This is a genomic window from Paenibacillus sp. EZ-K15, from assembly GCF_002573715.1.
Lineage (GTDB): Bacteria > Bacillota > Bacilli > Paenibacillales > Paenibacillaceae > Paenibacillus_AQ.
The window spans coordinates 635,754-692,493 of the sequence record NZ_PDHM01000012.1; the positions used below are offsets into that span (position 1 = coordinate 635,754).

At 49.4% G+C, this 56,740-nt stretch carries 66 protein-coding genes, 1 riboswitch and 1 other annotated feature (2 of these 68 only partly in view); of the genes, 60 read left to right on the plus strand and 6 right to left on the minus strand.

Annotation, left to right across the window (positions count from 1 at the left end):
• The 4 genes from CRG97_RS10970 to lipB all read left to right on the plus strand — a co-directional run.
• Window positions 1-937: the 3' portion of a thiamine pyrophosphate-dependent dehydrogenase E1 component subunit alpha gene (locus tag CRG97_RS10970; RefSeq protein WP_098742969.1), read on the plus strand. It extends 92 nt beyond the left edge of the window; the window shows 937 of its 1,029 coding nt (coding positions 93-1,029); its start codon lies off the left edge, out of view; its stop codon occupies window positions 935-937.
• A gap of 3 nt (window positions 938-940) precedes the next feature.
• Window positions 941-1,927: an alpha-ketoacid dehydrogenase subunit beta gene (locus tag CRG97_RS10975; protein ID WP_098742970.1), complete on the plus strand. Its 987-nt coding sequence runs from the start codon at window positions 941-943 to the stop codon at window positions 1,925-1,927.
• 17 nt (window positions 1,928-1,944) lie between these two features.
• The gene (locus tag CRG97_RS10980) at window positions 1,945-3,351 is read left to right on the plus strand and encodes a dihydrolipoamide acetyltransferase family protein (RefSeq protein WP_098742971.1); all 1,407 of its coding nucleotides are present in this window, start codon (window positions 1,945-1,947) and stop codon (window positions 3,349-3,351) included.
• 122 nt (window positions 3,352-3,473) lie between these two features.
• The gene (gene lipB / locus CRG97_RS10985; protein ID WP_098742972.1) at window positions 3,474-4,154 is read left to right on the plus strand and encodes a lipoyl(octanoyl) transferase LipB; all 681 of its coding nucleotides are present in this window, start codon (window positions 3,474-3,476) and stop codon (window positions 4,152-4,154) included.
• Between the two features lie 26 nt (window positions 4,155-4,180).
• On the opposite strand, the gene prli42 is transcribed toward lipB, so the two are convergent.
• Window positions 4,181-4,282, minus strand: a complete 102-nt coding sequence (prli42, locus tag CRG97_RS10990) for a stressosome-associated protein Prli42 (protein ID WP_098742973.1) — start codon at window positions 4,280-4,282, stop codon at window positions 4,181-4,183.
• A gap of 113 nt (window positions 4,283-4,395) precedes the next feature.
• On the opposite strand from prli42, the gene CRG97_RS10995 reads away from it, so the two are divergent.
• Window positions 4,396-5,526 (plus strand): tripeptidase T, encoded by a 1,131-nt coding sequence (locus tag CRG97_RS10995; protein ID WP_098742974.1) that lies wholly within the window; start codon window positions 4,396-4,398, stop codon window positions 5,524-5,526.
• A gap of 79 nt (window positions 5,527-5,605) precedes the next feature.
• Here CRG97_RS10995 and CRG97_RS11000 read toward each other — a convergent pair whose 3' ends face one another.
• Window positions 5,606-6,817, minus strand: coding sequence for a tetratricopeptide repeat protein (locus CRG97_RS11000; RefSeq protein WP_098742975.1), 1,212 nt, complete (start codon window positions 6,815-6,817; stop codon window positions 5,606-5,608).
• A 104-nt stretch (window positions 6,818-6,921) separates the two neighbouring features.
• Complete coding sequence (mciZ, locus tag CRG97_RS11005) at window positions 6,922-7,080, minus strand: Z-ring formation inhibitor MciZ (protein ID WP_098742976.1); 159 nt, start codon at window positions 7,078-7,080, stop codon at window positions 6,922-6,924.
• A gap of 93 nt (window positions 7,081-7,173) precedes the next feature.
• Here mciZ and CRG97_RS11010 point away from each other — a divergent pair, with 93 nt between their 5' ends.
• The 16 genes from CRG97_RS11010 to CRG97_RS11085 all read left to right on the plus strand — a co-directional run bounded on the left by CRG97_RS11010 (window position 7,174) and on the right by CRG97_RS11085 (window position 20,878).
• Window positions 7,174-7,755, plus strand: a complete 582-nt coding sequence (locus CRG97_RS11010; protein ID WP_098742977.1) for an NUDIX domain-containing protein — start codon at window positions 7,174-7,176, stop codon at window positions 7,753-7,755.
• Between the two features lies 1 nt (window position 7,756).
• On the plus strand, window positions 7,757-8,974 hold the full coding sequence (locus CRG97_RS11015) for an endonuclease Q family protein (protein WP_098742978.1): 1,218 nt from the start codon (window positions 7,757-7,759) through the stop codon (window positions 8,972-8,974).
• A gap of 86 nt (window positions 8,975-9,060) precedes the next feature.
• The gene (gene spoIIM / locus CRG97_RS11020; RefSeq protein WP_076320913.1) at window positions 9,061-9,684 is read left to right on the plus strand and encodes a stage II sporulation protein M; all 624 of its coding nucleotides are present in this window, start codon (window positions 9,061-9,063) and stop codon (window positions 9,682-9,684) included.
• 109 nt (window positions 9,685-9,793) lie between these two features.
• Window positions 9,794-10,258 (plus strand): ferric iron uptake transcriptional regulator, encoded by a 465-nt coding sequence (gene fur / locus CRG97_RS11025; RefSeq protein ID WP_006209405.1) that lies wholly within the window; start codon window positions 9,794-9,796, stop codon window positions 10,256-10,258.
• A gap of 338 nt (window positions 10,259-10,596) precedes the next feature.
• Complete coding sequence (locus CRG97_RS11030) at window positions 10,597-10,830, plus strand: YqzK family protein (RefSeq protein WP_098742979.1); 234 nt, start codon at window positions 10,597-10,599, stop codon at window positions 10,828-10,830.
• 42 nt (window positions 10,831-10,872) lie between these two features.
• Entirely contained in the window at window positions 10,873-11,757 is an 885-nt protein-coding gene (locus CRG97_RS11035) for a site-specific tyrosine recombinase (RefSeq protein ID WP_098742980.1), read from the plus strand.
• Window positions 11,758-11,813: 56 nt separating this feature from the next.
• Entirely contained in the window at window positions 11,814-12,638 is an 825-nt protein-coding gene (locus CRG97_RS11040; protein WP_076320916.1) for a purine-nucleoside phosphorylase, read from the plus strand.
• A 392-nt stretch (window positions 12,639-13,030) separates the two neighbouring features.
• Complete coding sequence (locus tag CRG97_RS11045) at window positions 13,031-14,221, plus strand: D-alanyl-D-alanine carboxypeptidase family protein (protein WP_098742981.1); 1,191 nt, start codon at window positions 13,031-13,033, stop codon at window positions 14,219-14,221.
• Window positions 14,222-14,309: 88 nt separating this feature from the next.
• A complete protein-coding gene (spoIIAA, locus tag CRG97_RS11050; RefSeq protein WP_076320918.1) occupies window positions 14,310-14,663 on the plus strand; it encodes an anti-sigma F factor antagonist in 354 nt (117 codons plus the stop codon).
• Window positions 14,660-15,118 (plus strand): anti-sigma F factor, encoded by a 459-nt coding sequence (gene spoIIAB, locus CRG97_RS11055; protein ID WP_098742982.1) that lies wholly within the window; start codon window positions 14,660-14,662, stop codon window positions 15,116-15,118. Before spoIIAA ends, spoIIAB begins: the two co-directional genes overlap by 4 nt.
• A gap of 11 nt (window positions 15,119-15,129) precedes the next feature.
• The gene (gene sigF / locus CRG97_RS11060; RefSeq protein ID WP_006209412.1) at window positions 15,130-15,885 is read left to right on the plus strand and encodes an RNA polymerase sporulation sigma factor SigF; all 756 of its coding nucleotides are present in this window, start codon (window positions 15,130-15,132) and stop codon (window positions 15,883-15,885) included.
• A 180-nt stretch (window positions 15,886-16,065) separates the two neighbouring features.
• On the plus strand, window positions 16,066-16,710 hold the full coding sequence (locus CRG97_RS11065) for a stage V sporulation protein AA (RefSeq protein ID WP_098742983.1): 645 nt from the start codon (window positions 16,066-16,068) through the stop codon (window positions 16,708-16,710).
• Entirely contained in the window at window positions 16,707-17,135 is a 429-nt protein-coding gene (locus CRG97_RS11070; RefSeq protein WP_098742984.1) for a stage V sporulation protein AB, read from the plus strand. The genes CRG97_RS11065 and CRG97_RS11070 overlap by 4 nt, the downstream gene beginning before the upstream one ends.
• A 23-nt stretch (window positions 17,136-17,158) precedes the next feature.
• Complete coding sequence (locus CRG97_RS11075; protein ID WP_098742985.1) at window positions 17,159-18,784, plus strand: spore germination protein; 1,626 nt, start codon at window positions 17,159-17,161, stop codon at window positions 18,782-18,784.
• Between the two features lie 118 nt (window positions 18,785-18,902).
• Window positions 18,903-20,234, plus strand: a complete 1,332-nt coding sequence (gene lysA / locus CRG97_RS11080; RefSeq protein WP_098742986.1) for a diaminopimelate decarboxylase — start codon at window positions 18,903-18,905, stop codon at window positions 20,232-20,234.
• 212 nt (window positions 20,235-20,446) lie between these two features.
• On the plus strand, window positions 20,447-20,878 hold the full coding sequence (locus CRG97_RS11085) for a peptidylprolyl isomerase (protein ID WP_053488818.1): 432 nt from the start codon (window positions 20,447-20,449) through the stop codon (window positions 20,876-20,878).
• Between the two features lie 71 nt (window positions 20,879-20,949).
• Here the strand turns inward: CRG97_RS11085 and CRG97_RS11090 are convergent, their stop codons facing one another.
• Window positions 20,950-21,351, minus strand: a complete 402-nt coding sequence (locus tag CRG97_RS11090; protein WP_098742987.1) for a YbgC/FadM family acyl-CoA thioesterase — start codon at window positions 21,349-21,351, stop codon at window positions 20,950-20,952.
• A gap of 202 nt (window positions 21,352-21,553) precedes the next feature.
• Window positions 21,554-21,734, plus strand: a riboswitch (FMN riboswitch).
• Window positions 21,735-22,001: 267 nt separating this feature from the next.
• Between CRG97_RS11090 and ribD the strand changes: the two genes are divergently transcribed.
• From ribD to CRG97_RS11180, 18 genes are all read left to right on the plus strand, one after another.
• Window positions 22,002-23,102, plus strand: a complete 1,101-nt coding sequence (gene ribD, locus CRG97_RS11095; protein ID WP_098742988.1) for a bifunctional diaminohydroxyphosphoribosylaminopyrimidine deaminase/5-amino-6-(5-phosphoribosylamino)uracil reductase RibD — start codon at window positions 22,002-22,004, stop codon at window positions 23,100-23,102.
• A gap of 23 nt (window positions 23,103-23,125) precedes the next feature.
• Entirely contained in the window at window positions 23,126-23,794 is a 669-nt protein-coding gene (ribE, locus tag CRG97_RS11100) for a riboflavin synthase (protein WP_098742989.1), read from the plus strand.
• A 47-nt stretch (window positions 23,795-23,841) separates the two neighbouring features.
• Window positions 23,842-25,080, plus strand: a complete 1,239-nt coding sequence (locus tag CRG97_RS11105) for a bifunctional 3,4-dihydroxy-2-butanone-4-phosphate synthase/GTP cyclohydrolase II (RefSeq protein WP_098742990.1) — start codon at window positions 23,842-23,844, stop codon at window positions 25,078-25,080.
• A gap of 256 nt (window positions 25,081-25,336) precedes the next feature.
• Window positions 25,337-25,804 carry a 6,7-dimethyl-8-ribityllumazine synthase gene (ribH, locus tag CRG97_RS11110; protein ID WP_098742991.1) on the plus strand — a complete coding sequence of 156 codons (468 nt, stop codon included), beginning with the start codon at window positions 25,337-25,339 and terminating at the stop codon, window positions 25,802-25,804.
• Between the two features lie 67 nt (window positions 25,805-25,871).
• On the plus strand, window positions 25,872-26,663 hold the full coding sequence (locus CRG97_RS11115; RefSeq protein WP_098742992.1) for a segregation and condensation protein A: 792 nt from the start codon (window positions 25,872-25,874) through the stop codon (window positions 26,661-26,663).
• Window positions 26,632-27,237 carry an SMC-Scp complex subunit ScpB gene (gene scpB, locus CRG97_RS11120; protein WP_098742993.1) on the plus strand — a complete coding sequence of 202 codons (606 nt, stop codon included), beginning with the start codon at window positions 26,632-26,634 and terminating at the stop codon, window positions 27,235-27,237. The genes CRG97_RS11115 and scpB overlap by 32 nt, the downstream gene beginning before the upstream one ends.
• A 189-nt stretch (window positions 27,238-27,426) precedes the next feature.
• Window positions 27,427-28,107 carry a DUF2953 domain-containing protein gene (locus CRG97_RS11125; RefSeq protein WP_098742994.1) on the plus strand — a complete coding sequence of 227 codons (681 nt, stop codon included), beginning with the start codon at window positions 27,427-27,429 and terminating at the stop codon, window positions 28,105-28,107.
• Window positions 28,080-28,532 (plus strand): GerW family sporulation protein, encoded by a 453-nt coding sequence (gene ytfJ / locus CRG97_RS11130; protein ID WP_098742995.1) that lies wholly within the window; start codon window positions 28,080-28,082, stop codon window positions 28,530-28,532. Before CRG97_RS11125 ends, ytfJ begins: the two co-directional genes overlap by 28 nt.
• A gap of 236 nt (window positions 28,533-28,768) precedes the next feature.
• Complete coding sequence (locus CRG97_RS11135) at window positions 28,769-29,950, plus strand: D-alanyl-D-alanine carboxypeptidase family protein (protein WP_098742996.1); 1,182 nt, start codon at window positions 28,769-28,771, stop codon at window positions 29,948-29,950.
• A 62-nt stretch (window positions 29,951-30,012) separates the two neighbouring features.
• Complete coding sequence (locus tag CRG97_RS11140) at window positions 30,013-30,645, plus strand: nucleoside recognition domain-containing protein (protein ID WP_098742997.1); 633 nt, start codon at window positions 30,013-30,015, stop codon at window positions 30,643-30,645.
• A gap of 6 nt (window positions 30,646-30,651) precedes the next feature.
• Window positions 30,652-31,185 (plus strand): spore maturation protein, encoded by a 534-nt coding sequence (locus tag CRG97_RS11145; RefSeq protein ID WP_076320934.1) that lies wholly within the window; start codon window positions 30,652-30,654, stop codon window positions 31,183-31,185.
• 126 nt (window positions 31,186-31,311) lie between these two features.
• Window positions 31,312-31,650 carry an N-acetylmuramoyl-L-alanine amidase gene (locus tag CRG97_RS11150; protein WP_098742998.1) on the plus strand — a complete coding sequence of 113 codons (339 nt, stop codon included), beginning with the start codon at window positions 31,312-31,314 and terminating at the stop codon, window positions 31,648-31,650.
• 21 nt (window positions 31,651-31,671) lie between these two features.
• Window positions 31,672-32,427, plus strand: coding sequence for a pseudouridine synthase (locus tag CRG97_RS11155; RefSeq protein WP_071223906.1), 756 nt, complete (start codon window positions 31,672-31,674; stop codon window positions 32,425-32,427).
• Window positions 32,428-32,552: 125 nt separating this feature from the next.
• Complete coding sequence (locus CRG97_RS11160; RefSeq protein WP_076320936.1) at window positions 32,553-33,080, plus strand: redoxin domain-containing protein; 528 nt, start codon at window positions 32,553-32,555, stop codon at window positions 33,078-33,080.
• Complete coding sequence (gene resB / locus CRG97_RS11165; RefSeq protein WP_098742999.1) at window positions 33,077-34,780, plus strand: cytochrome c biogenesis protein ResB; 1,704 nt, start codon at window positions 33,077-33,079, stop codon at window positions 34,778-34,780. The genes CRG97_RS11160 and resB overlap by 4 nt, the downstream gene beginning before the upstream one ends.
• A complete protein-coding gene (gene ccsB, locus CRG97_RS11170; RefSeq protein WP_098743000.1) occupies window positions 34,767-36,020 on the plus strand; it encodes a c-type cytochrome biogenesis protein CcsB in 1,254 nt (417 codons plus the stop codon). The genes resB and ccsB overlap by 14 nt, the downstream gene beginning before the upstream one ends.
• A gap of 100 nt (window positions 36,021-36,120) precedes the next feature.
• Window positions 36,121-36,837 (plus strand): response regulator transcription factor, encoded by a 717-nt coding sequence (locus CRG97_RS11175; protein WP_009595176.1) that lies wholly within the window; start codon window positions 36,121-36,123, stop codon window positions 36,835-36,837.
• 1 nt (window position 36,838) lies between these two features.
• Entirely contained in the window at window positions 36,839-38,272 is a 1,434-nt protein-coding gene (locus CRG97_RS11180; protein ID WP_098743001.1) for an ATP-binding protein, read from the plus strand.
• Between the two features lie 123 nt (window positions 38,273-38,395).
• Here CRG97_RS11180 and serA read toward each other — a convergent pair whose 3' ends face one another.
• Window positions 38,396-39,988 (minus strand): phosphoglycerate dehydrogenase, encoded by a 1,593-nt coding sequence (gene serA, locus CRG97_RS11185; protein ID WP_076320940.1) that lies wholly within the window; start codon window positions 39,986-39,988, stop codon window positions 38,396-38,398.
• A 191-nt stretch (window positions 39,989-40,179) separates the two neighbouring features.
• Window positions 40,180-40,410 (minus strand) — a binding site (T-box leader).
• 227 nt (window positions 40,411-40,637) lie between these two features.
• Between serA and CRG97_RS11190 the strand changes: the two genes are divergently transcribed.
• The 3 genes from CRG97_RS11190 to CRG97_RS11200 are packed head-to-tail and all read left to right on the plus strand — an operon-like array spanning window position 40,638 to window position 42,449.
• On the plus strand, window positions 40,638-41,222 hold the full coding sequence (locus CRG97_RS11190; protein WP_098743002.1) for a CPBP family intramembrane glutamic endopeptidase: 585 nt from the start codon (window positions 40,638-40,640) through the stop codon (window positions 41,220-41,222).
• Window position 41,223: 1 nt separating this feature from the next.
• On the plus strand, window positions 41,224-41,634 hold the full coding sequence (locus CRG97_RS11195; RefSeq protein WP_098743003.1) for a hypothetical protein: 411 nt from the start codon (window positions 41,224-41,226) through the stop codon (window positions 41,632-41,634).
• Window positions 41,631-42,449: a metallophosphoesterase gene (locus CRG97_RS11200; RefSeq protein WP_098743004.1), complete on the plus strand. Its 819-nt coding sequence runs from the start codon at window positions 41,631-41,633 to the stop codon at window positions 42,447-42,449. Before CRG97_RS11195 ends, CRG97_RS11200 begins: the two co-directional genes overlap by 4 nt.
• A 66-nt stretch (window positions 42,450-42,515) precedes the next feature.
• Here CRG97_RS11200 and CRG97_RS11205 read toward each other — a convergent pair whose 3' ends face one another.
• A complete protein-coding gene (locus CRG97_RS11205; protein ID WP_098743005.1) occupies window positions 42,516-43,427 on the minus strand; it encodes a polysaccharide deacetylase family protein in 912 nt (303 codons plus the stop codon).
• 93 nt (window positions 43,428-43,520) lie between these two features.
• Here CRG97_RS11205 and CRG97_RS11210 point away from each other — a divergent pair, with 93 nt between their 5' ends.
• The 18 genes from CRG97_RS11210 to CRG97_RS11290 form a co-directional block, all read left to right on the plus strand.
• Window positions 43,521-43,895, plus strand: coding sequence for a hypothetical protein (locus tag CRG97_RS11210; RefSeq protein WP_098743006.1), 375 nt, complete (start codon window positions 43,521-43,523; stop codon window positions 43,893-43,895).
• Window positions 43,896-44,096: 201 nt separating this feature from the next.
• Window positions 44,097-44,708 (plus strand): genetic competence negative regulator, encoded by a 612-nt coding sequence (locus CRG97_RS11215; protein WP_076320946.1) that lies wholly within the window; start codon window positions 44,097-44,099, stop codon window positions 44,706-44,708.
• Between the two features lie 57 nt (window positions 44,709-44,765).
• Complete coding sequence (gene prsW, locus CRG97_RS11220; protein ID WP_098743007.1) at window positions 44,766-45,461, plus strand: glutamic-type intramembrane protease PrsW; 696 nt, start codon at window positions 44,766-44,768, stop codon at window positions 45,459-45,461.
• 73 nt (window positions 45,462-45,534) lie between these two features.
• On the plus strand, window positions 45,535-45,681 hold the full coding sequence (locus tag CRG97_RS33245; protein WP_009595221.1) for a hypothetical protein: 147 nt from the start codon (window positions 45,535-45,537) through the stop codon (window positions 45,679-45,681).
• An 89-nt stretch (window positions 45,682-45,770) separates the two neighbouring features.
• Window positions 45,771-47,120, plus strand: a complete 1,350-nt coding sequence (gene ypeB / locus CRG97_RS11225; RefSeq protein ID WP_098743008.1) for a germination protein YpeB — start codon at window positions 45,771-45,773, stop codon at window positions 47,118-47,120.
• Window positions 47,121-47,318: 198 nt separating this feature from the next.
• A complete protein-coding gene (locus CRG97_RS11230; protein WP_098743009.1) occupies window positions 47,319-47,981 on the plus strand; it encodes a flagellar brake protein in 663 nt (220 codons plus the stop codon).
• Window positions 47,982-48,044: 63 nt separating this feature from the next.
• Window positions 48,045-48,332 (plus strand): DUF5359 family protein, encoded by a 288-nt coding sequence (locus CRG97_RS11235; protein ID WP_076320950.1) that lies wholly within the window; start codon window positions 48,045-48,047, stop codon window positions 48,330-48,332.
• Window positions 48,333-48,508: 176 nt separating this feature from the next.
• Window positions 48,509-49,189 (plus strand): (d)CMP kinase, encoded by a 681-nt coding sequence (gene cmk / locus CRG97_RS11240; RefSeq protein ID WP_076320951.1) that lies wholly within the window; start codon window positions 48,509-48,511, stop codon window positions 49,187-49,189.
• A gap of 21 nt (window positions 49,190-49,210) precedes the next feature.
• Window positions 49,211-49,801 (plus strand): lysophospholipid acyltransferase family protein, encoded by a 591-nt coding sequence (locus CRG97_RS11245; RefSeq protein WP_098743010.1) that lies wholly within the window; start codon window positions 49,211-49,213, stop codon window positions 49,799-49,801.
• Between the two features lie 121 nt (window positions 49,802-49,922).
• Window positions 49,923-51,140 (plus strand): 30S ribosomal protein S1, encoded by a 1,218-nt coding sequence (gene rpsA / locus CRG97_RS11250; protein ID WP_076320953.1) that lies wholly within the window; start codon window positions 49,923-49,925, stop codon window positions 51,138-51,140.
• 211 nt (window positions 51,141-51,351) lie between these two features.
• The gene (gene der, locus CRG97_RS11255; protein WP_098743011.1) at window positions 51,352-52,674 is read left to right on the plus strand and encodes a ribosome biogenesis GTPase Der; all 1,323 of its coding nucleotides are present in this window, start codon (window positions 51,352-51,354) and stop codon (window positions 52,672-52,674) included.
• A gap of 11 nt (window positions 52,675-52,685) precedes the next feature.
• Entirely contained in the window at window positions 52,686-53,312 is a 627-nt protein-coding gene (gene plsY, locus CRG97_RS11260; protein WP_076320955.1) for a glycerol-3-phosphate 1-O-acyltransferase PlsY, read from the plus strand.
• Entirely contained in the window at window positions 53,305-54,345 is a 1,041-nt protein-coding gene (locus CRG97_RS11265; protein ID WP_076320956.1) for an NAD(P)H-dependent glycerol-3-phosphate dehydrogenase, read from the plus strand. The genes plsY and CRG97_RS11265 overlap by 8 nt, the downstream gene beginning before the upstream one ends.
• A 63-nt stretch (window positions 54,346-54,408) precedes the next feature.
• Window positions 54,409-54,684 carry a stage VI sporulation protein F gene (locus CRG97_RS11270; protein WP_006209456.1) on the plus strand — a complete coding sequence of 92 codons (276 nt, stop codon included), beginning with the start codon at window positions 54,409-54,411 and terminating at the stop codon, window positions 54,682-54,684.
• A 142-nt stretch (window positions 54,685-54,826) separates the two neighbouring features.
• Window positions 54,827-55,006, plus strand: a complete 180-nt coding sequence (locus tag CRG97_RS11275; RefSeq protein ID WP_071223929.1) for a DUF2768 family protein — start codon at window positions 54,827-54,829, stop codon at window positions 55,004-55,006.
• Between the two features lie 39 nt (window positions 55,007-55,045).
• On the plus strand, window positions 55,046-55,630 hold the full coding sequence (locus CRG97_RS11280) for a hypothetical protein (protein WP_098743012.1): 585 nt from the start codon (window positions 55,046-55,048) through the stop codon (window positions 55,628-55,630).
• 69 nt (window positions 55,631-55,699) lie between these two features.
• Window positions 55,700-56,059 carry a 2Fe-2S iron-sulfur cluster-binding protein gene (locus CRG97_RS11285; protein ID WP_098743013.1) on the plus strand — a complete coding sequence of 120 codons (360 nt, stop codon included), beginning with the start codon at window positions 55,700-55,702 and terminating at the stop codon, window positions 56,057-56,059.
• A gap of 23 nt (window positions 56,060-56,082) precedes the next feature.
• On the plus strand, window positions 56,083-56,740 hold the 5' portion of the coding sequence (locus CRG97_RS11290) for a hypothetical protein (RefSeq protein ID WP_098743014.1). 95 nt of this gene lie beyond the right edge of the window; the window shows 658 of its 753 coding nt (coding positions 1-658); its start codon is at window positions 56,083-56,085; the stop codon falls past the right edge of the window.

The window sequence follows — 56,740 nt, forward strand, 5'->3', positions numbered from 1 at the left end:
GGTGCTGGCGCGAAAATTCGATGAGCGCAACCTGCTGCTGCAGCGTGCGGGCAAAATTAATTTTCACGTATCCGGTATCGGGCAGGAAGCATGTCAGGTTGCTGCTGCTTTTGCCCTTGACCGGGAGAAGGATTACTTTTTACCCTATTACCGCGACTATGGATTCGTATTGACAGTGGGCATGACGCCTCGCGAACTGATGCTGTCGGCTTTTGCCAAGGCCGAGGATCCGAACAGCGGCGGACGGCAGATGCCGGGGCACTTTGGTAGTAAACGACTGCGAATTGTGACCGGCTCCAGCCCTGTAACAACACAGCTTCCGCATGCAGTGGGTATCGCGCTGGCGGCGAAGATGCAGAAGAAGGATTTTGTATCGTTTGTTACGTTTGGCGAAGGCTCGAGCAATCAGGGGGATTTTCATGAGGGCTGCAACTTTGCAGGCGTTCACAAGCTCCCTGTCATTATCATGTGCGAGAATAACCAATATGCCATTTCGGTGCCGCTTCATAAACAGATTAGCGGGAAGGTAAGTGACCGCGCTCTGGGGTATGGATTCCCGGGCATTCGAGTAGACGGCAACGATGCGCTTGAGGTGTATGCGGCCGTGAAGGAAGCGCGTGAACGTGCGATTCGCGGAGAAGGCCCAACGCTGATCGAATCCATGATGTACCGTTTGTCTCCACACTCCACATCGGATAACGATTTGGCGTACCGGACAAAAGAAGAGGTCGAAGAGAACTGGAAGAAAGACGGCGTCGCCCGCTTTAAGAATTATTTGGTCGACTGCGGGCTCTGGGACGAAGCACGCGATCAGGATTTGATCGCACAATTAAACCTGGAGATCAAAGAAGCGACGGAATCTGCAGACTTGGCTCCATTTCCGAAGCCAGAAGACACGCTTCTTCACGTATATGCCGATGACGAAGGGGGCGTGTAAAGGATGGCAGTAATGGAATATATCGATGCAATTCGTCTGGCCATGAAGGAAGAGATGGAGCGTGACGAGTCCGTATTTGTGTTAGGCGAGGACGTAGGCGTCAAAGGCGGCGTATTTACAACCACCAAGGGTTTGATGGATCAGTTCGGCGAAATGAGGGTGCTCGATACCCCGCTCGCGGAGTCCGCGATTGCTGGTGTGGCTATCGGCGCAGCTATGTATGGCATGAAGCCGATTGCCGAGATGCAATATTCGGACTTTATGTTCCCGGCAACCAATCAGATTATTAGCGAAGCAGCGAAAATCCGCTATCGTTCCAATAACGATTGGAGCTGTCCTGTCGTCATTCGTGCACCGATTGGCGGCGGAATATTCGGGGGGTTGTACCATTCCCAGTGCCCGGAGTCGGTGTTCTTCGGAACGCCGGGACTCAAAATCGTTGCGCCGTACTCGGCCTATGATGCGAAGGGGCTGCTGAAAGCCGCGATACGCGACCCGGATCCGGTATTGTTCTTTGAGAACAAGAAATGCTACAAGCTGATTACTGGCGATGTACCGGACGATGATTACGTTGTACCGATCGGCAAGGCGAATCTGCTGCGCGAAGGATCGGATATTACGGTGATCAGCTACAGCCTGCCGCTGCACTTTGTGATGCAGGCTGCTGAAGAGCTAGATAAGGAAGAAGGCATTAGCGCGCATGTACTGGATCTGCGTACCATACAGCCGCTTGACCGGGAAGCGATTATTGAAGCGGCCCGTGCAACGGGTAAAGTGCTGATCGTTCATGAAGATAATAAGACCGGCGGCGTCGGCGGGGAAGTATCCGCGATTATTGCCGAGCACTGCCTCTATGATCTGGATGCCCCGATCATGCGCTTGTGCGGTCCGGATGTACCGGCTATGCCAATCAGTCCACCGATGGAGAAATTCTTCATGCTTAACAAGGACAAAGTCAAAGAATCCATGCGTCAATTGGCGCTTTATTAAGAACAGGGAGTGTGAGCATGTCCGAAAATCAGAAATTGACCGATGTTACGATGCCTCAGCTAGCGGAATCCCTTGTTTCGGCGACCATTGCCAAGTGGCTGAAGAAGCCGGGGGATGCCATCGAGCAGTACGAACCGATCTGTGAAGTCATTACCGACAAAGTCAATGCCGAGATTCCATCCACCTTGGACGGCGTCATGGGAGAGATTCTTGCCCAGGAGGGCCAGACCGTCAATGTTGGCGAGATCATTTGCCGGATCTCTGTGGCTTCTGGTCAAGGTGGAACTCCTTCGCCACAGCCAGCAGCAAGTGCTCCCGTGAGTCAGCATCAGGGAAGCGGCAGCGAAGAGGGTTCGATGCGTTTCCGATATTCGCCTGCTGTGCAGACGCTGGCAGCCGAGCATCAGATTGACCTTTTGCAAGTACAGGGAACAGGCATGGGCGGCAGAATCACCCGTAAGGACGTACTGGCTTATATTGAAAAGGGAGGAGCAGCCCAAGGCCAAAGCACTCCTGCCGGAGCAGCACCTGCCCAGAGCTCCCAAGCGCCGAAGGAAGCGGTACAGCCGAGTGGGAATTCGCCGTTTCAGGGGTTGCAGCATCAGACGCCTACGGAACCGTCGCCTCCTCTTGGCACAGCCATTCCGAATGTGCGTCATTCCGGGCTGCATTTGACGGAATCGCCGAAAATTCCGACCATCGAAGTGGAAGGAATGGAAGGCGGAAGATCGGAATACTTTATTGATGTTACGCCGATGCGTAATGCCATTGCCAGAAACATGCGTCAAAGCGTTACGGAAATTCCGCATGCATGGACGATGATTGAGGTCGATGTGACCAACATTGTGCTGCTGCGTAATCAGCTGAAGGATGAGTTCAAGCGCAAGGAAGGGGTTAATCTGACCTACTTGGCCTTTTTGTTGAAAGCCGTTGTGAACGCAATTAAAGATTATCCGATCATGAATTCCTTCTGGGCCGTGGATAAAATCGTCGTGAAGCGCGATATCAATCTGTCCCTGGCTGTCGGAACAGAGGATTCCGTGCTGACGCCGGTCATCCATCGTGCCGATCAGAAGAATATTGCCGGCTTGGCAAGAGAAATCGAAGAACTCGCACGCAAGACCCGTGAAGGCAAGCTGAAACTAGACGACATGCAGGGCGGTACCTTTACGGTGAACAATACGGGATCCTTCGGTTCGATTCTGTCCTATCCAATCATCAACTATCCGCAGGCTGCGATTCTGACGTTTGAATCGATTGTCAAAAAACCAGTGGTTATCAATGACATGATCGCTGTCCGTTCGATGGCGAATCTGTGTTTATCTCTGGACCATCGGATTTTGGATGGGGTAATCTGCGGAAGATTCCTGCAGCGGGTTAAAGATAACCTGGAAGGTTATACCTTAGATACGAAGCTTTATTAATTTCGTCTATGATCTGCGGATCTGATTCTTCGGAAGAAGGTTCGCAGACGTCATTCATACCGAAGTCAATCGCAGGAGCATTCATTGGTTAGTGGGAACCCTATGAAAGAAGGCGTTAGCACATGAACAAACCGTTAGATGTATCGTACACGCCGATTGTCGATTATGGCATGGCTTGGGAGCTTCAGAAAAAACATGTTTCCGCCATCGATCAGGGAGAGCAGCACGAGCGATTGATGCTCCTCCAACATCCTCCGACATATACCATGGGGTCACAGCGTCATCCGGAGCACTTGCTCCTAAGCAAAGAGGAATTGGAAAAACAGGGCATCGGCCTGTTTGAAATCGATCGTGGCGGAGACATTACATATCATGGTCCAGGGCAGCTTGTCGGGTATCCGCTGTTACTGCTGGATGGCGGCAAAAACTTGAATCTGCATGGATTTCTGCGCGATGTGGAGCAGGTCATCATCGATTACCTGGCATCATACAACATCGAAGCCGGCCGCAAACCCGAGTACACCGGGGTATGGGTAGGGGATTTGAAAATTTGCGCCATCGGCGTTAAATTCAATAAAGGCCGCCAGCATCGCGGATTTGTGACGAGCCATGGGTTTGCGTTTAATATTAAATCCGGAATCGCAGACGCGGGTTTCGCAGGCATCATTCCTTGCGGTATACAGGAATACGGTGTAACTTCATTGGAGGACTGCACGGGGCGGATTTTTGAAGTAGAGGAAGTAGCCCGGGAGATCGTGCCTTTCTTCACCCGGGTATTTCCATATGAGGCTCGTTGGTTGTAACTTTAGGCGCTCGTAAATGCAGAGTATCAGCGAAAGAACAATGGCTCAAGGATAACCAGCAGTGTTGATCCGACCATAGCAATCAGCATGAGATAGATAACAATTCGAAACCACTTTTTACGTTGCATTGTGTAACTCCTTTGAAATAGGTTTAATGATGAACATACATGCAGCAGCATCATTTAATTGAGATATAGATATAAAGACATTGTATCGTATCTGCGAAAGAGAGGGAAGTCCAGTGATCTCAGAAGAGCGTATCATCCAAGAGTTTATGGAATTGGTTCAGGTCGATAGTGAAACTAAGCATGAAGAGGAGATCTCTAACGTTCTCAAACATAAATTTTCGAGTCTTGGTTTTGATGTCATCGAAGATGATGCCAAGGAAAAGACGGGACACGGAGCAGGGAACCTGATTATTACCTGGAAAGCGGACGAGGCGGCCCAGCAAGCGCCTAAGCTGCTATTTACCTGTCATATGGATACGGTAACGCCTGGTAAAGGCATTAAGCCGACGCTAGGTGATGACGGCTGGATTCGAAGTGACGGAACGACCATCCTCGGTGCGGATGACAAAGCGGGCATCGCAGCATTGCTGGAAGGTATTCGGGTCATCCAGGAAAATAACATCCCTCATGGACAAGTCCAATTTGTCATTACGGTAGGTGAGGAGTCGGGTCTGGTGGGAGCTCGGGCGCTTGACCCTGATGTTTTGGATGCGGATCTCGGTTTTGCCCTGGATTCCAATGGTGAATTAGGATCTATCGCAGTCGCCGCACCGACCCAAGCGAAAATCAAAATGATCATCAAAGGCAAATCAGCTCATGCCGGAGTGAATCCGGAGGATGGCATCAGTGCCATCCAGGTCGCTTCTAAAGCGATAGCCAAAATGAAGCTGGGACGCATCGACAAAGAAACCACGGCAAATATCGGCAAGTTCCAAGGCGGGGGCGCAACCAACATCGTTTGTGACCATGTTCAGATTGATGCTGAAGCACGCAGTATCGTTCAAGAGAAAGTGGATAAGCAAGTGAACGATATGCGTGAGGCGCTCGAAACCACCGTTCGTGAGTACAACGCCAATTGTGAGTTCATTAGCGAAATCGTATACCCTGCCTTCAGTTTTAACGAACATGATGAGGTTGTTCAGCTTGCGCAGCGGGCCATCGGCGGCTTGGGCTTGCCAACCCGCACGTTCCGGTCCGGAGGCGGTAGTGACGCCAACATTTTTAACGGCCTTGGAATTCCAACCGTCAATTTGGCAATTGGATATCAAGACATTCATACCACGCAAGAGCGTATTCAAGCTTCTGATTTGATCAAGGCTGCGCAGATCGTGGTGGGGATCATCCAGGAAACGGCTAAGGCTTAGTCGATCATTAGATCATATGAAAATGCATAAAGCCCGCAGCGGACGTTTTACATCCGCTGCGGGCTTTTAGATTTGTTTATTAATTCAAGGTTGACAAGGGAGAGTGGTTCTCCCGTCTTTTTTGGGCAGGCGACCAAGTGGTATGCCAGTTCGTGTTCTCGACCACATGCAATGCGGAATTGATGTTGTCCAGGTATTGTTCGATCTCTTTCCTCGCCGTTGCTGAGGCATATTGCTCCTCAAGGCGGGCAGAGAGGGAGATCAAGGCTGACTGTAAATAACAAGCGGCTTCGCCGAATCGTATCTCTGTACGCCCGGGGTAAGCCAGTCTAAGCTGCTCAAGCAGAGATGCAGCCTCATCATATCTCCCTTGATCATATAAATTCTCCGCGGCTATAAAGCATACTTTCAGACTGTGGCTGTCTTGATCTTGAAGCGGCAGCGCTTCCAATTGGTTTAATTTTGAAATCGCAAGTCCTCTGTAGCCTTCATCATAAAGAAAACAGATCAGAGCATAATAAGCATGGTCGCCGCTATTGGTTAGCAGATGTTCGGCTATGGAAATCATATTTAGTGATACAGCAGCGCGTGCTAATTCTAAAGTTTCCGACATGACGATAAATCGGTCAGGAATTGAATTCTTTATGTTCCACTCGCAGAGCTGCCTGATTCTGGCCAACTGAGCCCCTTCAAATGTTCTTGGTCGAGGCAGTTCGCGCAGGTGGTGTGTCAAATCGCGAAGGTAGCTGTCGATGAACGGCAAGGCTTCCGATACTTGACCCGTCATGATCAGGCAAGTCACATATTGAATGCAGGTATCTGGATATAAACTCCCCTGTTTTGCAAAACAATGCGCAGCATATGTATAAGCTCCGATGTAGAATAGTGACTTGCCAACCATGATGTTGGAAGATGGAAAGTTTCGCGTTTCCTCTAGGAGGCGTTCACCAATCGTTTGATCCGAAATCCCCTGCATGTGCAGGAGTGCGGCCCATTGATTCAGCGCCTCTTGGACGTAGGTACCGGAATGCTGTACGACGGTTCTGAAAGCTTCCTCCGATTTGCCGAAGGAGCGCATCCGCATGCTCAATAACCCGTATTCGAGCCAGCTTAGATCAACTTCCTTCCATCCCGAGCTCGTCTTATCGGTTGGAGTGGATTGTGCAGCTTCCTTGAAGCTCCTTAGCGCCTTCTCAAGATACCCGCGTCTTTTGTACCACTTTCCGCGCTCATATTCAGTTGAAGGTGGATTAGTAATTGGTTCGGTTTCAATAATAGGTATATGTCGCATGTCGAAGCCTCCCAATGATATAACACCTATATAGGTGTAAAGGTCATGGTCCATATTCGAAAAAAAATAGAAAAAAGTCGAAAAACAAGTCTAAAGACCTAATTTCACGTCCTGTTTTCGTAAATATTTTTAGAAGATTTAGAAATAATATCCATAATTTTCGTTTCCGAGCCCCATTGCTGTTGCCACTGCTTCAGCATGATCCGTATCTGCCAGGCCTGTCCTACCATATGTATTGAATGATCCCCTTTGTAGCTTTTCATGGGCAGTTCCTTCTTTCTTGGAAATTTTGATATAATACACCTTATGCAATAGCATGGTCAGTCATGCCGTTTTTAAACAAAGGAGGTCATTTTGTGAGCGATATCGGCAGTAAGGACCGAGAAGCCTCGGATAAATTGCTGGAAGAAACCACACTATCTACCCAATCGATTTTTGAAGGGAAGATTATTTCACTGCAGGTCGATACGGTGAAGCTGCCAAATGGGCAGACCGCGAAACGTGAAGTTGTCAGACATCCTGGCGCAGTAGCAGTGCTCGCGTTAAAAGGAGACAAAATGTTGGCCGTAAATCAATTTCGACAGCCGCTTGGGCGCTGTGAGGTTGAAATCCCTGCAGGCAAGCTGGAGCGGGGAGAAGATCCGCTGGAAGCCGCGAAGCGCGAACTACAGGAAGAAACAGGTTATACGTGCGGTTCCATTCGTAAGCTGCACTCCTTTTATACATCCCCGGGGTTTGCGGATGAGATCATTCACTTATATTTGGCAGAGGATCTGGTCAGCGGCGACATGAACCCGGACGAGGATGAATTTATAGAGATGATGGAAATCTCGCTGGAAGAGGCGTATTCACTCATACAAGAAGAGAGAATCAGCGATGCGAAGACCATTCTTGCCGTTTATGCTTGGAATATGTATAGCCTGACAGGAAAGATCTGATATGCTGCAGCCTGAAAAGAACATGTCAACCGGGCAGAAGCTTCAGTCCTATTACTGCGACATGCATATTCACATAGGGCGCACAAGCAGCGGACAAGCTGTGAAAATTAGCGCAAGTAACAATTTGACCTTTGAAAATATAGCCGTGGAGGCCTCGGAGCGGAAAGGCATTCAAATGATTGGCATCATCGATTGCCATTCTCCTTCGGTACAGCACGATATTCTCCAATGTTTGGACAGCGGCGTCATGCAGGAGATCGATGGAGGCGGAATCGCGTATCAGGATACGGTGATCTTGCTTGGAAGCGAGATTGAAATTCGCGAAAGCGGCCGTGGCGCAGCCCATGTGCTGGCCTATTTCCCTGACCTGAACACCATTCAGGAGTTCACTTCCTGGATGGCAAAATATATGAAGAACGTGCAGCTTAGTTCGCAGCGTATCTATGTCAGCCCCCGTGAGCTGCAGCAGGAGATACTAGACCGCGGCGGGCTGTTGATACCCGCCCATGTCTTTACGCCTCATAAAGGACTGTACGGCAACATGGCGGATCGAATGAGCGAGGTGCTGGACCTGAACGGTATTGCGGGCATAGAGCTTGGGCTCAGTGCCGACTCCTCGATGGCAGGGCGGATAAGCGAACTGGACGCCTACTCCTTTCTGACCAATTCGGATGCGCATTCGCTTGGGAAAATCGGCAGGGAATACAACCGAATCGATATGGCAAAGCCTTCATTTGCAGAATTTCGCCAGGCGCTTGGAACAAGTAACGGTAGAAGAATCAGCGCGAACTACGGGCTGAATCCCAGACTTGGAAAATATCATCGTACTTACTGCAGCGGCTGCGACAGCATTCTGGATGAAGGCAGCGATATTCATGAATTGGTGCGATGTCCATTCTGCGGGAGTACCAAGCTGGTACAGGGTGTGTTTGATCGGATTCTGAACATCGCGGACCGCAAAGAGCCCGTTGTACCGCAAAGCCGACCGGCATATCACTATCAGGTTCCGCTAGAGTTCATTCCGGGCCTGGGCAAATCGGCGATGGCGAAGCTGCTGGGGGCTTTCGGAACCGAAATGAAAATCCTTCACCAGGCTACGGAAGCGGAGCTTGCCGCTGTCGCCGGAGAGGGGCTTGCTGCAAGCATTGTGATGGCCCGAAGCGGGACATTGTCCTTATCGGATGGCGGCGGAGGCTCTTACGGAAAGGTTCTCCGGTAAATCAATCAACTCTTTCAATTGCAGGTCATACAAGGAGGGTGATGGTCATAGAGTAGAGTAGAGACACAGAAAGGAGACTCTATTCTATGCAATCATTCCGCCAAGCCTTTAAAGATCAGACCATGCTCTATGTATTCGTAGGCGTCTTGTTTTTAGTTGGGGTGCTGTTTGGAGCGTTAATGGTCAATGCACTTTCATTGGAGCAGCAGCAAGAAATGGCCCGATATTTAAACCACTTTTTTGTAAACGTGCAGGATGGTGGAGAAACCATGAGTCAGTCTTCTTACTGGAGCATCGCAGCCCTTCATCTGAAATGGATTGGTTTGATATGGATTCTGGGATTGTCCGTCATCGGGCTTCCGGGAATATTGATATTGGACTTCTTAAAAGGAGTGCTTATTGGGTTTACGGTCGGTTACTTGGTCGGACAGTATTCTTGGAAAGGCCTGCTGTTCGCCCTGGTGTCGATTGCGCCGCAAAATTTGCTCATCATCCCCGTGCTCATGATGTGCAGCGTAGCGGCGATAACCTTCTCTCTATACATCATCAGGGACCGATTTATTATGAATCGGGGCGGGAGCATGGTAAAGCCCTTTGCTTCGTATGCGATGCTGACCTTTTTCATGGTCCTGTTAACGCTCGGAGTCGCTTCATTTGAAACCTGGGTAACCCCAGCCATGATGCGCTGGGTCACGCCAATGTTGCTATAATCCGCGAATTTTTCCATAAAGCAAAACCGTTTGACTTTGTTTGTCAAATCCCCCTATAATGAAGGAAGTGAACAATAACGTGCAGTGATTTCCAAGGGGGAGGGAAACGATGGAAGCGCGGATCGACAAAATTAAGCAGCAGCTACAATCCCAAGGATACAAATTAACGCCCCAACGGGAAGCCACGGTAAGCGTATTGTTGGAAAATGAAGACGACCACCTTAGCGCAGAGGATGTATTTATGCTCGTGAAAGAGAAGGCTCCGGAGATCGGTCTGGCAACCGTGTACCGTACCCTAGAGCTGCTCAGTGAGCTTCATGTTGTCGAGAAGATAAATTTTGGCGATGGTGTCGCCCGTTATGACTTACGGACGGATACTTCGAAGCATCACCATCATCATTTGATATGTACTCAATGTGGAAGCATGGATGAAATACGCGAGGATTGGCTCGGTCCATTGGAAGAGCGGTTAGAGCGAGAGTTCAACTTTACCGTTCATGACCATCGGCTTGATTTCCATGGTATATGCTACCGTTGCAAAGAGAAGGGCAAGAATGACCAGGACAAATCATAAATTTATATCATGCAACAAACCGCAGTGATGACCATCACGGCAAGCCCTCTACGGCGGTAAGCCGGGAGGGTTTTTTAGATGGTAACCTAATATAGATGGAACATGCACGAATCCGTACCGTTCACGCAAGAACAATCTAGCTTTCTACATCATCAACGTACGTCGAGAAGACGTTTTTTTTATTCTATCCCAATAACGGTCATGTCCAATGACTAAAGAACGATCAGTGAAAAGCCGTCATAATCCTGCAGCTTGTATCATAGGCTTACGTGAAGTGATACCTGTAATATCCACTTTCATTTGGTGATCATTGCAAAGATGAAAGAGAGGCGCTGCCAGTGATTATATCGATCCGAAAAATAGGCTCACTGATCCGATTTATTACGATGTTTGCCGTTCTGACGATGTTTTTTTACTTCGTGCTGGGATGGGTGGGAGATTGGCTGACCCCAATGGATCCTTATCGTGCGCCTTCCGGTCAAGCGGTTAAGGCTTTTCAGCCCGAAAGCACCATGGACTCCCGATATTCACCGGCGGAACGTCTGCGATTGTACTACTGGTATGGGGAGTGATCGGGCATGTAAAGGGCACACGGGAATAGGAGCAAAAAGATTATGAAACAATATCTGGACGAATATGTAACCTATCTGGAAGACGTGAAGGGACTGTCCCGAAGCACGATTGAATCGTACCGGGCCGACTTACAAGGATTCATGGCTTTTGCCGCGGATAGAGACGTTATCCATCCGCAGGAAGTAACACGAACAATGCTTGGATTATACATGGGAAGACTGAGGCAGCAGGGCAAGGCGGCATCGAGTCTGCTTCGCTGCACGGCGTCCTTGCGTTCCTTTTTTCAATATTTGGTTCGTCAAGCCGTTATAGGACAAGATCCGACCCAGCTGCTGGAGAATCCGAAGCCGGAACGGAAGCCGCCCAAGTCGCTAACCGTTGAGCAGGTGGACAAGCTGCTGTCGGCCCCGGATTCCGGAACCCCTCAGGGGGCCCGGGACAAAGCGATGCTGGAGCTGCTGTATGCTTCAGGCATCAAGGTGTCGGAACTGGTGAACTTGAGCACGCATGACATCAATATGGAGATGCGCTTCCTGCGCTGTGCCGTTTCGGGAGGGAAGGAGCGAATTCTTCCGATTACCCAGATCGCAGCCGAGAGCGTGGCTTTTTATATGCAAGATATGCGGGACGAGCTGATTCGAGATGCTGATGAGGATGCATTATTCCTGAATTCACTCGGTACGCGCTTGACACGGCAGGGATTTTGGAAAATTATTAAAAAGTATGGCAAGCTGGCCGAAATCGATGAGGAAATCACGCCACATACCCTTCGCCATTCGTTTGCCATTCATTTGCTGCAGAACGGTGCCGACTTACGTTCGGTTCAGGAGATGCTGGGTCACTCGGCATTATCCACCACCGGCATGTATCAATCGACCAAGAAAAGCATGAAGGAAGTATACGATCATTATCACCCGAGATCTTAGTCGGGACCTACTCTACTAGGATCTACAACTTATTCTCAGTTAGGAGAGGTATGAACATGAGTTCAATTCATCAGCAAAGCATTAAGGAAGCAGCAGCATACATACGCGGACAGAAGGGTGTCGAGCCCGAGGTCGGCCTGATTTTGGGTTCAGGACTCGGCGTTCTGGCGGAATTGATTGAGAATCCGGTCTCGATCCCGTACACGGACATTCCTCATTTTCCCGTATCGACTGTAGAAGGCCATGAAGGAGAATTGCTGCTGGGCACCATTCACAATCGACCTGTCGTTCTGATGAAGGGCCGGTTCCATATGTACGAAGGCTATGGTCCGGAAGTGACTGCTTTCCCGGTTCGCGTCATGAAAGAGCTGGGTGTGAAGAGTCTGCTCGTTACCAATGCGGCCGGCGGCATCAACACGTCCTTCGAGCCGGGTGATCTCATGCTGATCTCCGATCATCTGAACATGACAGGCACCAACCCGTTAATCGGGCCGAATGATCCGGATCTTGGCGTACGATTCCCGGATATGTCCCAGGCTTACAGCCGTCAGCTTCGCCAATTGGCAAAAGAAGTTGCCGTGGGTCAAGGCGTTGCGCTGAGAGAAGGGGTCTATGCAGGTCTGCTTGGACCAACCTATGAGACACCTGCCGAGATCGTCATGCTGCGTACGCTCGGTGCGGATGCGGTTGGTATGTCCACCGTCTCTGAGGTCATTGTGGCCAGACATGCCGGCCTTGAAGTACTGGGCATCTCTTGCATCAGCAACATGGCAGCCGGCATATTGGATCAACCGCTATCCCATGACGAGGTTATGGAGACAGCGGAGAAGGTCCGGGAGAAATTCCTTGCGCTTGTCATGGCCATTATCCCAAAAATGTAACATCATTCTAGTACAGGGACTGGACTCCTGCAGATGTAAATCTGCTGGAGTCCAGTCTTTTTTCTTAAGATTATAGAATGTATAAGTTTTCAGCGAAGCGTAAGCCATTCTGCATTCGCATTTATATGTGTTTGGGGTCCCCGCAAAGTAATTGGAATAAGCATCGAAGCATAAGCTCCACTTTGTGGGGTATTGTATTGGGGTCCCCGCAAAGTAATTGGAATAAGCATCGAAGCATAGGCTCCACTTTGTGGGGCTATTCTGTGCTCCCTTAAGTTCAGGGCGATAATATTTCCTTGAAAACTGGAATAATTTGTTTTCATCCTGACGACAATGAATAACAGACCCGTTTCTTTTCGGGATGCCATTACGAATGTCAGGAGGGGATGGAAGTGAAAAAAGCGTTAATCGCTGGATTTCTGGTTCTATTTGTAGGGTTGTCCAGTGTAGCTGTACCAAGTTATGCAGAAAATAGCAAACCCGGCGAAGGATCATCTCAAGAGGAACTGGCACCAGGTGCTCGTTCTGCTATATTGCTGGATGCGGATACCGGAACCATTATTTACGAGAAAAACAGCCATGATAAGCTGCCTCCGGCGAGCATCACCAAGATCATGACGATGTTGCTTACGATGGAGGCCATCGACGAAGGACAATTGCAGTGGACGGATAAGGTGCGTACCAGCGAATATGCGGCCTCCATGGGCGGATCCCAGATCTTTCTTGAGCCTGGTGAAGAAATGACGGTGGATGACATGCTCAAAGGCATTGCCATGGCATCAGGCAATGATGCTTCCGTCGCAGTGGCGGAGAAAATTGCCGGCTCGGAGGAAGCCTTTGTGAAGCTGATGAATGAGAAAGCCGCCGAGCTGGGAATGAAGGATACACATTTTGTGAACTGCAACGGCCTTCCTGCTGAGAATCATTATACTTCGGCTCACGACATTGCGGTCATGAGCCGGGAGCTGCTGAAATACGACCAGATCACCAAATATACAGGCGCCTATCAGGATTATTTGCGTAAAGATTCGGACAAACCGTTCTGGCTGGTCAATACGAACAAGCTGGTTCGATTCTACACAGGCGCTGACGGATTGAAAACCGGGTATACATCAGAGGCCAAGTTCTGTTTGTCGGCAACGGCCAAACGGGACGGACTGCGCGCTGTTGCTGTAGTTATGGGTGCTTCGGATACGAAGACGCGGAACAATGAAGTTTCTCGCATGTTTGACTATGCCTTTTCCCAGTATTCGATGCATTCCATCTATAAACCGGGTGAAGTGTTGGGTATCGTGAAGGTCCAGAAGGGAACCGTGCCCGAGATTTCGATTCAAGCGGATAAAGATTACAGCGTGCTGGTTAAGAAGGGCGTAAAAAGTCCGGATATCCGTCATGAAATTCAGATGGACCCAAATTTGAAGGCGCCGGTAGCCGCCGGACAAGTCGTCGGCAAGCTAACCGTCTATCAAGGTGAGCGCGTGGTGAAGGAGTTCGAGCTGACATCTCCTGTCGAGGTGAAGAAGGCCGGGCTCTGGAAGCTGTTCAAGCGGACAACCGGCAAGTTGTTTCATGTAGATTCATAGGAGTTTTCTTCTAGTTTTGTCGGGATGCAGGAATGTCTTTTTCAAATGTAGAAATCTTTGTTCATGTCAGGGAGGAGAGTGAGCAAACATGAATCTGCATGTTGATATGGAGCATCACAGGCATGTACTGATCGTCCGACTGTCCGGGGAACTGGATCATCATACGGCCGATCATGTCCGGATGCAGCTGGATGAAGCTATTCAGAGACGTCAAACAGAGCACTTGGTACTGAGCTTAAAGGACTTGGACTTTATGGACAGCTCAGGACTTGGGGTCATCCTGGGACGCTATAAATTCATCAAGCAAAAGGGCGGAAAGATGGCGGTATGCGATGTCAAGCCGCAGGTTTACCGCTTGCTTGAAATGTCGGGGCTGTTCAAGATCATGCCGATATATGAGAACGAGGGCACGGCACTCTCGGGTTTGGAGGTAGTGTCATGAATGAAGGAAAAGCACAGCATAATTTTATGACTCTGCAGTTTGCCGCAAAGTCGGAAAACGAATCCTTTGCCCGTGTCGCAGTGGCTGCGTTCATCTCCCAGATGGATCCCAACATGGATGAGCTGAGTGATCTCAAAACGGTGGTCTCCGAAGCGGTCACAAACAGCATTATCCACGGGTACGATAGTGATTCGGAAGGGATTGTCAAGATTGAAGCCTCCATAGACGGGGACATGATTACGCTGTGCATTGAAGATTCCGGTCATGGGATCGAAGACTTGGAAATGGCCAAGCAGCCGCTCTATACATCAAAGCCAGAGCTGGAGCGATCCGGTATGGGATTCACCATCATGGAAAATTTCATGGACGAATTTGAAGTGGTCAGCGAACCAGGCAACGGTACGTCGATCAAAATGAAAAAGAGGATCGAATCTAAGAAAGCTTTATATAATTAGGGGTTGGACAAATGGATGCCGATGTGAAGAAAACTTCGCAGACTTATTTGGACGACGCGGAGGTCAAACGACTCATTGCACTTAGCCAAAGCGGGGATAATGTCGCCCGGGACACGCTCGTCAACTGTAATATTCGTCTTGTCTGGTCTGTCGTTCAGCGGTTTATGAACCGGGGGTATGAGCCTGATGATCTGTTTCAGATCGGCTGTATCGGTCTCCTCAAATCCGTGGACAAGTTCGATCTCAGTTATGACGTAAAGTTCTCGACCTATGCCGTACCGATGATCATCGGAGAAATTCAGCGTTTCTTAAGAGATGACGGGACCCTCAAGGTCAGCCGATCGCTTAAGGAAATGGCCAACAAAGTCAGGAAGAAGCGGGACGAGCTGTCCAAGCAGCTCGATCGTCTTCCGACGGTGAAAGAGGTTGCCGAAGAGCTTGGGGTAACCCCCGAGGAAGTGGTGTTTGCCCAGGAGGCGAATAAACCGCCAACCTCGATTCATGAGACCGTATTTGAAAATGACGGGGATCCCATAACGCTAATGGATCAGATAGCTGATGAATCGCAAGAACGCTGGTTCGACAAGCTGGCCTTGAATGAAGCAATAGGTGGCTTGACCGAACGGGAGCGGCTCATTGTTTATCTGCGGTATTACCGGGATCAGACGCAGTCGGAAGTTGCCAGCCGGCTGGGCATATCCCAGGTGCAGGTATCGCGACTTGAGAAAAAAATATTGCAGAGCATACGGAACGAGATCGCGCAGTAGCGGGCCTCAGCCGTTATTCGAAAGTCTGCTCAAACTTAACGCCGCCCTTAGGGGACGGCGTTTTTCATTTTTTAGTAAACCTTTTGGTCGTTTGGCGGATAAGAAAGTATGGTAAATCCGAGTAGAAAGGAGAGAGATTTCCCATACTAACGGTAATTTAGCAGTAAAGGAGTGTTTCGGATGAAGGTTAATCCCACTCCGACGGTGTTTCTGCAGCTAAGGAGCCGCATACGGTTACCAAGAGACCAGACCGTCAAACTAGGTGATGTCGCCTTCATTGTCTGCGAACCCGACTGGGAGAGACGGCTTAGAGCGCTGCCGCTTACGCAGCCGAAGGATCTCGATGGCAACCGCCTTGTCATGGATCTGATTCAAATCATCCCGAAGATTCAAGCGTTGATTCCTGGCGCTCATATCGAACCGATGGGAAACCATCATACCTTGGTGGAGCTTGTCGGTCCGGAGAGCAAGCGGTCAAAATTGTGGTTCCCGCTCATTTGGTTGCTCTTGTTTTTCGGTTCCGCACTGACCATTATGAACTTCCATGCCGATGTCAACATGCTTGAGGTTCATATCCGAATCGTTGAAATGGTGACGGGGAAAAGAGACGAGCATCCCTATTTGTTCCAGATTGCATACTCGCTGGGGCTCGGATTTGGCATGACGGTGTTCTTCAATCATTTGTTCAAGAAAAAATGGAATGAAGAGCCGACCCCGCTTGAGGTGGAAATGTACCTATATCAAGAAAATCTGGATCAGTTCGTGGTCGCCGAAGAATATCGGAAAATGAATGCCGGCGCCGATACGACAGGTAGGGAACCATGATGTTGTCCATTCTGCAAGGGATATTCACCTGTTTTCTTGGCGTTGCAGGGGGCATCGCCGTCGGGGGCGGAGTCATAGCGCTCATCATCGTGCTGGACATCATCCCGAGATTGTCCCAACTGACGGCAACTTACAGCCGGGTCCATTGGTATGAAGGGGCTTTAATAGCGGGATCTTTCATCGGCACGTTGGCCGATTTCTGGAGATGGTCCGTTCCATTGGGGCCGATTGTGAGTACCGTGATCGGATTAATGTGCGGGATATTCATCGGCATGCTGGCAGCCGCATTGACGGAAGTATTGAATGTATTGCCGATTCTGGCCAAGCGGCTCCGGTTGACGGGGTATTTGTTTGGTCTGCTTATGGCCATGGTCGCAGGCAAGGTGGCTGGCTCTCTGTTCGATTGGTTTGTTTACAGCAAGTGATAGTAATGGCTAGGAGGTAGGTTATGGACGAGAAAACAACAAATAGCAGCGAACTGGATACAGATATTCCGGTCATTCCCATCAAAGCGTTGGGGGAACAAGAGCTGAAGGAGAAGAGAGAGGCCGAAACCTCCAACAGCACTGAGGAATCCGTCATCTACTGGCAGCAAACCGACCATGTCCCCGCGAAGCTGAGTGAACTGAAAAAAGTGCTTAAGGAAGTTATCGGTCTTGGGGTTTCTTTTGATGTCGTATTCCGTGAAATGAACTTTGCCGGCAGAAACGCGGGGCTTCTCTTCTTAAACGGCTTCACGAATGATGTCGTGGTGACGGATATATTGACAAGGCTGACGTACCTGACACCGGAGGATGTGAGCAACCAGGCACTTACCGAGATGATGACCCGCTATATTCCCCATGTCCAAGTGGAGCGGGATACAAGACTTAGCAAAGTGATTAACGAAGTGCTCTCCGGTATATGTGCGCTGTTCATTGAGGATGCGCATTCCGCCATCTTGTTGGATACGCGGAAATATCCTGTGCGCGGGCTCGAGGAGCCTGCGGTGGAACGCGTCGTTCGCGGCGCAAGGGACGGGTTTACGGAGACACTCGTTACCAACGTGAATCTGGTGCGAAGACGAGTTCGTGATCCGGGACTGCATGTCGAGGTCATGAAGGTCGGAAGGCGGACGAGAACGGATGTGTGCCTGGTTTTCATTGATGACATCGCAGACCGCACCCAGGTTGAGGCGATTCGCAGCAAAATCCAGGAAGTGGATTTAGAGGGGCTTCCTCTCGGTGATAAGCAGCTCGAGGAAGCCATTGTGAATAAAGGCTGGCACCCTTTTCCGCTGGTCAGATACTCGGAACGGCCGGATGTTGTATCCTCCCATCTACTCGAAGGTCGAATTGTGATCATGGTAGATACTTCGCCGAGCGTGATGATTATGCCCACTACGTTTTTGGATCTCTGTCAGCATGCCGAGGAGAATCGCCAGACCCCGTTTATGGGGACTTATCTCCGCTGGATACGTTTTATAGGCATTTTTGCATCCATGTTCCTGCTCCCGCTGTGGATGCTGCTGGTTGTCCATCCTGAACTGAAGCCGCCGGGACTCGATATCATCGGTCCGCAGGAGAACGCTAAAATTCCGATTATCCTGCAGTTTCTGATTGTTGAATTCGGCGTGGATCTGCTCCGTTTGGCTGCCGTTCATACGCCGACACCGCTAGCATCAGCGATGGGGTTGATCGCTGCGATTTTGATCGGCGATATCGCTGTTAAGACCGGATTATTTGTTAACGAGGTCGTCCTGTATATGGCGGTGGCGTCCATTGGGATGTATGCGACCCCAAGTTATGAGCTGGGACTTGCCAACCGGATGGTCAGGCTGCTCCTTCTGCTTGCAACAGCGCTGTTCGGAGTGAAGGGCTTTGTCATCGGGACGACGCTTCTGATTCTGCTCCTGACGACACACCGTTCCTACAACTCGTCTTACTTGTGGCCGTTTATACCATTTAGTGCAAAAGCGATGGGCGAAATTTTGTTCCGCAAACCGCTGCTTATGTCAAGAAGACGTCCGGCTCTCAACAAAACACGTGATAACACGAAGATGGGCCCTGAAATGAATCCGAGAGGCGAGCATTAACAATAACACAAATGTTGTGTTGAAAAATCCATTTTGATTACCTTCCGTTGTCTGCTATACTGTGAACAATTATTCGATTACCCTAATTTTGAATCAACGGATCGGAGGAATTGTAAGCATGTTTTTACACGGTACTAGCAAGATTAACGATCAGGGGCATTTGGAAATCGGCGGGTGTGACACATCCGATTTAAAAGCTCAATATGGAACACCACTATATATTGTAGACGAGCAGTCGGTCCGTAATCGCTGCCGGGAATACATTGAGGCCTTCAAGGCGTCCGGTTTGAAGTTCCAAGTCGCGTATGCCAGTAAGGCGTTTTGCGTGATGGCTATGTGTCAATTGGCTGATCAGGAAGGGATGTCGCTTGACGTTGTTTCCGACGGAGAGCTGTACACCGCACTTGAGGCCGGGTTTCCGGCGGAGCGGATTCATTTCCACGGAAATAATAAAACGCCAGAAGAGATTGAGATGGCGCTTGATGCGGAAATCGGCTGTTTCGTTGTCGATAACGTAGTTGAACTGCATATGCTGCAAGCGATTGCTGCCGAGAAGAACCGGAAGGTCAACATTTTGCTTCGCGTGACACCGGGAGTTGAGGCTCATACGCATGAGTATATCTCAACAGGCCAAACGGATTCGAAATTTGGCTTCGATATCGGCAACGGCTCCGCTTATGAAGCGGTGAAGCTTGCCGAGGCTCAAGCGAATATTCATCTGATGGGCATTCATTCCCATATCGGCTCCCAGATTTTTGAGGTAGAAGGGTTTCAGATGGCTGTTTCGCGCGTTGCAGAATTTGCGGCCAAGGTCAAGGCGGGACTCGGCATCACGTTCAAGGTTGTAAATCTTGGCGGCGGATTTGGAATCCGATATGTGGATGGGGACACTCCGCTTCATGTATCCGACTACGTAAAAGCGATTACGGATGCGGTGAAGACCCACTTCGCCGGCATTGACAGCACGCTCCCTGAAATTTGGGTAGAGCCAGGGCGCAGTATTGTCGGTGAAGCAGGCACCACCCTCTATACGGTGGGCACAAGCAAGGATATTCCCGGGGTCCGTAAATACGTTGCCGTAGACGGCGGAATGACGGACAACCCGCGTCCGGCGCTGTACGAATCGAAATATGAAGCGCTGCTTGCGAACCGGGCGAATGAGAAGCCGGAAGAAACGGTATCCATTGCCGGCAAGTGCTGTGAGAGCGGAGACATGCTCATCTGGGATCTGGAGCTTCCGAAGGTAGCAACAGGCGATTTGCTGGCCGTATCCTGCACAGGCGCATATAACTATTCCATGGCTAGCAACTACAACCGGATCCGCAAACCTGCGGTCGTATTCGTGAAGGACGGACAGAGCAAGCTGGTGGTACGCCGCGAGTCGCTTGCGGACATCATCAGCCACGATGTAGTGCCGGCAAGTGTAACGAAAGAAACCGTAACGAGCTAAACGGATGTTTGTTTTACGGCTCTAATATCCTAGAGGGCCCGCCAATGCCACCGGCTGCGGTCAGGGCTCTTTGGCATGCCTTGGACTTGATATGGAATGTGCAAACGGGGGACAAGATCATTTTGCTTCGAGGCTCAATTCATAGTAAACTAATAGAATGCATTGTAAAAAAATCGATTGAAGCGTTCTAATAACGGAAGGAGATAACACATATGGCTAAAAAAGCGAAGATCACATTGGAGAACGGCAAAGAGGTAGTGCTGGATCTGTTTGAGAATGATGCACCGAACACGGTAGCTAATTTTGAGAAATTGGCAAACTCCGGGTTTTATAACGGTCTTGTATTCCACCGCATAATCCCTGGGTTCGTGGCTCAAGGCGGTTGCCCACAGGGAACGGGAACAGGCGGTCCTGGCTATACCATCAACTGCGAGATCAACCCTAACAAGCATGAGCGTGGCAGCTTGGCCATGGCGCATGCTGGCCGCAACACGGGCGGAAGCCAGTTCTATGTATGCTACGAGCCGCAGCCGCATTTGGACGGACAGCATACGGTGTTCGGTAAAGTCGTTGAAGGCATGGAGTACGTGGATGCATTCAAAGGCCGTGACAAAATGGAAAAAGTAGAAGTATACGAAGCATAAAAATTTAGCTTCTGTTCAGGACAGGCTCACTCTTAGGGGTGAGCCTGTTTTTATTGTTATTCCGGGGAGGGTTACGCAGGGTCAGGAAATAATTGACGAAGCTCTTCCGGAACAGGCCGACTTTTACGAGTATGTACATCCATCGCCACACTGGTAACGGCGGCATCCGCGCAAAGCTCTTTCTGTTCGTTGTAAATCGTCTGAATCAGCACATAACTCGTACGACCCATAGAATGCGGTTCGGTCACGATGGTCAGCCGTTCGCCTTGGCCGCACTCCTTGCGGTAATTGATGTTGATATTGACGGTAACGGTCTGGACGCCAAGCCGTTTCAGCATATCATATTGAAGACCTCCTGCTTCATACCATTCCTCACGGCCCCACTCCAGATATTCCAGGTATTTGGCGTTGTTTACATGTCCGTTCACGTCGATTTCCGTAGGACGGACGATAATGTCCAGCGAAGTTTTCATCGCAGCTCGCTCCTTTTTAACTGTATCTAGTTCTCGTGTTTATCCTACTAAACTGTTCTCTCTATAAGAAGTATTCTCCTTCTGCAGTCCATACACATATTGGTAAATAAAGTTATGAACTTTAAAAAAGTTAGTTGTTTTTTCTTGCAATTATTAAAAGGTGGTGATAAGATTCTTCATAAGATCAAACAATTTCATATGTTTTATCCTTCGGGGCAGGGTGAAATTCCCTACCGGCGGTGATGAACGCAGTGATTGAGCTTTTGAAAGCAGATGGCTGCGTCTTAGTCCGTGACCCGGATATGCGTGTGTTACACACCGTATGCGGTGGACCTGGTGAAAATCCGGGACCGACAGTATAGTCTGGATGGGAGAAGGAGTGAGAGACACATAAGCAACATGTGCTATTTGTGTCTATGCACACAACGTGATATGCGTTATGTGCAGGTTTTCACATGCAATTCAAACCTGTGCTTGCGATGATTGGATGTCGCCGGTAACGGATTTGGGTCGTTTGTTATAGGCAAAACCTGCATTCATGACGGTTATTTAGTGTGTCAATGATTAACTTCCATCAAGCCCTGTTAAGGATTCCCCGAATCTTTGGCAGGGCTTTTTTATGTGAACATTGGGAAAGGGGCATGTTTACCATGGATATCGTCAACGATGAATTCTATATGTCACTTGCGCTGGACCTGGCCGAACGTGCTCAGGGTCAAACCGGGATAAATCCGGTTGTTGGCTGTGTCGTTGTTAAGGATGGCGCGCTTGCAGGGGTGGGAACGCATTTAGAGCGCGGAACACCGCACGCTGAGGTTCATGCCCTGAATATGGCTGGCAGCAAAGCGGCGGGCGGTACGGTGTACGTGACACTGGAGCCCTGCAGTCACTATGGTACGACGCCGCCCTGCAGCGAGAGACTGATTGCCGAAGGTGTTCAGCGAGTGGTTGTTGCTTGCGAGGACCCTAATCCTCTCGTTGCGGGCAAAGGGATTCAAATGCTGCGCGCAGCGGGAATCCGGGTTGAGACCGGTGTCCTTAAGGAACGTGCGCTTCGCTTGAACGAAACCTTCATTAAGTTCATTACGACGGGTCAGCCCTTCGTAACGTTAAAGACAGCCAGCACGCTGGACGGCAAAATCGCTTCAAAAACCGGCGATAGCAAGTGGATATCCAATGAAGAATCAAGAGAGCTTGTGCATACGCTGCGTCATCGCCATCAAGGCATCATGGTTGGCGTGTCAACAGTTATCGCGGATAATCCGAGCCTGACAACGAGACTTGGGGTGGAAGGGCTGCATCCGATTAGGATTATCGTGGATTCCAGCTTACGAATCCCGCTCGACAGCCATGTCGTGACAGACGGATTGGCGCCAACGTGGATCTTGACGACGGAGCAGGCGGATGAGACGAAGCGGATCGGGCTGGAAGAGCTGGGCGTTCAGGTCATTCCCTGCGGGCCAGGACCACGTGTGGATCTGAAGGCTGCGCTGGCGAAGCTGGGACAGAAGGGGATTGCCTCCATTTTGCTGGAAGGTGGCGGTACTCTAAATGGCTCGATGCTGGAAAAGAAGCTGGTGGATCGGCTCATCCAGTTTATCGCCCCTAAGATTATCGGCGGGTATGATGCACCTGGAAATTACATGTTCAGCGGGTATGAACAGATGGACCAAGCGATTATGCTGACAGGACTTGAGACGGAAAGACTGGGCGACAATATTTATGTCAGCGGGATTCCGGTCTGGAAATAAGGAGAAAGAAAGGAGGGAAGCCTGTGTTTACTGGATTGGTTGAGGAGATCGGCGAGATGAGGCGTATCGGACGGAAAGGCGAAGCCATGCTGCTGAGCATTTCCGCTAGCCGGATCATGGATGATTTAAAGCTGGGGGACAGCGTATCCGTTAATGGCGTCTGCTTGACAGCCACAACGATTGACAAAGGAATATTTACGGTCGATGTGATGCCGGAAACCTATAGAAATACCAATCTTAAGGAGCTGCAGCCAGGCGGAAAGGTGAATCTGGAACGGGCAATGGCGGCCGGAGGTCGATTTGGAGGCCATATCGTTCAGGGGCATGTGGATGGCGTCGGCGTCATTCGGAACGTGCAGGCAGATCAGAATGCCGTGGTATACGAGATTGCGCCCGCGAGTGGGGACGTATTCAAATATATCATTCCGAAGGGCTCCGTCACATTGGATGGAATCAGCTTGACCGTTGTCAAAACAACAGATTCCTCCTTTACGGTATCCATCATCCCCCACACGCTGGCGGAGACGGTGCTGGCATATAAAAAAGCAGGCGATACGATTAATATCGAATGCGACATTTTAGGAAAATATGTAGATCACCTGCTGCATTACGGCTCTGAAGGGGCCGGGAGCAGAGGCGGGACAAAACCGGGAATCAGCAGGGATTATCTTGCAGAGCATGGATTTGCCTAAGCTGTGTGCTTCACATAGAGTCTCCATGAGAAGAAGGAGGAGTAGCGATGGATGAGCGCTTTTCATTTCATACAATCGAAGAGGCGTTAACAGATTTGAAGGAAGGCAAGGTCGTCATTGTCGTAGACGATGAAGACCGTGAGAATGAGGGCGATTTTATCGCATTAGCTGATATGGCAACTCCGGAGGTCATTAATTTTATGATCACCGAAGGCCGTGGGCTGGTATGTTTGCCGATGACGCAGGCCAGAGCTCAGGAGCTCGACCTCAAACCGATGGTTACCCAAAATACGGATTATCATGGAACGGCCTTTACAGTCTCCATTGATCATAAGCATACCACGACAGGCATCTCGGCCTATGAGCGGTCCATCACCGTCAAAGGTATCTTGGATTCGAATGCATCTGCATCCGATTTCCGAAGACCGGGTCATATGTTCCCGCTGATCGCAAAAGATGGAGGCGTCCTGCGCCGGGCAGGACATACGGAGGCCGCTGTCGATCTTGCCAGATTGAGCGGGTCCTATCCGGCCGGCGTCATCTGCGAGGTGATCAAGGAAGACGGCACAATGGCACGGCTGCCGGACCTTGTGGAGATTGCGAAGAAGCATGATCTGAAGCTGATCAGCATCAAGGATCTGATTCATTATCGCAATGAAAAAGAAAAGCTGGTCCAGCGAGAGGTAGCTGTGCGGATGCCGACTGAATTCGGCGTTTTTCAGGCCGTTGCCTACACCAACGACGTGGACAATAAAGAGCATGTAGCTTTGGTAAAAGGGGAGATCGATGGGAATGAACCTGTCCTCGTGCGTGTGCATTCCGAGTGCCTGACAGGAGATGTGTTCCACTCCCATCGCTGCGATTGCGGTCCCCAATTCGAGGCGGCCCTCCGCCAAATCGATGAAGCGGGCAGAGGCGTTCTCCTCTACATGCGCCAGGAGGGGCGGGGCATCGGCTTAATCAACAAACTGAAAGCCTACAAGCTCCAGGAAGAGGGGCTCGACACCGTGGATGCTAACCTGAAGCTCGGCTTTGCGGCAGATCTGCGTGATTACGGCATCGGAGCCCAGATCCTGAAGGATCTGGGGATAAGAAAGATCCGGTTGCTGACAAACAATCCGCGCAAAATCAAAGGCCTCGAAGGATACGGCTTGGAGGTGGTCGAGCGCGTTCCGATCCAAATGCCGGAGAACGAGGATAACACGGGCTACCTGCATACTAAGCAAGCCAAGCTCGGACATATGCTGAAATTCAACGATATTGAGCAGAACGAAAGCACCAATTAATCACCACATAACAAAAGGTCTTATTTGAGAAGATGGATTTGCTTAAGCATGTATAAGCAGAGGAGCAAATCAGTTCTGGAGAAGCGATAGCGGTCGCCTTTAAATCCTGATTTCTACCTTGTAAAAATAGATCATGAAATCAGGATTTAACAGCGATCGGAAGAACGATTTGATCCGGCAGCGACTTGATGCGCAGCAATGACTATGATCATCTTAAGACCTTATATAACTCCAAACCGAAAGGAAGTTTTCCATCATGGCAACTATATTTGAAGGTAAATTAGTATCCGAGGGTCTAAAGTACGGTATCGTCGTAGGTCGTTTCAACGAATTCATCACCAGCAAGCTGCTGAGCGGCGCACTGGACGCATTGAAGCGCCACGGCGCAAAGGAGAACGAAGTGGATGTCGCATGGGTGCCGGGTGCGTTTGAAATCCCGCTTATTGCCCAAAAAATGGCAGAGAGCGGCAAATACGATGCAATCATCACCTTAGGAACCGTCATTCGCGGTTCCACTACGCATTATGATTATGTGTGCAACGAAGTGGCCAAGGGAGTATCCGCGATTAACCTGAAGACCGGTGTACCAACGATTTTCGGTGTCGTTACGACGGAGAATATCGAACAGGCCGTGGAGCGAGCGGGAACGAAGGCCGGCAATAAAGGCTGGGATTCCGCGATGGCAGCCATCGAAATGGCGAACTTGACGAAAAGCCTAAAATAGTGCTTATTTAATGTAGTGCTCTTTTTTTAGAGCACTGCATTTTATTTTTTTGGCGGGAGGATTCACCGTGACCGTATTATACAAGCTGGAAACGTTTGAAGGACCGCTCGATCTGCTGCTGCATTTGATTGATAAAGCGGAAATCGACATCCAGGATATTCCCGTCAGCGAGATTACCGAACAATACATGGCCTATTTGCACAACATGCAGGAGCTGGAGCTGGAAATTACGAGTGAGTTTCTGGTGATGGCTGCAACGCTGCTGTCTATAAAAAGCAAGTTATTGCTTCCGAAGCCTCCGGTTATCGAGATGGACGAGTTTGATTTTTATGAAGAAGATGACATGGATCCGAGAGCAGAGCTCATTGCGAAGCTGATCGAATACCGCAAGTACAAAGGCATCGCCCGCCATTTGCATGATAAGGAATGGGAACGCAGTCTGATTTATTCCAAGGAAGCCGAAGACCTCACGCCTTACATGCCGGAAGTAGAAGAGAATCCGGTGCAGGGATTACATATTTCGGATTTGATCGCTGCTTTTCAAAAAGCATTAAGCAAAGCAGTCAAACGCACATCGTATGCCCGCATTCAGCGGGATGAAATATCGGTTAAGGACCGGATCCGTCAGGTCATGAATGCCCTGGAGGAGGTTGGGCCGGGAGGCAGGATCCTGTTCTCCAAGCTGCTTCACGAAGAGATGGTACGGCATGAAATCGTGGTAACCTTCCTGGCCATTTTGGAACTGATGAAAATGAAGCAAATTTTGTGCTACCAAGAGAAGTTGTTTGAAGATATCGTCATGGAGTGGAGAGGGGAAGGACGCATTGATGGATTATCCGAAGCTGAAATCGATTATTGAGGGGCTTCTGTTCCTGTCGGGAGAAGAGGGCTTGTCGGTTAGGCAAATTGCTGAGATCACCGAGCAGTCGGATGGCCTGGTTGGCGAAGCGCTTGAGGACATGAAGGAAGAATGGGAGCGTTATGAGCGGGGGATTCAGATCGTACAGATTGCGGGGAGCTACAAAATCGCTACGCTGGCCGAACATGCTCCGTATTTCGAACGCCTGGCGTATTCGCCTTCCCGTTCCTCCTTGTCACAAGCCGCACTCGAAACACTCTCCATCGTTGCCTATCGTCAACCGATTACGCGCGTAGAGATTGAAGACATCCGCGGCGTCAAGGCCGAACGGGCGATCCATACGCTGGTAAGCAAAGGATTGATCGAGGAAGTCGGACGGGCGGAGGCGATTGGCAGACCGATTTTGTATGGAACAACCAAGTCTTTCCTGGAATATTTCGGACTTGCCAATATCAAGGATTTGCCGGAGCCGTCGCAATTTGAGGATAATGATAATTTGGAAGAGGAAACGCAGCTGTTGTTCGATAAGCTTGACGGTCGTCAGCTTACGTTCGATGACGTAGAGGAAAGTTAGCCATTATACAACACAATAGGTTGTAATAGAATCCTGGGCGTGGAGAAATCCACCGTCCGGGATTTTTTAATGTCACTTGCGAAAATTTGAAATCAGGGACTTGGAATAGTTTCGCATCATTTGGGGGCGCTTTTGCCATACTAAGCCAAGCGGATTACATTTTACTAAGTACGTTTTGGGGGTTACTTCGTGAGGGTATGGATCTTTCTGGCGGTCGGTTTGGTCGTTCTCCTCATCGTATTGCTGGTCGTTGTGCTGAGCTCCAAGGTAACGATTAAGCTGGATGTGGTTCTAAAAAAAGATGAATATAAACTGTTGGCGGAAATTAAAATGATCTTCGGATTGATTACGCGCCAATATGCAGTCCCCTTTCACCTGGCGAACGGGGGGATCGAGTTTAAGAAGGAAACCGTTCCCGTAGAGCAGGGGATTCCTCACCATTCAAAAGAGCAGGAGGATCCTTCAAGCAAAACCATTCGATACAGGGACTATGCGCGGGCATTGTGGTCTACAAAAGGTTTCAAAAAATGGACGAGACAGACGATGGCGGCCGTTCATCTCATGGATGTGCGCTGGTCAACCCGGATTGCGCTTGAGCATGCGGCCGATACGGCGGTAGCGACCGGGCTGCTGCATGGCATCAAGCATACGCTTCTGGGGTGGATGTCGTATCGCCTGATCATGGAAGAGATGCCCCAAATCGATGTGGTGCCAATCTTTAACGGTCCGCCGCAAATTTCCACAGAGCTAAACTGCATAGCGAAAATCTCCTGCGGAAAAGCTATGTATGCTGGACTGGTACTTATAGTTCGCGTGTTAAAGGTGAAAGGAGGAATTAGATCATGGCAGAACACCCTATTCAAGGCTTGATGCAAACGGCTATGGAAAACATCAAGGGAATGGTGGACGTTAATACGATTGTAGGCGACCCGGTGAATACGCCTGACGGCAGCGTTATCTTGCCAATCAGTAAAGTGGCTTTTGGTTTCGCTGCCGGCGGTAGCGACTACAACGTTGAGGCGGGAAGCACACACTCAACTACCACCACTAACGGGACGCACAACGATCATAGTGCCCTTCCTTTTGGCGGCGGCAGCGGCGGTGGCGTGTCCATTCGGCCGATTGCTTTTCTGGTCGTGGGTAAAGAAGGCGTGCACATCGTGCCGCTGGACAATCAAACCCATCTGTTTGAACGGATTATTGATGCGACCCCGTATTTACTCGATCAAATCCAGTCGATGTTTCAATCAGGCAGTAATGACGCGAACAGTACCACGCCTCCGCCTGCGTACTGATTGGAGCAAGCAAATCCCTTTCGTTCATAACGGAAGGGATTTTTGCTGTGAAGATTAGTGAATTTATAAGCTTTTAGCGGAGGCTAAACTCAAACCGATCATTGCTGGAAAAACTTCACTTTAACGGGGTCGGTCTTGGTAAAAGTACGTCGACAGACGTTTCTATTGCGAAATGGACATACCTTTAGCGTAAACGACATATACTTGTACAAGATTTCTGAACACCGGAGGATAAAATGATGAAAATGAAATGGACGAACTGCAAGTCTTTGTTATCCATGTTGATGGTCATAAGCTGCTTGCTGGTTACGGCTGTCCCCGTGCATGCAGATCATGAGAATGGCCCCACCAATCATGCGCAGGCAGCTGCACTGATTGATGTCACTTCCGGTAGAGTGCTGTACAGTAAGAACGGGGACGAGCGTTTGAGAATCGCAAGCCTGACCAAGATCATGACAGCTATCGTGGCAATTGAACACGGCAAGCTGGACGATCGCGTCAAGATCTCCAAAAATGCTTTTGCCAAAGAGGGCTCCTCGATCTTCCTGAAGCTTGGTGAGGAAATGACGCTTGAGAATCTGCTGTACGGCTTAATGCTGCGATCAGGCAACGACGCCGCGACGGCCATTGCCGAACATGTCGGGGGGACGGAAGAAGGCTTTGTGTTGCTGATGAACGAGAAGGCGGCCGGGCTCGGCTTGACGAACTCGCATTTTATGAATCCCCATGGACTGGATCATGATGAACATTACTCTTCTGCTAATGACGTAGCCAAACTGACGGCCTATGCCCTCAAGAACCCTGTCTTTAGCGAGATTGTCAAAACCCCGACCAAGAAAGCGCCCAATCCGAATGAAGCGTGGGACTACAAATGGGATAACAAAAACAAGATGCTTCGTTTTTACGAGGGGGCGGATGGCGTCAAAACCGGTTACACCAAAAAAGCATTCCGCTGCCTGGTGAGCTCCGCCACCCGAAACGGTCAGCAGATTGCGGCGGTCACGCTGAACGACGGCAACGATTGGAATGATCATTCCAAGATGCTGGATTACGGATTTGCCCATTTTCCACTGAAAAAGGTTACGGAGAAAGGGCAGAAGATCCAGGGCTATCCACTCGTCACGGGCAGTTCCTTTACGTATGCGTTCGCGCATGATGAGGAAGCACGCTTGGTGAAGAAACTGGTCCTGCATAAAGCGAGCACACCCGACTTGTCTTTCGGACTACGGGGTCATATTGAACTGGTGTTGGATAATGTCAGCATCGGCAAAATTCCAGTCTATGCGGAAGGAAGCAAGCTTCCTGAAGTCCCTGAGGTCTTGCAGAAGTCCAGAAGCACATCCGGACCACTCGGTTCGTTGTCGCTGTGGCAGTCTGCAGGAGAAGTGCTTAGGCATCTGTTCAGGGCCAAATCATAACAAGCCTTCGCTAAAGAGATCGTGGATTCTCACGCAGCGGGGCAGCAAACGGGGGCGAAGAGATGATCAATTTGATTTGGATGGGGATGATACTGATCGGCGTTTGCTTTGCGGCAGTGAACGGGAACATCGAAAGTGTTACAAAAGCCGCATTTGACGGAGCCCAGACGGGAGTGACTGTCTCCTTCGGTCTCATCAGCATACTGGTGTTCTGGCTTGGCATGATGCGCCTGGCAGAGGACGCGGGCCTGCTGAAGAAGGTTGCCAAGCTGCTGAGCCCGGTTGTCCGCTTCCTGTTCCCGGATGTACCGAAGAATCATCCCGCTATGGGATATATACTGTCTAACATGAGCGCCAATTTGTTCGGTCTGGGCAATGCGGCAACTCCGATGGGAATCAAAGCGATGCAGGAGCTTCAGAAGTTAAACCCGGATAAGGACACAGCTTCTCCGGCGATGTGTACGCTGCTTGCATTAAACACGGCCAGCATTACGTTGATACCGACAACGCTAATCGCAATCAGGTTAAATTATGAGTCCGCTAATCCTTCGGAAATCGTCGGTACCACGCTTTTGGCCACTGCGATTGCAACGGCGGCCGCCATAATGGCTGACCGATGGTATCGAAGACGGACGATACGCCGCCAGAAGCCGCCGGGAATCGGTACAAGCCTGAACCCGGATGTGAAGGGGTGATGAGGGTTGCTATCATGGATTAATCTCGTATCCGCTTGGTCTATTCCCATTATTATCGCATTCATTCCGCTTTATGCTTATACGCGCAAAGTGCCCGTATATGAATCGTTTGTGGATGGAGCCAAGGACGGCTTCTCCACAGCGATTGGGATTATCCCGCACTTGGTCGGCATGATGGTTGCCATTAGCGTATTTCGGTCTTCCGGTGCGCTGGAGTTTTTTGTGGGTTGGACGGGCCCCTTTCTGCAATCGCTAGGGGTACCGAGCGAGATTTTGCCTTTGGGAATTCTCAGGCCGTTGACGGGCACAGGTTCTCTCGCTTACACGACTGAATTGATTCGGGCATATGGTCCGGATTCTATGATTGGCCGAATCGCGTCGACCATACAGGGAAGCACAGATACAACCTTGTATGTTCTGACCGTCTACTTTGGCGCCGTCGGAATCCGCAATGGCCGATATGCGCTGAAGGTGGGGCTGTTCTCCGATTTGATCGGTTTTATTGCGGCGATTGCCGTCTGTCTGCTGGTGTTCGGATAATTAAGATCATGCGGGCGGTCTGAGTAAGACGGAGCGTTTTTTCTATGTAACAGGACGTATGCCTATACCCTCGATACCATCGCGTCATATACTGCTGCAGTTGCAAATTGTAGTAGGGGTGATGAAATGGAATTCGAGGGTTTTGTTATTCATCATACCGTGTGCGAGCGGGAACCGCGGAACTGGGATTTTAAAATCCATCCGGACGGCTCGGTCTCTTCTTCATCCATGCTGGTTCAGCCGGGACAGATTCACATCTGTCTTGAGGGCGACTTCAATATCGGCTACCAGTCCATGTCGCTGGACCAGAAAACACAGCTGTTTACCGCCAGCAAAATCATTTTGGAGCTATCCAGACTCCATGATATTTCCCCGTTATACTTGTTTCCTCACTCCGACACCTGTCCCGGGGCACATTTTCCATGGAACGCGCTTGTGATTTATCCTGTCGATGGTTATCATTAGGAATGAGGTGACCTAACGAACATGGAGAGATTACAGAAAATTATGGCACAGGCCGGAGTCGCTTCCCGCCGCAAGTGCGAGGAATTGATTCTTGAAGGCAAGGTGCAGGTAAACGGAGAGACCGTTACCGAACTCGGCACGAAGGCCGATCCAGCCCAGGATATCATTACGGTTTCAGGCAAACCGATAAAGAATGAGAAAAAGGTATACATTATGCTGAATAAGCCGAAGGGAGTCATTACAAGCGCTTCTGATCCCGAAGGCCGAAAAATTGTATCGGATTATCTCAAGGGCATTAAAGAGCGGGTATATCCGATTGGACGTTTGGACTATGATACAGAAGGACTTCTGCTGCTGACTAATGACGGCGAATTCGCCAATCTGCTCAGCCACCCTAAATATCATGTACCCAAGACTTATTTGGCTACCGTGAAAGGGGTGCCCCATGGCACCGAACTGGACAAGCTTCGCCAAGGGATTATGCTGGAAGACGGCATGACGTCTCCTGCCGAGGTGGAATATAAGGATGTGGATCCGGATAATAAACAATCCGTCATATCGATTACCATTCATGAGGGCCGCAATCGTCAAGTGAGAAGGATGTTCGAAGCGATTTCCCATCCGGTAACGCGATTGAAACGGATATCTTACGGTGATCTGCTGCTGCAAAATTTAAAACGGGGATTGTATCGCCATTTGACAGCGGATGAAATCAACCAGCTTTTGCAGATGGCGAAAGCCGCTAAGCCGGGCGGGAAACCGAAGAGAAAACGTTAAACCCGACACATAATATTCAAAATGGCGAGCGGCGTTTATGACAAATTTCGTTATAATTGTTCATAGGATGTTCACACCCGTAGTATACGATATGATGAATGTCATAGAAAGGAAGCTGCTGCTTTATGGGCAAATCAAAGAAAAGCGTACAGATTGTGATTCTGCTTGCCATTATCCTGATCGGAGTGTACGCCGTTGCAACCGTTGTATTCGGCTCTGATGAGGTTCCCAAAGTGGGTCAAAAGGCAGCGGATTTTGAACTTCTAGGCATGGATGGCGGCGTACATACCATGAGTGAATACGAGGGTAAGGCCAGGGTGATTAATTTCTGGGGCACCTACTGTCCGCCATGCGTGCGGGAAATGCCGGCTCTACAAGCTCAGTGGGAGAAATGGAGCAGTCAAGGCGTTGAGATCATCGGAATTAATGTGGGAGAGAACAAAATGACCGTTGAGAATTTCGTTGCTCAAACCGGCGTAAAGTTCCCCATACTGATGGATCCGAAACGGAATGCCGTTGCCAGCTATGGGGTTGGGCCCATGCCAACCACCTTTTTTGTTACAGCCTCTGGCAAGATTGACCATATTCGTATAGGCGAACTGGATTTGAACACCCTTGATAAACAAATTGAACAGTTGGTGAATGCGAAATGAGTCAAGGTTCCAAGCCTTTGATCCAGAACACGAAGTGTGATTGTGGACACCAGAATCCAACGGGGACGGTCCTCTGCGAGGCTTGCGGGAAGCCGCTGACCGAGGAAGCGGAGGCCCAGCCGATTCTGGAAATGCGGTATGACGGCGTTGCTCGTCGATCACAGAAAGAAAACCCCGGTATGATCGATCGGGTATGGAATTTCTTTTCTTCGGTAAAAGTAGCAATATATCTGATATTGCTTACTCTGATCGGCTCCTCGCTAGGAACCATCTTTCCGCAGGAAAGTACATTCCTTAATATTGACCCCTCAGTTTATTACAAAGAGGAGTACGGACAGCTGGGGCATATTTATTACTTGCTCGGGCTGTCTCATACATACACGTCCTGGTGGTTCGTGCTGCTGCTTGTCATGATCGGCGCATCGCTTGTCATTTGCAGTCTTGACCGGGTCCTGCCCCTGTACAAAGCACTCAGCAGACAGCGGATTCCGAAGCACATGTCCTTCCTTACCCGCCAGAAGGTGGTATACCAAGGGCATGTTGATGAAGACGGTGCCGACTGGGTTGAACGGGTGAAGCCAATCATTAAGAAGAAGGGTTACCGCGTGCGAACGGATGGCGGAACCCTACTGGCAGAGAAGCAGCGGTTCAGCCGCTGGGGCCCCTATGTTCTTCATATCGGTCTGATTATTTTCCTGCTAGCAGTTCTTGGACGGAATCTTCCCGGACTGCATATGGACGAGCACATGGCTTTCCCTCAAGATGAACCGGTGCACATCAAGAACACCAGTTACTATTTATTGAACGATGGCTTTAAGGTGGAGTTCTACACCGAGGACGATATGCCTGAGGAATTTAAAGGCAAGAATAAAGTACTGCCGAAGGAGTTCCAAACCCAGGCGATCCTGTATATGTGCGAGGCCAATTGCGACGATTTTGATAAAAAGCCTGAGCTCGTGGAATTGACACGCCATAACATTGAGGTGAACCATCCTCTTAATTACAAAGGGTTAAAAGCTTATCAATTCGATTATGATCTGACCCCGATTCTCCGTTCGGTTTCGCCGGTGCTGATTAACAGTAAGAGCGGGAAGGAATACGGCAAAATCACATTGTCGATCGACGATCCTCAAAGAGAGTATCAGGCGGGAGAATATACGTTAACGCTTACACAATCCTTTACTGATTTTGGACTTGGCGATAACGGCAAACCGGTAAACCTGTCACCAAACCCGAATGCGCCTGCATTCTTATTTCTGATTAAGGGACCTGAACTGCCGAAGGAAGGCATTCAATACTTCTACTTCCCTAAACAGATTGATAAGGAACGCTTTAATCAGGAAGCGATCAATGCACAGCTGGCGGGTGGGGAAGCGCTCGTACAACTGGATGTACGGAGCATGGACGATGTGGACTTTTCGGAATCTACGACTTATCTGAATATTCGTGTGGATAAAGCCATGCCGTTCATTTGGATTGGTTGTTTTATCGGTATGCTCGGCCTGATCATGGGCTTTTATTTCACCCATCGCCGGATCTGGCTGCGTATTGATAACCAAACGCTGACCCTTGGCGCACATACGAACAAGAACTGGTTTGGGCTTCGCAAGGAGATCTCCGCGATCCTCAAGCAAATGAATATCGAAGTCGATGAAAAGTCATTGGAGAATAACAGGGGGACTAAGCATGAATCTAATTGATTTTAGCGGCAACGCATTTATCGTTGCTTTTACCTTGTATTGTGCGGCATTTATCATGTATGCACTTGCCGTTATGGGACGACGGTTCCGCAAGCGGGACCCGGAAGCCCATTTGGCTAAATGGGGGAAGATTGCATTTGTGACGGCATCGATCGGTTTGATCGGACATCTGCTGTACTTCTTTACGAGATGGGCGGGCTCTGGACATGTGCCTGTCAGCAACATGTATGAGTTTATGACCTTCTTGTCGATGGCAATCATGATTGCCTTCCTCGTACTTTATTTTATCTACAAAAAATCGCTGCTCGGATTGTTTGCACTGCCGCTGTCTATTCTGATCATGGCGTATGCTGCTGTGTTTCCGCAGGAGGTGCAGCCGCTGATTCCTTCGCTTCAGTCCTATTGGCTGGGGATTCACGTAACCTTGGCTGCGCTGGGCGATGCATTTTTTGCGGTCGGTTTTATCGCCGGCCTGATGCACTTGCTCCGTACCGTTAACTTTAGCGGAACAGACAAAGGCGCGCGCAAGGAACAGCGCTGGCTTGAACTCTGCATGTTTGCCATCGTGATCCTGATCGGATTTATTTTGTCGGTATACAGCTTCCGTGCGAGCGGATATCAGGCTGAATTTAACCAGACTTTGGTTGACCCGAAGACAGAAAATAGTACAATAGTAAAAGTGGAATATAACATGCCACCGCTTGTCGCACCTTATAAAAGCGAAACGGAGAGCATGCAGTCCTTCTTGGGCATGAAATCTCCACTCATGGAAGCTCCGTCCTGGATGCACGGCGTGAACGCTGGACGTAAGCTGAATACGGTGATATGGTCGCTGATCACGGGGTTGATCCTGTACGGCTTGCTCCGCCTTATCCTGCGCAAGCCGCTGGCCAAGTTCATTCAGCCTGCCCTTAATAGATTGGATCCGGACGATCTGGATGAAATCAGTTATCGCGCCATTGCGATTGGGTTCCCGGTATTTACACTGGGAGGTCTCATATTCGCCATGATCTGGGCAGAAATTGCCTGGGGCCGGTTCTGGGGCTGGGATCCGAAGGAAGTATGGGCGCTTATTACATGGTTGTTCTACAGCGTGTACCTTCATCTCCGGCTATCGCGCGGCTGGCAGGGTAAAAATTCGTCCTGGCTGTCCGTTATCGGCTTTATCGTGGTCATGTTTACGCTGGTCGGCGTCAACTTGATTATCGCGGGTCTGCATTCCTATGCGGGAACCGATTAATGTAAATCGAATAGCAGTGAATGATCAATCAGAAGGGCCCTTTCTTAATCAAGAGGGCCACTTCTGATTTTCCCTATAAAAATGAAGGAGTTGGCTGCCAATGTCAGAGCACGGAAATCGCATACTAGTTGTTGATGATGAAGAACGGATTCGCCGATTGTTAAAAATGTATTTGGAGAAGGAAGGGTATGAAATCGAAGAGGCGGAGGATGGAGAAACTGCTCTTCGCAAAGCAAGTTCCGAAGATTACGGGCTCGTTATTCTGGATGTGATGCTGCCTGGGATGGATGGTGTCGAAGTATGCACGCGTCTCCGTCAGGTGAAGTCTACGCCTATTCTCATGCTGACTGCCAAGGGTGAGGAGATCAATCGCGTACAGGGATTTGAAGTGGGGGCCGACGATTATGTTGTGAAGCCGTTCAGTCCGCGCGAGGTGATCTATCGTGTTAAAGCGATTTTACGCCGCTCGTCCGCTACGGCCTATTTGAGCAAGGAACCGAACCCAAGCAACAGCATTGTTTTCCCGCATTTGATCATTGAACATGATGCTCACCGCGTGACGGCCGGAGGGCATGAAATCAGCTTGACGCCGAAGGAGTATGAGCTTCTGCACTACCTGGCCTCGTCCCCGGACAAAGTATTCTCGCGCGAAGAACTGCTTAAGGACGTATGGAATTATGAATTTTTCGGCGATCTTCGCACCGTCGATACCCACGTAAAGCGGCTGCGCGAGAAGTTAAATAAGGTATCCGCAGAATCCGCAGCGATGATTACGACCGTATGGGGAGTAGGCTACAAGCTGGAGGTACCGAAGTAACGTGAGTTTCTGGAGATCACTCGTCGGCAAGTTGTGGATTACGATAACCTGTTTAGTCGCGTGCGTACTGCTGACGCTCGGATTATTTTTGCTCCCCTATATCGATACCACGTTTGCGAATTCGGATGCCATCAAACGTTTATTTACTTATGTGGCCATTATTGGTTTTTCGATGACCACCTTTTTCGGGTTGTTTCTGTTAACGAAGATTACCCAGCCCATGCAGCAGCTCATTGAGGCAGCCAATGACATCCGTAAAGGGAAGTATGGCACTCGATTAAATTTGGTAACCAGTGATGAGATTGGCGAGCTGGCCAATACGTTCAACCATATGGCAGCAGAGCTGGAAACGAATATCCGCAATTTGAACCATGAGAAGGAGCATCTGTCCAGTGTGCTGAGAAGCATGAGCGACGCGGTGATTACTTTTGATAACCATGGTCAGGTCATACTGGTGAACCCGCCAGGGCAGGAAATCATGAAAACCTGGAAAGGGCTGCAATGGGATGATGAGCTGCAGGGCGGAGGCTGGGCGGCCGATGTCATGCCAAAACCGCTCAGTGAGCTTTATTATGCCACCGTGAACGAAGGAAAGGACCAAAGCGCTGACCTGCATGTGAAGCAGGGAATATGGTCAGCCCATATGGCTCCCTTATATTCGGATGAGGTGATCCGCGGCGCCGTTGTCGTGTTAAGAGATATTACCGAGCAAGTTACGCTGGAGAAGATGCGTACGGATTTCATCGCCAACGTGTCGCATGAAATCCGTACACCGCTGTCCATGATGCAGGGCTACAGTGAAGCGCTGCTTGACGGAATGGCAGCTTCACCGGAAGAGAGCAGAGAGCTGATACAGGTAATTCATGAGGAATCGCTTCGTATGGGCCGACTGGTGAAGGATCTGCTTGATTTAACCCGTATGGAAGCGGGGCATGCAGAGCTGTCCCTGCGGAAGATGGATGCAGGTGAATTATGTGAAAGGGTATACCGGAAGTTCACTGTTCGAGCCAAGGAGCGCGGTATTGATCTTCAGCTTAATAAACTTCACTCGAATCTTCTGCTCGAAGCGGCGGATGAAGATAAGCTAGAACAGGTGCTGACCAATCTGCTGGACAACGCTTTTCGTCATACGCCTTCAGGCAAGCAGATTCGAATCATTGCGGATCGGATTACCGAATCGAACACAGAGGCTCTCCAGGTGAAGATTAGCGACCAAGGCGTCGGTATTCCGCCTGAGGATCTGCCTTTTGTTTTTGAGCGATTCTACAAGGCCGATAAAGCGCGTGTGCGGGGGGAGACGGTGGGAACCGGTATAGGCCTCGCCATCGTGAAAAATATCGTGACAGCGCATCATGGTACGATTAACGCAACAAGTGAAGTAGGCGAAGGAACGGTGTTTACGATGATCATTCCAACAAAATCGGCAGAATCTTAGGGAATGTCTCCACAAAAGACAAAACACGCTCACAGGGAGCGTGTTTTTTTGTTGAAATTAAGAGGTTAATCTTGTTCTACGTGGAACAATGATTAACCCCTTATATCTTATATTGGCCTGAATTTAGCCCAGCGCGATTTGCTGCGCGGTGTTCAGTTCCGGCAGCCCGGTAAGCTTGATCAGAACGTCCTTAGGAACGTCTTTATCCACCGTCAGAAGCATGATGGCTTCCCCGCCGATGACTTTACGTCCAACCTGCATGGAGGCGATGTTGACATCGTTCTCGCCGAGCAGCGTTCCGACACGACCGATAAGGCCCGGTTTGTCGTTATGGGAGATCAGAATCAGATGACCTTCCGGAGAGATATCGACCGGGAATTTATCCAGACGGACAATCCGTTCGCCGTAACCCAGCAGGAGGGTACCTGCAACAATTCGCTCCAAACCGTTTTGCGTTTTAAGCGTAACGGTAACGAGGTTGGTAAAGTCTTTGGTTTTTGGTGTCTGGGACACAACGACGTGCAGATCACGGCTCTTCGCCAAATGCATGGAGTTTACAATATTCACTTCGCTTCCGAGGTGGCGTTCCAGCACACCCTTCACGATGTATCGGGTCAGGGCTTGCGTATCGACTTCAGCCAGCTCGCCTGCATAGTCTACGTGAATCTCCTTCACCGCGTGTGCGGTGATCTGAGCAGCTACACTGCCCAGTTTCTCGCCGAGCGAGAAGTATGGCTGCAGCTTGTTCATCACGCTAGCCGCTACAAGCGGGAAGTTGACCGCATTCTTAAACGGCTCGTTGCGCAGGATATGAAGCACTTGTTCCGATACATCAATCGCAACGTTCTCCTGAGCCTCAACGGTAGATGCACCCAAATGCGGGGTTACAATAACCTTTGGATGGTTCAGGAACGGATGATCGCTTTCAGGCGGCTCATGTTCGAACACGTCAAATGCGGCTCCGGCAACAATGCCTTCATCGATGGCTTCCACGAGGGCACGTTCGTCAATAATGCCGCCACGGGCGCAGTTCACGATGCGCATGCCGCGCTTCATGACTTCGAATTGCGGTCTTGCGATCATATGGCGGGTTTCCGGCGTAAGCGGAGTATGGACCGTAATGAAGTCTGCGCTGCGGATAATGTTATCTACCGAGGAGAGTGTCACGCCCAGTTTGTCCGCACGCTCTTCCGTCAGGAACGGATCGAAGGCAAGGATGTTCATGCCGAAAGCCTTGGCGCGTTTAGCTACCTCGCTGCCAATCCGTCCCATTCCCATAACGCCCAGCGTTTTGTTGCGCAGCTCAACGCCGAGGAAGGATTTGCGGTCCCAGGATCCGCCTACCGTCTTGGCATAGGCCTGTGGGATGTGGCGGGCGAGGGCGATCATCATGGCAAATGTATGCTCTGCTGTGGTAATCGTGTTACCGTCAGGCGCATTAATAACAACGATCCCGCGTTTCGTAGCGGCTTCAAGATCGATATTGTCAACGCCAACACCAGCACGGCCGACAACCTTGAGATTTGTTCCTGCATTCATAATGCGTTCTGTCACACGTGTCTGACTCCGTACGAGGAGCCCGTCATATTCACCGATAATGGCAGTGAGCTCATCTTCATTAAGCCCCGTTTTTTTGTCTACCTGCACATCGGCGGCATCCATTAATTGCTGGATCCCCAAATCACTGATCGGATCCGATACCAATACTTTAAACATGGTTTCTCTTCCTCCTTAAAATCCTCTATAAATTGCGGTATTGCAATATTGAATAAGGATTACGCTGGGCGTATTCCGTTATACACCAAAGATTCCAATAAAGCTGCAAGAGGTCTATACAGGTTTGACGCGGTGTCGTGGCAAAGAGACAGGAACATAAAAAAACTCCCAATCCGCATACTACCTCCGTAGTAAGGGACGAGAGTTATTCGTGGTGCCACCCTTATTCGCTGCCAAGATGCGGCAGCCTCAAGCGGTCTGTTCAGACCATGATTGGTAACGGATATCATCCGATTTGCGCCTACTTCAAGTTTCAGCGAAATATCTCAGGAACGCTTAAGAATACTTTTACGCCACCGATTTACACCAACCATCGGCTCTCTGAGGACGTTACAGCTTCTCTTTTCCATCATCGGTTTTCACAGATTAATTTTTTCATAATGTATCATGGCTCTAACATTGTGTCAATAGGTGTTTATTCTGTCCATAGGCCTTATAGTAGGGGAAGAAACAAGGGTTAGCCTTGAATGTCATGCCGTTAATTTGCTATGATGCATATGCCCGCCTATGATTGAATTATTCTGATATTACTATGGTTGTCCACGAAAATAATCTTTAAAAATCAAGATGAAAGACAGGCCCATCTTCTATGAAAAAATTTAAAATACGCGTAAAAAGAATCGAGGCCCATCAATTAAATGATCGGCTGCTCCTTATTAATCTGTATCTTACCCAAGCATTGACGCTAATTGCAGGTTTGATCTGGATCCTGTTTCAGCAGAGGAATCCGTTTGGGCTCTTTGTCATTCCGATGGATATCGAGTTTGTTTATTGGGGGCTCGGACTTGCAGGAGCAATGCTGGTCGTGGATTTTGTATTATCCCGGTTTGTGTCAGAGGATAGTATGGACGATGGCGGAATCAATGAAATGTTGTTCCGGAAAAGGCCGATTTGGCATATTTTTGTTATAGCTCTGATCGTATCCATCTGCGAGGAGTTATTGTTTCGAGGAGCCATCCAGCATGCGTTCGGACCGTATTGGACAAGTATCTTGTTCGCACTTATTCATGTCAGATATTTAAAACATTGGCTTCCAACCGGTTGGGTTTTCTTGAGCAGTTACGGTCTGGGTTACGTCTATATTCAAACGGGTACCATTTGGGCGCCTATCCTGTGCCATTTTCTGATTGATTTCATATCAGGAATGTTGATTCGGTTTCGGAGGAAAGAGTAACATGAACGAACTTAGCAGAATGCAGCGACATCAGAGCCGAAATAAAGGCCGCAAGAACAAGTCAACGGCTCAATCAGAAAAAAGAGCGGCAGCGAAATCGCGACAAGCAGATGAAACACCAAGTCGATCTAAATCGCCACCCTCCACAAGTTCCGTGGAACAAAAGCACCAGAGAAGCAGTACAGGGGATGGATTGAGCCGTTCCAGATCGACCCGGTCCCGCCAGCGTCAAGCAGAGGAAGAAGCGTCTGCTCCTAAACGAACGAATACATATTCCTCGTATCGCGTAAGAATGAGCAAATGGTTTGTGAACTCATTGATCGTCATTTTCATATTGTTAATGGTGGGTCTTCTGTGGTGGGGACTTATCGGAGCGCCTCCATTAAAGGAATTGTTAAAGGAGTTATTATGAGTGTGTTGATGTGGATAGCAGGTGCTGCGGCGCTTGGTGCAGGCGCTATCGGCTGGATGAGGGCTGAAGCCAGGGGCTATCGGGTGCGTGAAGAAGAAGTGGTATCCGAACGTATCCCTCACTCGTTTGACGGGTTTCGGATACTGTTCATTACCGATATACATCGCAGACAATTATCAGAAGTAAAGCTATTATCCAATCTATCATCGGTGGATTGCGTACTGCTTGGTGGAGATATTACGGAAAGAGGCGTGCCCCTTCAGCGTATGAGGCATAATATGTCGGTGCTGGTCCGTATCGCACCCGTGTATGCCGTCTTGGGGAATCATGATTTGAATGCAGGCAAGGACGCCGTCCGTAAAGTATTGCGGGAGAGCGGCGTTACTCTGCTGAATGACAAGACCGTTACGTTAAAGCGCAGTAACGAGCTTATGGTTCTCAGCGGGGTAAGGCAGCCGGCAAGCCGGAAGCACCCGTATACAAGATTTCGGGGGAATGCAGCCGAAGACCAGTATCACATTATTCTGGTTCATGATCCAATATGGGTCAAAGACAAGGATGCGGTGCATGGGGATCTCGTGCTGGCGGGACATACCCATGGGGGGCAGATTGTACTGCCAGTTGCAGGAGCCGTTCGATTGACGCGTTTCTACAAGAAGTTTAAATCCGGATGGTATACGCTGCCGAGAAAGGCGGGCGAAACCAAGCATTCTTCCAGGATGCTGATCAGCCGGGGATTCGGTACTTCCCATATCCCGCTGCGCTTGCAATGTCCCGCAGAATATCATGTGATTACACTACGCAAAAAACCTTAATTCGATCGTCAGATGGTGACGGCAGAATTAAGGTTTTTGTGTTTTCTCGGATTACCTTATTTCGGATTATCTTATTTTAGGTTCGATGAATTGCGGATCCACGAAGCCATACCCTTTGGCTTCAAGCTTGGTCAGCAAGGTATCGAGGGCCTCTACGGTCCACGGAAGCTCATGCATCAGAATGTTGCTGCCGGGGTGAAGCTGTTCCAGCACATTACTGACTACGGCATCGGGTTTGTTTTTATTTTTGCTTTCCCAATCGAGCGAACCGTTGGACCAGGTCATGAACAGCAGGTCATGATCCAGGGCAACTTCCTTTACAGTATCTCCGCCGGAGCCGAACGGAGGACGGAAAAACTTCGGTTCCGATCCGGTCGCTTCCTTAACGATTTGCTGCACATCCCCGATCTGTTTCTTCACTGTCTGTTTGGTTTCTTTTTTCAGGTCGATATGATCCCAGGAATGATTCCCAATGATTTGACCGCGGTCATGGATCAGTTTCAACAGCTCTGGATGCGCCTTCGCACGGTATCCATTGACGAAGAAAATCGCTTTGGCATCATGTTTGTCCAGCGTGTCGATCATTTGGTTGATCATGGTTTCATCCTTGGGGCCGTCATCAAACGTGAGCAGCACTACTTTTTCGGGGACGGACTCATCATTGGGGACGATGCGATACACCTTATTCATGTGATACTTCGGTTCAACCGGTGCCTCGGCATCGGGACTCTTGTCGGTTTCATCTGATGGGTCCGCGGATTTATCCACGTCAGGCTCGGCTTCAGGCTTGTCTGTTTCGGTTGCCTTCTCGGTACCTTCTTTCGGAGTGGACACTGCTCCTGAGGTTTCATTTTGCTGCGCTGCTTTGTCATTACCGACTTCCGTGGCCGTGCTTTGCTTCTGATCCATTCCGTTGTTGCCGCATGCGCTGAGCATAAGGCAACAAGCCAGCAGAAGTACTGTTCGTGTTCTAACCATGATTCCATCTCACTTTCCTGTATTTATGTAGCATGAGTTTCTGGCGGTGCGAGAACAATAATCTCGAGTTTATCATAGAAGGAGGTATCATGTGTGAAGACTTCGTCATTTCTATATGGTGTCATTATCGGTGCCGTTGCATGCCGAATCATTTCCCGTAATAACAGCAGGCTCTTCTCCTCGATGATGAAAGATGCGAATCTTGGCCGATTTGCGGATACCGCGATGAGTAAAATTCAGGGCACTAAGAGCCAGAAGTATTCTGGCTCGAGCCAAGAAAGCGTGTTTCCCAGTTCAGGCCGACATGATTCCACTCATTCCAATGGAACTGCAGGGGTACAGGCATCGACTCATTCGAAGGCTGCCAACCTGAAACAAGTCAAGGATTTCATCCGGAACAACCCTGATGTCAAGAACGAAGTCGAACAAATTTTGAAAGAGACCCACACCGTCATACCGGGTTTGTAAACGGCATGGACCATTTTGAATCATTCACGGGGAGCGGCCACATGAATCCCCGTGAATGATTCTTTTTTCTTCAGCTACATATTTGCGTGCATTTGTGGTTATTAAATGATAAAATCAATTATATAAAACCATTTTTATCACGTCATAATCCAGACATCATAATTTGTTATAAACTTTTGTTTACGTAAGGAGGATCCTGTCATGAAAATAGAGCGTTTGAGTCAAGATAAGATACGGATTTTCCTCACGTTTGACGATCTGAGTGAGCGAGGGATCCAGAAGGAAGAGATGTGGCAGGAAATACCGAAAGTTTATGACCTGTTTACGGAGATGATGGATCAGGCATACAGTGAACTCGGATTTGATGCCACCGGACCTCTTGCCGTTGAGGTGTTTGCACTGCCTGCCCAGGGCATGGTGGTTATTGTGACGAGAGGGAAATACGATCATCATTTCGGCGGCTTGTCCGAAGAAGATATGCCGGACGAGATTTATGAAATGGAAGTAACGCTGGATCAAAGTGATACTATCGTCTATGTTTTTCAAGATTTTGAAGTGCTCATTGAAGCATCGCATATGTTGAAGGACCTTGTAGGCGGAGCGGGTAAGCTCTATCACTATATGGATAGATGGTTTTTGTACTTCGATCCTGAGGAATTGGATAGCGAGAAGCTGCCGGCGGTGATTGCGATGCTGGCTGAATTCGGTGAATCCTCCTCAGTAACGGAGGCTATGCTGGAGGAATACGGGAAGAAAGTCATGCCTCAGCAAGCGATTGAGGTTATCTGTACACACTTCCAGCGTCAGCATTAATCAAGGTGGGCGTGCGTGCCGGACTTCAGGCCCGCAACTAACGGAAGGGGAATTTTAGTGCTGGTGTTCTCGGTAATTGCGTCAGCTTTGGCGCCGGGACTCGCATTGCTCACGTATTTTTACCTGAAAGATAGGTATGATCAAGAGCCCCTGCACATGGTGATCAAGGTGTTCATGCTAGGGGTTCTGGTCGTTTTCCCGGTTATGATTCTGCAGCGGGGAATAATACTATGGCTTGGCGACAATCCGGTAGTCAACTCATTGTTCGTTTCGGCGGGCGTTGAGGAATTTCTGAAATGGTTCGTGATGTACCATATTATTTTTAACCATACGGAATTTGACGAGCCTTATGACGGCATCCTTTATGCAGTGGCGATATCGCTGGGATTTGCTACGGTAGAGAATTTGCTTTACGCCTGGTACAGCCAGGCAGCCTTTGGTCCGATGTTCTTGCGAGCCCTGCTGCCCGTTTCGGGGCATGCGATGTTTGGGGTCATCATGGGATACTACATGGGACATGCGAGGTTCACGGAAGGGAAACGAAGAAGGTTCTTTCTCGTTCTATCCTTGTTCCTGCCTTGGATGTGGCATGGTCTGTACGACCTGATTCTGAATCTGCTGACCCACACATGGGTATGGTTTATCGTACCGCTTATGGTGCTGCTATGGTATGGCGGCATGGGCAAAATCTCTAGAGCTAACAACCGTTCTCCTTTTCGTTTCATCAAGCGGGAGGAAGAGGTTAACACTTAACAAATCAGGGCACACTTCTTTCTATAGACCTCGGCTGACAGTCAGGGAATCATAGAAAGGGAGGTGTCTTTTTTTGCGTGTAAAAGTGAAAATTCTTTGTAAGGATTGCGGTGAACGTTTTGTGCTGCGGGGAAAAAAGGAGCAGGGCCGGATCGAAACCGGATTTAAGCAGTGTCTGTGCAACAATCGCGATCACTTCGATATTGAGGAAGATTTCTAAAGGATGAAGGAATTATACAGATATGCATAAGACTTCTTTCTTCTAGTCAAACTAACGGCAGTGAGTAGAAGAAAGGAGACTATCGCATCATGTACAAACGATTAAGCGCTATTCTGTTTCCTGTGGCCACAATTTTATTGATCGGGGCTCTGGTATGGGGTTATCAAGAGAATAAAGAGAAAAACGCCATATTGATTAATGCGGAGAACCAATACCAACGGGCATTCCATGACTTGTCGTACAATATGGACAGGATTCATGCGGAGCTCGGCAATACGCTTGCGGTAAGCTCTACCTCCCAAGGGATGCACCGGAAGGGCTTGATGAATGTATGGCGCCTAACCAGCCAGGCTCAGAATGAGATCAGCCAGCTGCCGCTTACGCTCCTTCCTTTCAACAAGACGGAAGAGTTCCTTTCCCGAATTTCGAATTTTGCTTACAAAACAGGTGTACGTGATTTAACGAAGGAGCCGCTCAGTGAGGGTGAAGTCAAAACGTTGAAATCCTTGTACGCCAACTCTGGTGAAATTACGAAGGACTTGCAGCATGTGCAGAATAAGGTTATCGCAAACAGTTTGCGCTGGATGGATGTAGAGACGGCTCTGGCTACGAATAAAGTCGAGGACAACTCCATTATTGACGGCTTCAAAACGGTGGATAAAAAGGTGGAGTCCTACCCTGAGCTTGACTGGGGACCATCCGTAAGCAGCATTTATGACCGCCGTTCTGTGAAGCAATTGGCAGGTATGCCGATATCGGAAGCGGATGTGAAGCGTAAAGCGCTGAAGTTCTCGGATGTGGGTAATAATGCCAAAGTACAAGTGACAAAGAACGGCAGTGGCACCGAGTGGGTATCTTATACGGCGAAGGTACAACATCCGAAGGGTCATATGCTCAGCATGGACTTTACCGAAAAAGGCGGCCAGCTGATCTCCTATACGGATGAGCGGAATGTTGGCGCGAAGAAAGCGTCCGTTCAAAATGCTATCGACAAAGCCCAGCAATTCCTGACGAAAAAAGGCTACTCCGACATGACGGTTGTTTCGGCGGACCAATATGACAACCTGGCCAACTTCTCCTTTGTCCGCGAAGAGGACGGCGTGCTGATTTACCCTGAAAAAATTACCGTTCGTTCTGCGCTGGACAATGGGGATGTCATTGGATTCCAGGCCAGCGACTTTGTGTACGAGCATCAGATCAAGCGAGAAATCCCGCAGCCGAAACTTAGTCTTGCCGAAGCGGAGAAGGTCTTGAATCCTGAGTTCAAAGTGCTCTACCACCGTAAGGCCTTAATCAAAAACGACCGCTCCGAGGATGTTCTGTGTTATGAGTTTGGCGGGCGAATCAACGGGTCCCAATATCGAATTTACATTAATTCGGATACCGGCCTTGAGGAAACGGTTGAGGTCGTGAAGGATGCACAGGCAGGAATTAAATAATCAAAGTATTGCGTGATTCAAGCCGGTTCAGGAGATATCCTGAATCGGCTTTTTGCTTGGATGAAGGAGCTGAAAGAGCGGGGAGGGTCCCATGTTTCCCAAGGATAGACAGGATTCGACCTTAATTTGAAGATTTTGTCCTATGGGCCGCGGCATCCCATGATATAATGGAAAATAATGATTATGATGAATTAGTGGGTGAGCGCATTGTATCCAAAGATTAACGATGTCCTCTATATCCAGTTGGATACGGGGGATGAGAAGGAAGCCAATATTGTATATAAATCCCGCATCTCCGACATGGATGACGAATCGATGTATATGGAGGTTCCGCTGCAGGAAGGGACGGGCAAGCTGAAAAAGCTGTACATCGGGGACGAGCTGTCCGCTTATTTTTTAACGGAAGGCGGAGTTAAGAATTTCTTCAATTCCTACGTCCTGAGTCACCATGAGGATATTATCCGTCTGGTTCGCATCAAGAAGCCGGAGCAGGATCAAATTACGAAGGTACAGAGAAGAAGCTTCCTAAGGGTGCAAGCCGAGCTCGAGGTAGCAGTCATGACCAAAGACGGCACCCAGTTTTTAGCCAAAACCGATGATGTCGGCGGCGGTGGCGTATCCTTCTATCTGCAGCCGGATCATACGATTGCGGAAGGGAGTATACTGACATGCTGGATACTCATCCCGTTTAAGAACGGCTCCGTGGAGCATGTTCCGTTTGAAGGCGAGGTTGTGAGGGTGAAGGAGCTGCCTACCAATCGACGCATCGTGATGCTGAAGTTTAGTCAGATCGCAGATATGGAGCGCCAGAAGCTGATTCGTTATTGTTTTGAGAGACAGTTTGATTTTCGCAATCGTTAATGCATAAAAAGGACATGCCGGTGGCACACTATCCGAAAATTTTGTCCCGGAGGGCTGTCTGCCATGTCAGAAGTAGTAAACGATCAAGACCGTCTGCTTGAAAAAACAAGACTGGAAGTTAAGCATGAAGAGAAGGGACAAGCTCTGCATGACCGATATGGAATCATGCTGCTTAAGCTGCTGATCTGGCTTGTGCTTGCCCTGGTGATCACCCAGCTGCTATTACATTATGAGCCTAGCCGGCCCTATATTTCGCCCATTCAGCAGATGGAGGGTGTTCCCGTTAACGAGCCAAATGTAAACGATTGGATGGGGGAAAACACCCCTTCTCTTTTGCATCACTCTAGCTAGTGTGGTATAATTTTCACGTCGCAGGCGGGCGCCTGCTTTTTTCTTGAATTATAAGATTGCGCCTTTGTTTCATCCGCGCTTTCTTATAAGTTTTCACTAGAGAAACGGTGATCCCGTCCGTAACGGATGGTAAGCCCTTTCGATTTCGAGGTATATGTTTGAGGAGGAATGCCCCGTTGGTTACGCAGGGGACAGGTTATCGCGACAGAATTAATATTGCCATCGACGGTCCGGCAGGCGCGGGTAAAAGCACTGTAGCGCGTATGGTAGCCAGCAGGCTGCATTACATCTACGTGGATACCGGAGCCATGTACAGGGCAGTCACCTGGTTCATGCTGAACCAAGGGATTTCTCCAGAAAATCCCGAAAAAGTGCTTCAACATGCACAAAACATGGTGATTGAATTAAAACCGCATGAACATGGTCAAATGGTCTGGCTGAACGGGGAAGACGTCACACCATATATTCGTTCACATCAGGTTAGTGCAGTGGTATCCCAATATGCACGAATCGAGGGTTTGCGGATAAAGCTTGTCCGTTTACAGCAGCAAATGGCACAAGACAAGGGCGTTGTCATGGATGGACGTGACATCGGCACAACGGTTTTGCCGGATGCCGAGGTGAAGATTTTCATGACGGCCAGTGTCAAGGAACGTGCTCTCCGCCGCTTCAATGAGTTGAGTGATGAAGGCATATCGCTGGAACAACTGGAAAGAGATATCGCAGAACGTGACAGGCTTGACCAGGAACGTGAAGTGTCGCCGCTCCGATGCGCAGAGGATGCCATCATACTGGATACGACACATATGGATATCAACCAGGTTGTGGAAGCAATTCTTTCATATTGCGAAACTTAAGTGGGATGGGGAGAAATGGGCATGATTTATATTTTTTGCAGAGCGGTGGTCCGCGGTTTGTTCGCTATTCTCTACAGATTCGAATCTGTCGGCGTACATAACATACCTTCAGAAGGCGGCGTGCTAATCTGCAGCAATCATATTAGCATTCGAGATCCGATATCTGTCGGCATTCACGTCAAGCGCCAGGTTAAGTTCATGGCCAAAGCGGAACTGTTCAACATCCCGGTGTTCGGATGGCTGGTTCGTCAGCTTGGAGCATTTCCGGTCAAGCGCGGCGGAGTAAGTAAAGATTCGATCAAAACCGCGCTCACGATATTGCGCACGGGTGAGATCATGGGCATTTTCCCTGAGGGGACGCGTAATTCCGATTCAACGGCGGCCAAACGGGGTGCGGCAAGCTTCGCTCTCCGCAGCGGGGCGACGGTCATACCGGCTGCTATCATTGGAGATTACAAGCTTTTTCGCAAAGTGAAGATCATCTATGGTGCACCTGTGGATCTATCCCGGTTTGAAGGTGACAAGTCACCGGAAGCTCTGGATGCGGCAACCGAGTTGATCATGGCCAAGATTCACGAAATGCGCGCAAGCGGCAAACCAACCGTGAACTGATTTTATTCGCTTCATGCATAAAAAGCATGGGAAGATTGGAAAGATACTACAGCAATTATGTTTTGAACTTCGCCAATGCGAGTTTAAATAAATGGGGTTTGAATTGAGGAGGTTATTTGACATGTCGGAAGAAACAAGAAATCAAGAGGCTGCTGAAAACCAAGAGCAGCTGGACCAAATCGTATCCTTGAAAAAAGGGGACACCGTGAAAGGGACGATCGTCAAACTGGAGGACAACCAAGCTTATGTAAGCATTGGATATAAATATGACGGCGTAATTCCTGTTCGCGAACTGTCTTCTGTACAACTTGATAATGCATCTGATGCGGTTCAGGTTGGCCAAGAGGTAGAGTGCAAAGTCGTTAGCATTAACGACGATAAGGAAAGCCTGGTTCTTTCCAAGCGCGCGATCGACACCGAGAATTCATGGGAAGAGCTTGAGAAGCATTTTGCGGATCAGGACGTATTCGAAGTAACGGTGGCTGACGTGGTTAAAGGCGGACTCGTAGCTGATGTTGGTGCACGCGGATTTATTCCTGCATCCATGGTAGAGCGTCATTTCGTTGAAGACTTCAGCGACTACAAAGGCCGCACGCTTCGCGTGAAAGTGAAGGAACTGGACCGCGAGAACAACAAAGTGATTCTTTCCCAGAAGGATGTTCTGGAAGAAGAATTCGAAGCTAACAAACAAAAAGTGATGTCCGAGCTTCAAGATGGCCAAGTGCTGGAAGGTACAGTACAACGCCTTACGCAATTCGGCGCATTTGTTGATGTTGGCGGCGTAGACGGATTGGTTCACGTATCCGAGATCGCTTGGAGCCACGTCGACAAGCCTGCGGATGTATTGTCCGAAGGCGATCAAGTGCGTGTGAAGGTACTGAAAGTGGATCCTGAAAAAGGGAAAATCAGCCTCAGTATCAAAGCAGCCGCTCCAGGTCCTTGGGAAACAGCTGGCGAGCAATTCAACACTGGCGACATCGTAACAGGCGTTGTTAAACGTTTGGTTAATTTCGGAGCTTTCGTTGAACTGGCACCAGGTGTTGAAGGTTTGGTTCATATCTCCCAAATCTCCCACAAGCATATCGGTACACCGCAAGAAGTATTGAAAGAAGGCCAAGAAGTTCAGGTTAAAGTGCTTGATATCAACACTTCTGAGCAACGTATCAGCCTGAGCATCAAAGAAACGGAAGAAGCGCCAGCTCAAGCTCCTCGAGCTGAAAAACCGTCCAAAGGTCCTAAAATCGACCTGAAAGACAATCCGAACGTTTCTTTGAACAATCAAGGCATGAGCGTTACGCTTGGAGAGCGTTTCGGCGATAAGCTGAGCAAATTCAAGTAAGCCCGGGAACAGTTTTGTTCGGTCTATTGACCTATCATAACGAAGTCGGCGAACCCAGAAATCTGGGTTCGCCATTTGTTTTTTTAGGGGACGAACGTTTGCGGATGTTGTAACATGGGGTAGAGCATAATAGAAATAAAGATGAAAGGTTAGCCAATTGTAACGTTTTTTGCTATGATGATAATCGTAAGAATTGACAGGAGGAGTGACTATGGCAAGACCCGTAGTGGCTATCGTTGGACGGCCTAACGTCGGTAAATCGACCATATTTAACCGATTGATTGGCGACAGATTAGCCATCGTTGAAGATAAACCGGGTATTACCCGTGACCGGATTTACGGTAGTGCCGAATGGAATGGTAAAGCGTTCAGCGTCATTGATACCGGTGGTATTGAAATCGATGGCGATGACATGATATTGAAATCCATACGCATGCAGGCCGAGCTTGCAATTGAAGAAGCGGACGTCATCGTATTTATGTGCGATGCAAAGACAGGGGTTACCCAATCGGACGAGGAAGTTGCACAGATTCTGTTCCGTTCAGGTAAACCTGTCATTCTAAGTGTAAACAAAGTGGATAATTTGAAGCGCGTTGATGATATCTATGAGTTCTATTCCCTCGGATTTGGCGATCCTGTCGGAATATCGGGCAGTCACGGCACAGGGATCGGCGACCTGCTGGACGTTGTGGTTGAGAATCTGCCTGAGCTGGAAGACGATGGATATGACGAGGATGTTATTCGAGTTGCCCTGATTGGCAGACCGAATGTGGGCAAGTCCTCCCTGGTTAATGCCATTTTGGGAGAAGAGCGTGTCATTGTCAGTGACGTTGCAGGCACTACACGCGATGCGATCGACACGCCGTTCGAGAAGGATGGGCAGCGGTATGTGCTCATCGATACGGCAGGCATGCGCAAACGCGGGAAAGTCTATGAGACCACAGAGAAATACAGCGTCATGCGTGCCATGCGCGCCATCGAGCGCGCGGATGTTGTTCTCGTCCTCATAAACGGGGAAGAAGGCATCATCGAACAGGACAAGCATATTGCCGGTTACGCCTATGAGGCCGGTAAAGCATCTTTGTTCGTGGTCAATAAATGGGATATGGTCGAGAAAGATGACAAAACGATGCAGCAGTTCGAGAAAAAGATTCGGGATCATTTCTTGTTCATGACCTATGCGCCGGTTGTGTTCTTGTCTGCCAAAACGAAGCAGCGCTTGCAAAAGCTGCTCCCTGTCGTTAAGCATGTGGCTGATCAGCATTCACTTCGCATACAGACACACCTCCTTAACGATGTCATATCCGATGCGATTGCCATCAATCCGCCTCCAACGGATAAGGGAAGAAGATTGCGTATTAACTACTCAACACAGGTTGCGGTTAAGCCGCCGACCATGGTCGTATTTGTCAACGATCCCGAATTGATGCACTTCTCATATGAGCGTTACCTTGAGAACAAGATTCGGGCCGCGTTTGACTTTGAAGGTACACCCATCAGGATATTTACTCGAAGAAAGTCTGATGAGAGTTAGGGGAGAATAGCTTGATTTTGGAGATCGTAGCGATAGTAGTGTGTTATTTACTCGGTTCGGTAAGCTTTAGCGTACTGTTTGCCAAAATCCTGAAAGGGATTGACATTCGTCAGCATGGCAGCGGCAACGCCGGGGCAACCAATACCCTTCGCGTCCTGGGAAAGGGACCTGCCATACTTGTATTGGTCTTGGATGTAATTAAGGGCATCGCTGCGGTTTGGATCGGACGATGGCTCGGGGGGGACAATGCGTGGCTGCCAGGATTGTGCGGTATTGCGGCCATTATCGGTCATAATTGGCCTCTATACTTCCGCTTTCGAGGCGGCAAAGGGATTGCAACCGCCATTGGGGTGCTTGCTACGCTTTGCTTTATACCAGCGGTTATAGCAGGCATTATCGCAATTCTATCCATTGTTTTTACCCGTTATGTATCTTTGGGTTCCCTTATTTTTGTAGTGCTTACCCCTGTTTTTCTATTGATCGCGGATTATTCGTGGCCAATCTTTTGGACGAGCTTCATCATATGTGTATTCGCCTTCTGGCGGCATCGCTCGAACATCGTGAAGCTTGTGCAGGGGCGTGAAAACAAGCTGGGTTCCGGAAAAGGAAAGGGCAAAGGAGGGAAGCGCGTTGTCTGACAAAGTCGCTGTTCTGGTGGCAGGCAGTTGGGGAACCGCTTTGGCAAGTGTTCTCGCTTCTAATAATCTGGATGTTGTCGTCTGGACAAGAACAGAGGAACAGACTCGTGAAATCAACGAGTCCCATACCAACAACCGTTATTTACCCGGGGTGGAGTTATCACCGAATATCCGCGCCACAACCGATATGAAAGAGGCTGTCTCGTCGGCTGCTGCTGTGGTTATCGTTGCACCTTCGTCCGCGATGCGGGAAGTGTCGGGGCAGCTGAAGCAGTTTTGGACCGAGGACATGCTGGTGATTCATGCGACCAAAGGATTTGAAATTGAATCCTTGAAGCGGATGTCCACCGTCATATCCGAGGAGCTTGGCTGTGAGGAAGGCCGCGTGGTGGTATTATCAGGACCCAGCCATGCGGAGGAAGTGGTCAGACGCTGCCCGACAACGGTTGTTGTGGCGTCTTTGGATGCCGAGGCGGCTGTAGCCGCTCAGGATTTGTTTATGAACACATATTTCAGAGTGTACACGAATCGGGATATGATTGGTGTTGAGCTGGCCGGGGCCTTGAAGAATATCATTGCTTTGGGCGCCGGGATGTCCGACGGACTAGGCTTCGGTGATAATGCTAAGGCAGCGCTTATTACGAGAGGTTTGGCAGAAATTTTGCGAATCGGCATGGAAATGGGCGCGAATCCGCTGACATTTGCCGGGCTGGCCGGGATCGGTGACCTCGTGGTTACCGCCACCAGCCAGCATAGCCGAAACTGGCGGGCTGGCTCGATGCTGGGTCAGGGTAAGAAGTTAGATGAGGTTCTGGGTTCCATGGGTATGGTTGTGGAAGGAATTCGAACGACTCAAGCCGCACATGCCATCTCCGAGAAATACGGCGTACAGATGCCGATTGCCGATCAGCTTTACCATGTGTTGTTTAAAGACCGCAATCCCCGCATTGCCGTTGAAGCCTTGATGGGCCGGGATCCCAAGACCGAGATGGAATTGATGCCGCTTGAAACTTGGGAGCAATGGCACACTTAGCTTATTCACCATTCCGATGATTGACTCATATATTAATGTGAGGATGTCGGAGGAGGGGTGGAAATGAGCAAAAGCTTTCACAAGGATGTACTGAATGCGATTAACAAGAAAAGCGGCAAGAAAATTTCTTCAGGGGCTGTCAATAAGCTGGCTAGCACGGTTAAGCCGTCTACAATGCAAAATGAAGCCCAGCTCCGCCAGCTGATCAAGCAGGTATCTTCGATGGCGAACATACCTGTTAGTGAGGACACGATCCAGGAGATTGTCGGCGCGGTGAAGAAGAGTGGCATGAATCCGAGCAATATGGAAGCCTTGATGAAAATGATGATGAACAAATAAGATACGATGATAATGTTGAACAAAAGACGCTCCTGATGGGATAGCGGCTTTTGTTCTTTTTTTCGACATACCTGAGGTGAGGCGCTATCATTTTCGTGATATAATAGGTTGAAATTGATGAGAGATTGGAGAGTTTCGTGACATGGATCCAATGCAAAAGATGTGGCTGTCCCTAGTCGCATTATTGATTATGGCACTGTCCGTCATCGTGGTTACGCTTGCGCGAAGCAAGACCAAGGGTTTTCTGCGCGGGGCACTGTCGTTCGTAGCCTTTATGATGATGATTTTCGGTTTTATTATTGGACTGGCCTCCATCATATAACGTAGGAAGCCAATCCGGACGATAGTAAAGGGGTGCAGCATGACGCTGAATGATCTGCCGGAATTGGAGAATGTGTTAGCTACCGCCATTCATAAGATGAATCAGGCACCTATTGCTTGGCTGCTAGGTGGAAGCTGCAGCTTGCTTCTTCAGGATGTAACATTGGACAAGCCGCCGAGAGATATCGATATCTATACCGATGCAGGGGGCGTACAGCCTTTGCATGAGTCGCTGGCTGCTATGGCCGTGGATGCTCCCCACTTAGACCAAGAAGGGATATATTCCTCGATACTGAGCCACTATGAAATAGAGAAAGTCCCGATTGAACTGGTAGGCGGATTTGAAGTGAATTCAAACGGGTCCTCCTACTGCGTTGAGATCGATCAATTGCTGTATCCTGCAGCACTAGAGTGTCATATACAGGGCGTCACGGTGCGCCTGATGCCGTTATCCCATGAACTGGTGTTTAATGTGCTTCGAGACAGGCCGGATCGATACGTCGCCATTGCGGAAGCGATCCGGCGGGACATGGACCATCATATGCCGCTTCTGCAGCAGTTGTTAAGCCGGAACCATCTGCATGGGGAGCATCGAATGGTTTTGAACCGATTAACCGGATTGTAACCGAAGTGCTGTGAAAAATGGCCAGGGAGCTTAGCAGAATGGGTACATAAGAAAAGGAGCGCGTTACCGTTGGACTACGAGGTATTATTTCAGCCGGATCAGAAAAAGGTCAAGGTTCGTCCGCACACGAATGTTCTGGATGCCTCGCGTCGGGCGGGTGTGCGTATTCCTACCCGTTGCGGAGGCAAAGCCGGTTGTTTGATGTGCAAGATCATCGTTCCGAGCGAGGAACGCAATCATTGCTCTGCGCCTGAGCCCAAGGAAATCAGGAAGCTGGGGACATCGATGATTGAACAAGGCTACCGGCTATCCTGCCAGACGAGAATTACGAATCACATAAAGGTAATGATTCCCGAGGATCCGCTCAAAGCTGCGATACGCAAACAGTTGGAAGCTGCGAGAAACCGGGAGTCCGATGACTTTATTTAAAGCGAGGATGATGTTAGTTGAGTATGATCACTTGGATGACCCAAGCGGCAGGCCGTTCGAAGCGGACGTCTGTAGTCTTAATCCTGGTGCTGTTTCCGATGTTGCTGACAGGATGCCTTTATCCTGACGAGAAATTGCAGGAGAACAAGGTTTCGTATAGGGAAAGTGTCAAACGGATACAATCGGCTGTAGATGATTTTTATAAAGAACAGGGAATCTTGCCGATAATTACAGCGGGTCCGGAAATTCCGCGGTATGAGAAATACCGGGTCGATCTGGATCAGCTGAAGAACCGGGGATACATCGACCAGATTCCGGATACGGCATTTGAGAAGGGCGGCAGCGGATATTTTCTCATTATTAATGAGGAAACCGAGCCAACCGTGAAGGTTATGGACTTAACCACGGCCCAGAAGGTGAATGACGTTCAGAGAGCTGTGAATTTGTACAAAATGGCGCATGACAACGCCCTTCCTGCAGGAGAAGCCCTCTACCCGGGGTATACGGCAGTGGACCTGTCCAAGACCGATGCCAAATCCATTACATTGATGAGTGTATACTCGGGTCAGGAGATGGCCATTATGATGGATGAAGAGGGAACGGTGTACGCCGATTATGCCTTTGATATTATGCAGGCGATCCAGAAGAACGGTTCCGACCCTCAAGAAGGAGAGGATCTAC

Excerpts from the sequence above, each read along its gene's own strand:
- CRG97_RS11215 (WP_076320946.1), top strand. The coding sequence starts at position 44,097 with ATGAAAATAGAGCGTTTGAGTCAAGATAAGATACGGATTTTCCTCACG.
- CRG97_RS10980 (WP_098742971.1), top strand. The coding sequence starts at position 1,945 with ATGTCCGAAAATCAGAAATTGACCGATGTTACGATGCCTCAGCTAGCG.
- CRG97_RS11275 (WP_071223929.1), top strand. The coding sequence starts at position 54,827 with ATGGATCCAATGCAAAAGATGTGGCTGTCCCTAGTCGCATTATTGATT.
- CRG97_RS11075 (WP_098742985.1), top strand. The coding sequence starts at position 17,159 with ATGGACGAGAAAACAACAAATAGCAGCGAACTGGATACAGATATTCCG.
- spoIIM (WP_076320913.1), top strand. The coding sequence starts at position 9,061 with ATGCAATCATTCCGCCAAGCCTTTAAAGATCAGACCATGCTCTATGTA.
- mciZ (WP_098742976.1), bottom strand. The coding sequence starts at position 7,080 with ATGAAAAGCTACAAAGGGGATCATTCAATACATATGGTAGGACAGGCC.
- CRG97_RS11195 (WP_098743003.1), top strand. The coding sequence starts at position 41,224 with ATGAACGAACTTAGCAGAATGCAGCGACATCAGAGCCGAAATAAAGGC.
- spoIIAA (WP_076320918.1), top strand. The coding sequence starts at position 14,310 with ATGAATCTGCATGTTGATATGGAGCATCACAGGCATGTACTGATCGTC.
- CRG97_RS11155 (WP_071223906.1), top strand. The coding sequence starts at position 31,672 with ATGGAGAGATTACAGAAAATTATGGCACAGGCCGGAGTCGCTTCCCGC.
- CRG97_RS10975 (WP_098742970.1), top strand. The coding sequence starts at position 941 with ATGGCAGTAATGGAATATATCGATGCAATTCGTCTGGCCATGAAGGAA.
- resB (WP_098742999.1), top strand. The coding sequence starts at position 33,077 with ATGAGTCAAGGTTCCAAGCCTTTGATCCAGAACACGAAGTGTGATTGT.
- scpB (WP_098742993.1), top strand. The coding sequence starts at position 26,632 with ATGGATTATCCGAAGCTGAAATCGATTATTGAGGGGCTTCTGTTCCTG.
- CRG97_RS11035 (WP_098742980.1), top strand. The coding sequence starts at position 10,873 with ATGAAACAATATCTGGACGAATATGTAACCTATCTGGAAGACGTGAAG.
- ribD (WP_098742988.1), top strand. The coding sequence starts at position 22,002 with ATGGATATCGTCAACGATGAATTCTATATGTCACTTGCGCTGGACCTG.
- CRG97_RS11245 (WP_098743010.1), top strand. The coding sequence starts at position 49,211 with ATGATTTATATTTTTTGCAGAGCGGTGGTCCGCGGTTTGTTCGCTATT.
- rpsA (WP_076320953.1), top strand. The coding sequence starts at position 49,923 with ATGTCGGAAGAAACAAGAAATCAAGAGGCTGCTGAAAACCAAGAGCAG.
- serA (WP_076320940.1), bottom strand. The coding sequence starts at position 39,988 with ATGTTTAAAGTATTGGTATCGGATCCGATCAGTGATTTGGGGATCCAG.
- ribH (WP_098742991.1), top strand. The coding sequence starts at position 25,337 with ATGGCAACTATATTTGAAGGTAAATTAGTATCCGAGGGTCTAAAGTAC.
- lipB (WP_098742972.1), top strand. The coding sequence starts at position 3,474 with ATGAACAAACCGTTAGATGTATCGTACACGCCGATTGTCGATTATGGC.
- ccsB (WP_098743000.1), top strand. The coding sequence starts at position 34,767 with ATGAATCTAATTGATTTTAGCGGCAACGCATTTATCGTTGCTTTTACC.
- CRG97_RS11235 (WP_076320950.1), top strand. The coding sequence starts at position 48,045 with ATGTCAGAAGTAGTAAACGATCAAGACCGTCTGCTTGAAAAAACAAGA.
- CRG97_RS11085 (WP_053488818.1), top strand. The coding sequence starts at position 20,447 with ATGGCTAAAAAAGCGAAGATCACATTGGAGAACGGCAAAGAGGTAGTG.
- CRG97_RS11200 (WP_098743004.1), top strand. The coding sequence starts at position 41,631 with ATGAGTGTGTTGATGTGGATAGCAGGTGCTGCGGCGCTTGGTGCAGGC.
- CRG97_RS11090 (WP_098742987.1), bottom strand. The coding sequence starts at position 21,351 with ATGAAAACTTCGCTGGACATTATCGTCCGTCCTACGGAAATCGACGTG.
- ytfJ (WP_098742995.1), top strand. The coding sequence starts at position 28,080 with ATGGCAGAACACCCTATTCAAGGCTTGATGCAAACGGCTATGGAAAAC.
- CRG97_RS11150 (WP_098742998.1), top strand. The coding sequence starts at position 31,312 with ATGGAATTCGAGGGTTTTGTTATTCATCATACCGTGTGCGAGCGGGAA.
- ypeB (WP_098743008.1), top strand. The coding sequence starts at position 45,771 with ATGTACAAACGATTAAGCGCTATTCTGTTTCCTGTGGCCACAATTTTA.
- CRG97_RS11140 (WP_098742997.1), top strand. The coding sequence starts at position 30,013 with ATGATCAATTTGATTTGGATGGGGATGATACTGATCGGCGTTTGCTTT.
- CRG97_RS11135 (WP_098742996.1), top strand. The coding sequence starts at position 28,769 with ATGATGAAAATGAAATGGACGAACTGCAAGTCTTTGTTATCCATGTTG.
- CRG97_RS11015 (WP_098742978.1), top strand. The coding sequence starts at position 7,757 with ATGCTGCAGCCTGAAAAGAACATGTCAACCGGGCAGAAGCTTCAGTCC.
- CRG97_RS11000 (WP_098742975.1), bottom strand. The coding sequence starts at position 6,817 with ATGCGACATATACCTATTATTGAAACCGAACCAATTACTAATCCACCT.
- spoIIAB (WP_098742982.1), top strand. The coding sequence starts at position 14,660 with ATGAATGAAGGAAAAGCACAGCATAATTTTATGACTCTGCAGTTTGCC.
- fur (WP_006209405.1), top strand. The coding sequence starts at position 9,794 with ATGGAAGCGCGGATCGACAAAATTAAGCAGCAGCTACAATCCCAAGGA.
- CRG97_RS11105 (WP_098742990.1), top strand. The coding sequence starts at position 23,842 with ATGGATGAGCGCTTTTCATTTCATACAATCGAAGAGGCGTTAACAGAT.
- CRG97_RS11175 (WP_009595176.1), top strand. The coding sequence starts at position 36,121 with ATGTCAGAGCACGGAAATCGCATACTAGTTGTTGATGATGAAGAACGG.
- CRG97_RS11270 (WP_006209456.1), top strand. The coding sequence starts at position 54,409 with ATGAGCAAAAGCTTTCACAAGGATGTACTGAATGCGATTAACAAGAAA.
- CRG97_RS11205 (WP_098743005.1), bottom strand. The coding sequence starts at position 43,427 with ATGGTTAGAACACGAACAGTACTTCTGCTGGCTTGTTGCCTTATGCTC.
- CRG97_RS11070 (WP_098742984.1), top strand. The coding sequence starts at position 16,707 with ATGATGTTGTCCATTCTGCAAGGGATATTCACCTGTTTTCTTGGCGTT.
- sigF (WP_006209412.1), top strand. The coding sequence starts at position 15,130 with ATGGATGCCGATGTGAAGAAAACTTCGCAGACTTATTTGGACGACGCG.
- CRG97_RS11280 (WP_098743012.1), top strand. The coding sequence starts at position 55,046 with ATGACGCTGAATGATCTGCCGGAATTGGAGAATGTGTTAGCTACCGCC.
- lysA (WP_098742986.1), top strand. The coding sequence starts at position 18,903 with ATGTTTTTACACGGTACTAGCAAGATTAACGATCAGGGGCATTTGGAA.
- prli42 (WP_098742973.1), bottom strand. The coding sequence starts at position 4,282 with ATGCAACGTAAAAAGTGGTTTCGAATTGTTATCTATCTCATGCTGATT.
- CRG97_RS11160 (WP_076320936.1), top strand. The coding sequence starts at position 32,553 with ATGGGCAAATCAAAGAAAAGCGTACAGATTGTGATTCTGCTTGCCATT.
- CRG97_RS11040 (WP_076320916.1), top strand. The coding sequence starts at position 11,814 with ATGAGTTCAATTCATCAGCAAAGCATTAAGGAAGCAGCAGCATACATA.
- CRG97_RS11065 (WP_098742983.1), top strand. The coding sequence starts at position 16,066 with ATGAAGGTTAATCCCACTCCGACGGTGTTTCTGCAGCTAAGGAGCCGC.
- CRG97_RS11190 (WP_098743002.1), top strand. The coding sequence starts at position 40,638 with ATGAAAAAATTTAAAATACGCGTAAAAAGAATCGAGGCCCATCAATTA.
- der (WP_098743011.1), top strand. The coding sequence starts at position 51,352 with ATGGCAAGACCCGTAGTGGCTATCGTTGGACGGCCTAACGTCGGTAAA.